Source organism: Halomonas sp. (genome assembly GCF_033549285.1).
GTDB lineage: Bacteria > Pseudomonadota > Gammaproteobacteria > Pseudomonadales > Halomonadaceae > Halomonas.
This window is the reverse complement of record NZ_JAWSUJ010000006.1, coordinates 1-57671: the sequence shown is the minus strand read 5'-3', so window position 1 is coordinate 57671 and position 57671 is coordinate 1. Positions and strand designations below refer to the sequence as shown.

Annotated in this window: 45 protein-coding genes; 22 read left to right on the top strand and 23 right to left on the bottom strand. The window is 65.6% G+C overall.

All coding sequences use genetic code 11. The features are described from left to right. The first annotated feature begins 77 nt into the window (after positions 1 to 77). The 20 genes from SCI24_RS02655 to SCI24_RS02560 all read left to right on the top strand — a co-directional run bounded on the left by SCI24_RS02655 (position 78) and on the right by SCI24_RS02560 (position 19126). On the top strand, positions 78 to 1808 hold the full coding sequence (locus SCI24_RS02655) for a cytochrome D1 domain-containing protein (RefSeq protein WP_318723856.1): 1731 nt from the start codon (positions 78 to 80) through the stop codon (positions 1806 to 1808). Positions 1809 to 1865: 57 nt separating this feature from the next. Next, the gene (locus SCI24_RS02650) at positions 1866 to 2351 is read left to right on the top strand and encodes an Lrp/AsnC family transcriptional regulator (RefSeq protein WP_318723855.1); all 486 of its coding nucleotides are present in this window, start codon (positions 1866 to 1868) and stop codon (positions 2349 to 2351) included. Next, positions 2348 to 2881: an AsnC family protein gene (locus SCI24_RS02645; protein WP_318723854.1), complete on the top strand. Its 534-nt coding sequence runs from the start codon at positions 2348 to 2350 to the stop codon at positions 2879 to 2881. The genes SCI24_RS02650 and SCI24_RS02645 overlap by 4 nt, the downstream gene beginning before the upstream one ends. Beyond that, positions 2878 to 3336: an Lrp/AsnC family transcriptional regulator gene (locus tag SCI24_RS02640; RefSeq protein WP_318723853.1), complete on the top strand. Its 459-nt coding sequence runs from the start codon at positions 2878 to 2880 to the stop codon at positions 3334 to 3336. The genes SCI24_RS02645 and SCI24_RS02640 overlap by 4 nt, the downstream gene beginning before the upstream one ends. Continuing rightward, positions 3311 to 3868: an Lrp/AsnC family transcriptional regulator gene (locus SCI24_RS02635; protein WP_318723852.1), complete on the top strand. Its 558-nt coding sequence runs from the start codon at positions 3311 to 3313 to the stop codon at positions 3866 to 3868. Before SCI24_RS02640 ends, SCI24_RS02635 begins: the two co-directional genes overlap by 26 nt. A gap of 18 nt (positions 3869 to 3886) precedes the next feature. Further along, positions 3887 to 5104, top strand: coding sequence for a heme d1 biosynthesis radical SAM protein NirJ (nirJ, locus tag SCI24_RS02630; protein ID WP_318723851.1), 1218 nt, complete (start codon positions 3887 to 3889; stop codon positions 5102 to 5104). 19 nt (positions 5105 to 5123) lie between these two features. Beyond that, positions 5124 to 5972 carry a uroporphyrinogen-III C-methyltransferase gene (cobA, locus tag SCI24_RS02625; protein WP_318723850.1) on the top strand — a complete coding sequence of 283 codons (849 nt, stop codon included), beginning with the start codon at positions 5124 to 5126 and terminating at the stop codon, positions 5970 to 5972. After that, positions 5969 to 7552: a cytochrome D1 domain-containing protein gene (locus tag SCI24_RS02620; protein ID WP_318723849.1), complete on the top strand. Its 1584-nt coding sequence runs from the start codon at positions 5969 to 5971 to the stop codon at positions 7550 to 7552. Before cobA ends, SCI24_RS02620 begins: the two co-directional genes overlap by 4 nt. 120 nt (positions 7553 to 7672) lie before the next feature. Then, positions 7673 to 8887 (top strand): NnrS family protein, encoded by a 1215-nt coding sequence (locus SCI24_RS02615; RefSeq protein WP_318723848.1) that lies wholly within the window; start codon positions 7673 to 7675, stop codon positions 8885 to 8887. 24 nt (positions 8888 to 8911) lie between these two features. After that, positions 8912 to 9298, top strand: a complete 387-nt coding sequence (locus tag SCI24_RS02610; RefSeq protein WP_318723883.1) for a SirB2 family protein — start codon at positions 8912 to 8914, stop codon at positions 9296 to 9298. A gap of 62 nt (positions 9299 to 9360) precedes the next feature. Continuing rightward, on the top strand, positions 9361 to 9678 hold the full coding sequence (locus SCI24_RS02605) for a carboxymuconolactone decarboxylase family protein (RefSeq protein ID WP_318723847.1): 318 nt from the start codon (positions 9361 to 9363) through the stop codon (positions 9676 to 9678). A 126-nt stretch (positions 9679 to 9804) separates the two neighbouring features. Beyond that, positions 9805 to 10833, top strand: a complete 1029-nt coding sequence (locus SCI24_RS02600; protein ID WP_318723846.1) for an amino acid ABC transporter substrate-binding protein — start codon at positions 9805 to 9807, stop codon at positions 10831 to 10833. An 81-nt stretch (positions 10834 to 10914) separates the two neighbouring features. Beyond that, positions 10915 to 12093 carry an amino acid ABC transporter permease gene (locus SCI24_RS02595; RefSeq protein WP_318723845.1) on the top strand — a complete coding sequence of 393 codons (1179 nt, stop codon included), beginning with the start codon at positions 10915 to 10917 and terminating at the stop codon, positions 12091 to 12093. 1 nt (position 12094) lies between these two features. Then, positions 12095 to 13204 carry an amino acid ABC transporter permease gene (locus SCI24_RS02590; RefSeq protein WP_318723844.1) on the top strand — a complete coding sequence of 370 codons (1110 nt, stop codon included), beginning with the start codon at positions 12095 to 12097 and terminating at the stop codon, positions 13202 to 13204. A gap of 58 nt (positions 13205 to 13262) precedes the next feature. After that, complete coding sequence (locus SCI24_RS02585) at positions 13263 to 13991, top strand: amino acid ABC transporter ATP-binding protein (RefSeq protein ID WP_412928886.1); 729 nt, start codon at positions 13263 to 13265, stop codon at positions 13989 to 13991. A gap of 189 nt (positions 13992 to 14180) precedes the next feature. Next, complete coding sequence (locus tag SCI24_RS02580; RefSeq protein ID WP_318723843.1) at positions 14181 to 14633, top strand: cytochrome c; 453 nt, start codon at positions 14181 to 14183, stop codon at positions 14631 to 14633. Positions 14634 to 14687: 54 nt separating this feature from the next. Then, positions 14688 to 16043 carry a cbb3-type cytochrome c oxidase subunit I gene (locus tag SCI24_RS02575; RefSeq protein ID WP_318723842.1) on the top strand — a complete coding sequence of 452 codons (1356 nt, stop codon included), beginning with the start codon at positions 14688 to 14690 and terminating at the stop codon, positions 16041 to 16043. 57 nt (positions 16044 to 16100) lie between these two features. Continuing rightward, positions 16101 to 16913, top strand: a complete 813-nt coding sequence (locus tag SCI24_RS02570; RefSeq protein ID WP_318723841.1) for a CbbQ/NirQ/NorQ/GpvN family protein — start codon at positions 16101 to 16103, stop codon at positions 16911 to 16913. Between the two features lie 9 nt (positions 16914 to 16922). Beyond that, a complete protein-coding gene (locus SCI24_RS02565) occupies positions 16923 to 18869 on the top strand; it encodes a nitric oxide reductase activation protein NorD (protein WP_318723840.1) in 1947 nt (648 codons plus the stop codon). A 38-nt stretch (positions 18870 to 18907) separates the two neighbouring features. Beyond that, positions 18908 to 19126 (top strand): hypothetical protein, encoded by a 219-nt coding sequence (locus tag SCI24_RS02560; RefSeq protein ID WP_318723839.1) that lies wholly within the window; start codon positions 18908 to 18910, stop codon positions 19124 to 19126. Positions 19127 to 19176: 50 nt separating this feature from the next. Here SCI24_RS02560 and brxL read toward each other — a convergent pair whose 3' ends face one another. The 23 genes from brxL to SCI24_RS02445 all read right to left on the bottom strand — a co-directional run bounded on the left by brxL (position 19177) and on the right by SCI24_RS02445 (position 52698). Next, on the bottom strand, positions 19177 to 21237 hold the full coding sequence (gene brxL / locus SCI24_RS02555; protein ID WP_318723838.1) for a protease Lon-related BREX system protein BrxL: 2061 nt from the start codon (positions 21235 to 21237) through the stop codon (positions 19177 to 19179). Between the two features lie 43 nt (positions 21238 to 21280). Next, the gene (pglZ, locus tag SCI24_RS02550; protein WP_318723882.1) at positions 21281 to 23614 is read right to left on the bottom strand and encodes a BREX-1 system phosphatase PglZ type B; all 2334 of its coding nucleotides are present in this window, start codon (positions 23612 to 23614) and stop codon (positions 21281 to 21283) included. Further along, on the bottom strand, positions 23611 to 24846 hold the full coding sequence (locus tag SCI24_RS02545; protein ID WP_318723837.1) for an RNA-binding domain-containing protein: 1236 nt from the start codon (positions 24844 to 24846) through the stop codon (positions 23611 to 23613). The genes pglZ and SCI24_RS02545 overlap by 4 nt, the downstream gene beginning before the upstream one ends. A 12-nt stretch (positions 24847 to 24858) precedes the next feature. Further along, the gene (locus tag SCI24_RS02540) at positions 24859 to 27516 is read right to left on the bottom strand and encodes a TrlF family AAA-like ATPase (RefSeq protein ID WP_318723836.1); all 2658 of its coding nucleotides are present in this window, start codon (positions 27514 to 27516) and stop codon (positions 24859 to 24861) included. 2 nt (positions 27517 to 27518) lie between these two features. Then, positions 27519 to 30980, bottom strand: coding sequence for an Eco57I restriction-modification methylase domain-containing protein (locus SCI24_RS02535; RefSeq protein WP_318723835.1), 3462 nt, complete (start codon positions 30978 to 30980; stop codon positions 27519 to 27521). 108 nt (positions 30981 to 31088) lie between these two features. Continuing rightward, the gene (locus SCI24_RS02530) at positions 31089 to 32801 is read right to left on the bottom strand and encodes an ATP-binding protein (protein WP_318723834.1); all 1713 of its coding nucleotides are present in this window, start codon (positions 32799 to 32801) and stop codon (positions 31089 to 31091) included. A 16-nt stretch (positions 32802 to 32817) separates the two neighbouring features. After that, complete coding sequence (brxC, locus tag SCI24_RS02525) at positions 32818 to 36252, bottom strand: BREX system P-loop protein BrxC (protein WP_318723833.1); 3435 nt, start codon at positions 36250 to 36252, stop codon at positions 32818 to 32820. A 50-nt stretch (positions 36253 to 36302) separates the two neighbouring features. After that, positions 36303 to 36854: a BREX protein BrxB domain-containing protein gene (locus tag SCI24_RS02520; protein ID WP_318723832.1), complete on the bottom strand. Its 552-nt coding sequence runs from the start codon at positions 36852 to 36854 to the stop codon at positions 36303 to 36305. Beyond that, positions 36841 to 37665 carry a hypothetical protein gene (locus tag SCI24_RS02515; protein ID WP_318723831.1) on the bottom strand — a complete coding sequence of 275 codons (825 nt, stop codon included), beginning with the start codon at positions 37663 to 37665 and terminating at the stop codon, positions 36841 to 36843. Before SCI24_RS02515 ends, SCI24_RS02520 begins: the two co-directional genes overlap by 14 nt. Next, positions 37658 to 37852 (bottom strand): methylation-associated defense system helix-turn-helix domain-containing protein MAD1, encoded by a 195-nt coding sequence (mads1, locus tag SCI24_RS02510; RefSeq protein ID WP_318723830.1) that lies wholly within the window; start codon positions 37850 to 37852, stop codon positions 37658 to 37660. Before mads1 ends, SCI24_RS02515 begins: the two co-directional genes overlap by 8 nt. A 112-nt stretch (positions 37853 to 37964) precedes the next feature. Beyond that, positions 37965 to 38180 (bottom strand): hypothetical protein, encoded by a 216-nt coding sequence (locus SCI24_RS02505; RefSeq protein ID WP_318723829.1) that lies wholly within the window; start codon positions 38178 to 38180, stop codon positions 37965 to 37967. Next, entirely contained in the window at positions 38158 to 39333 is a 1176-nt protein-coding gene (gene iadA / locus SCI24_RS02500) for a beta-aspartyl-peptidase (RefSeq protein WP_318723828.1), read from the bottom strand. Before iadA ends, SCI24_RS02505 begins: the two co-directional genes overlap by 23 nt. After that, a complete protein-coding gene (cphA, locus tag SCI24_RS02495) occupies positions 39330 to 41966 on the bottom strand; it encodes a cyanophycin synthetase (protein WP_318723827.1) in 2637 nt (878 codons plus the stop codon). The genes iadA and cphA overlap by 4 nt, the downstream gene beginning before the upstream one ends. Further along, a complete protein-coding gene (locus SCI24_RS02490) occupies positions 41963 to 42811 on the bottom strand; it encodes a cyanophycinase (protein ID WP_318723826.1) in 849 nt (282 codons plus the stop codon). The genes cphA and SCI24_RS02490 overlap by 4 nt, the downstream gene beginning before the upstream one ends. Before the next feature lie 232 nt (positions 42812 to 43043). Further along, positions 43044 to 43337, bottom strand: coding sequence for a hypothetical protein (locus SCI24_RS02485; protein WP_318723825.1), 294 nt, complete (start codon positions 43335 to 43337; stop codon positions 43044 to 43046). Between the two features lie 96 nt (positions 43338 to 43433). Beyond that, complete coding sequence (locus SCI24_RS02480; protein WP_318723824.1) at positions 43434 to 44003, bottom strand: cytochrome c oxidase subunit 3 family protein; 570 nt, start codon at positions 44001 to 44003, stop codon at positions 43434 to 43436. Next, positions 44000 to 44440 (bottom strand): hypothetical protein, encoded by a 441-nt coding sequence (locus tag SCI24_RS02475; RefSeq protein ID WP_318723823.1) that lies wholly within the window; start codon positions 44438 to 44440, stop codon positions 44000 to 44002. The genes SCI24_RS02480 and SCI24_RS02475 overlap by 4 nt, the downstream gene beginning before the upstream one ends. Positions 44441 to 44618: 178 nt before the next feature. Further along, a complete protein-coding gene (locus SCI24_RS02470; RefSeq protein WP_318723822.1) occupies positions 44619 to 45971 on the bottom strand; it encodes a nitrate/nitrite transporter in 1353 nt (450 codons plus the stop codon). A 241-nt stretch (positions 45972 to 46212) separates the two neighbouring features. Then, complete coding sequence (locus tag SCI24_RS02465) at positions 46213 to 47715, bottom strand: MFS transporter (RefSeq protein WP_318723821.1); 1503 nt, start codon at positions 47713 to 47715, stop codon at positions 46213 to 46215. Between the two features lie 6 nt (positions 47716 to 47721). After that, a complete protein-coding gene (locus tag SCI24_RS02460; RefSeq protein WP_318723820.1) occupies positions 47722 to 48198 on the bottom strand; it encodes a universal stress protein in 477 nt (158 codons plus the stop codon). Positions 48199 to 48261: 63 nt separating this feature from the next. Continuing rightward, positions 48262 to 49854: an antiporter gene (locus SCI24_RS02455; RefSeq protein ID WP_318723819.1), complete on the bottom strand. Its 1593-nt coding sequence runs from the start codon at positions 49852 to 49854 to the stop codon at positions 48262 to 48264. Positions 49855 to 50122: 268 nt separating this feature from the next. Beyond that, a complete protein-coding gene (gene narL, locus SCI24_RS02450) occupies positions 50123 to 50788 on the bottom strand; it encodes a two-component system response regulator NarL (protein WP_318723818.1) in 666 nt (221 codons plus the stop codon). Positions 50789 to 50793: 5 nt separating this feature from the next. Beyond that, the gene (locus SCI24_RS02445; RefSeq protein ID WP_318723817.1) at positions 50794 to 52698 is read right to left on the bottom strand and encodes a type IV pili methyl-accepting chemotaxis transducer N-terminal domain-containing protein; all 1905 of its coding nucleotides are present in this window, start codon (positions 52696 to 52698) and stop codon (positions 50794 to 50796) included. A gap of 162 nt (positions 52699 to 52860) precedes the next feature. On the opposite strand from SCI24_RS02445, the gene SCI24_RS02440 reads away from it, so the two are divergent. After that, a complete protein-coding gene (locus tag SCI24_RS02440; RefSeq protein ID WP_318723816.1) occupies positions 52861 to 54189 on the top strand; it encodes an MFS transporter in 1329 nt (442 codons plus the stop codon). Between the two features lie 260 nt (positions 54190 to 54449). After that, on the top strand, positions 54450 to 57671 hold a 3222-nt coding region (locus SCI24_RS02435; protein ID WP_318723815.1), incomplete at its 3' end, for a nitrate reductase subunit alpha.

The window sequence follows — 57671 nt, the reverse complement described above, 5'->3', positions numbered from 1 at the left end:
CCATCCGGCGAACGACAACAATGACTCGCCCATGACCTGGCGACAGCGCATTCAAGGATCATGACAGAGGTGGAACGATGATGAAGAAAGACTGGTATCTCAAGCCCCTGGCGGTGGCGGTGACCACCGTCGCCCTGGGGATCAGTGCGGCCCAGGCTCAGGATGGTCACAAGGGTGTCGACGAGGCCAAGAGCGCCTACCAGGGCGCGCCGTCGGCCATGGACCCGAAGTCCGCCAAGGTGGTCACGACGCCCGGTGCGCCGGACCTGACCGAGGCCGAGTTCGAGAAGGCCAAGGAGATCTACTTCCAGCGCTGCGCCGGCTGCCACGGCGTGCTGCGCAAGGGGGCCACCGGCAAGCCGTTGACCACCGACATCACCCAGGAGCGCGGACTGGAGTACCTCAAGGCCTTCATCACCTACGGCTCCGCGGCCGGCATGCCCAACTGGGGCACCTCCGGCGACCTCACCGATGACGAGGTCGAGCTGATGGCCAAGTACGTCATGCACGAGCCGCCGGTGCCGCCGGAGTTCGGCATGCCGGAGATGATGGAGACCTGGGAGGTGAAGGTCGCGCCGGAGGACCGCCCCACCGAGCAGATGAACGACCTGGACATCGAGAACCTGTTCTCGGTCACCCTGCGTGATGCCGGCCAGATCGCGCTGATCGACGGTGCATCCAAGGAGATCGTCAAGGTCCTCGACACAGGCTATGCGGTGCACATCTCGCGCATGTCCGCTTCCGGTCGCTACCTGTTCGTCATCGGCCGCGATGCCAAGGTCGACATGATCGACCTGTGGATGGAGGAGCCGGAGATCGTCGCCACCATCAAGATCGGCATGGAGGCGCGCTCCGTCGAGACCTCCAAGTTCGAGGGCTACGAGGACGACCTGGCCATCGCCGGCGCCTACTGGCCGCCCCAGTACGTGATCATGGACGGCGAGACCCTGGAGCCGAAGAAGATCGTCGGCACCCGCGGCATGACCGTGGACACCCAGGAGTACCACCCGGAGCCCCGCGTGGCGGCCATCGTGGCCTCCCACCAGCACCCCGAGTTCATCGTCAACATCAAGGAGACCGGCAAGGTCCGACTGGTGAACTACGAGAACCTGGACGCCATCTCCACCGTCGAGATCGACACTTCCCGCTTCCTGCACGACGGCGGCTGGGACGCCTCGGGTCGCTACTTCCTCACCGCGGCCAACGAGTCCAACCAGATCGTGGTGATCGATGCCCAGGAGCGTGAGCTCGAGGCGATCGTCGACGTGGGCAAGATCCCGCACCCGGGCCGCGGCGCCAACTTCGTCGATCCCGAGTTCGGGCCGGTGTGGGCCACCAGCCACCTGGGCGACAACACCATCCAGCTGATCGGCACCGACCCGGAGGGGCATCCCGACAACGCCTGGCAGGTGGTACGCACCCTGGAAGGCCAGGGCGGCGGCTCGCTGTTCATCAAGACCCACCCGGAGTCCGACAACCTCTACGTCGACACCGCCCTCAACCCGGGCGAAGGGCCCAGCCAGAGCGTGGCGGTCTTCGATGTCAACGACCTGGAGGCCGGCTACGAGGTGCTGCCGATCGCCGAGTGGGCCGACGTGGGCGAGGGCGTCAAGCGCGTGGTTCAGCCGGAGTACAACCAGGCCGGTGACGAGGTGTGGTTCTCCGTCTGGAACACCATGGACGAGACCTCCGCCCTGGTGATCGTGGATGACGAGACCCGCGAGCTGAAGCACGTGATCAAGGATGAGCGTCTGGTCACCCCGACCGGCAAGTTCAACGTGATCAACACCCAGAAAGACATCTACTGATCGGGAACCGGCGGCGGGCGCAAGCCCGCCGCCACCCGCCGCAAGTGAGCTGTGCCGATGCATTGCCAAGTCCGAGACCTCGATACCCTGGATCGCCGCCTGATCGACAGCTACCAGCGTGGCCTGCCGGTCTGCACCCGCCCCTTCCACGCCGTGGCCGAGCGCCTGGGCACCTCGGAGGCCGAGGTGATCTCACGCCTGGAGCGCCTGCAGGCCCGGGGCGTGCTGAGCCGGGTGGGCCCGGTGTTCGACCACGCCCGGGCCGGCGCCAGCCTGCTCGCCGCCGTGGCCGTGCCCGAGGCCGAGCGCGATGCCTTCGCAGAGCTCATCAACGCCGCCCCCGGCGTCAACCACAACTATGCCCGTGAACACGACTACAACCTCTGGTTCGTGATGACCGCGCCGGACGAGCCCGAGCTCGAGGCGCGGCTCGAGACCCTGGAGGCACGCCTGGGCGTGCCGATCCTGCGCCTGCCGATGCTGGAGGGCTTCCATATCGACCTCTCCTTCCCCATTCCCTGGGCCGAACTGGAGCACACATGAGCACCGCGACCCCGCTGTCCCTCGATACCGCCCGCGCGCCCGGTGAGCCGGATGCCCACCGCCGCCTGCGCGCCCTGCTGGAGCAGGGGCTGCCGCTCACCCCGCGGCCCTGGCAGGCCCTGGCCGAGCAGGCCGGCATGGCCGAGGAGGAGGTGATGGCCTGCGTGCGCCGCTGGCAGGCCGAGGGGATGATCAAGCGCCTGGGGCTGGTGGTGCGCCATCGCCGCCTGGGGATCCAGGCCAATGCCATGGTGGTGTGGGACGTGCCGGACGAGTGGGTCGCCCTGGTGGGGCGCCGGCTCGCCCGGGAGACCGCGGTGACGCTCTGCTACCGCCGCCCGCGGCGCCTGCCCGACTGGCCCTACAACCTCTTCTGCATGATCCACGGTGCCCGCCGCGAGCGGGTGCTGGGGGAGCTCGCCGCCATCGTCGAGCGCCTGGGCCTGGGCGAGCTGGAGCACCGCGTGCTCTTCAGCACCCACGCCTACCGCCAGTGCGGCGGCCGCTACGTGCGGGAGGGGGCGGCATGACCCTCGAGGATCTCGACGCCGTCGATCGTCGCCTGATCAACCGCCTGCAGGAGGGCCTGCCCCTGGTGGCGCGCCCCTATGCGGCGGTGGCCGAGACGCTGGGCATCGCCGAGGGCGACCTGCTCTACCGCCTGGAGCGCCTGCGCGAGGGCGGGGTGCTGAGCCGCTTCGGCCCCATGTACCACGCCGAACGCCTGGGCGGCGGCCTGACCCTGGCGGCGCTGGCGGTGCCCGAGGCCGACTACGAGCGGGTCACCCAGGCGGTCAACGCCTTCCCCGAGGTGGCCCACAACTATCGCCGCGAGCACGCGCTCAACATGTGGTTCGTGCTGGCCACCGAGACGCCCGAGGCCATCGACGCGGCCATCGCCGGCATAGAGGCGGCCACCGGCCTGCCGGTCTACAACATGCCCAAGGAGGAGGAGTTCCATGTCCGTCTCCACCTGCCCGTCTAGGCCGGCCCCGGATGGCGAGTTGCCGGAACACGACACCCGGGGACTCGACGCCGCCGACCGCGCCATCGTGCTGGCCACCCAGGCCGGCCTGCCGCTGGTCCCCGACCCCTGGGGGGCGGTGGGGCGCGAGGTGGGCCTCGACGGCGCCGAGGTGCTCGAGCGCATGCGGGCGATGCAGGAGCGCGGGGTGATCCGCCGTGTCGCAGCGGTGCCCAACCACTATCGCCTCGGCTACGTGGCCAACGGCATGACGGTGTGGGACGTGGACGACGCCCAGGTCGAGCGCCTGGGCCGCGAGGTGGCTGCCATCGAGGGCGTCAGCCACTGCTATCGCCGCCCGCGCCACCTGCCCCACTGGCCCTACAATCTCTTCGCCATGCTCCACGGCCACAGCCGGGAGGAGGTCGAGCGCCAGGCCGCGGTGCTGCGCGAGCGCCTGGGCGAGGCGTGCCGCGACCATCGCATCCTCTACAGCTCGCGCATCCTCAAGAAGACCGGGCTGCGCCTGTCGCGCCGCGCCGGGCAAGCGTAACCAAGGCAGGAGAACGCCATGTTCCGCGTCACCCGCTATATCAAGAGCCTGATGGAACCGGCCCCGGTGCCGCCGGCACGCAAGCCGCCCGGCCCGGTGGTGATCTGGAACCTGATCCGCCGCTGCAACCTGACCTGCAAGCACTGCTACACCACCTCGGCGGACATCGACTTCGCCGGTGAGCTCTCCACCGCCGAGGCCCATGCGGTCCTCGACGACCTCGCGGCCTTCCGGGTGCCGGCGCTGATCCTCTCCGGCGGCGAGCCGCTGATGCGGCCCGACATCTTCGAGCTGTCGCGTCGCTCCCGGGAGCTGGGGATCTACACCGGGCTCTCCACCAACGGCACCCTGATCACCGAGGAGAATATCGACGAGATCGCCGACGTGGGTTACGACTACGTGGGCATCAGCATCGATGGCCTGGAGGAGACCCACGACGTCATCCGCCAGCGCCAGGGCGCCTTTCGCGAGTCGATGCACGCGGTGAAGCTGTGCAAGGAGCGCGGCATCAAGGTCGGCCTGCGCTTCACCCTGACCCGCGAGAATTACGAGCAGCTCGGCGACATCCTGGCGCTGCTCGACGAGCACGACGTCGACAAGTTCTACCTCTCGCACCTCAACTACGGCGGCCGCGGCCGGCGCCACAGCAAGCAGGACGCCTGGTACCGCATGACCCGCGACGCCATGACCCGGCTCTTCGACCACTGCCGCGACGAGCTCGAGCGCGGCGTGGAGCGCGAGTACGTCACCGGCAACAACGACGCCGACGGTCCCTTCCTGCTGATGTGGGCCCGGGAGCACTTCCCCGAGCAGGCCGAGGCCCTGGAGCAGCGCCTGGTCAACTGGGGGGGCAACGCCTCCGGCGAGCATATCGCCAACATCGACAACCTGGGCCACGTCCACCCGGACACCTTCTGGTGGGACCACGACCTGGGCAGCGTCCGCGAGCGGCCCTTCTCGGAGATCTGGTGCGATACCACCGACCCGCTGATGGTCGGTTTCCGCCAGCGGCCGCGGCCGCTCAAGGGGCGCTGCGGCGAGTGCCACTTCCTGCCGATCTGCAACGGCAACACCCGGGTGCGGGCCTGGAAGGTCTCCGGTGACCCCTGGGAAGAGGATCCCGGCTGCTACCTGACCAACCGCGAGATCGGGGTCGAGGGCGCCGATGAGCGTCGTATATCTGCCCCCTATGTCTCCCCACCCTATGAGGCCATCCAGGCCGTCGAAATCCAGTAGGCTTGCGAGGAATTCCGCCATGCCGTCACGTCGCGTTTCCTATGATCTCGCCGAGTCGCCCCTGGCGCCCGGCGAGGTGGCCATCGTCGGTGCCGGGCCCGGTGACCCGGGGCTCCTGACCCTGCGGGCCCTGTCGCTGCTCGAGCAGGCCGACTGTCTGGTCTTCGACCGCCTGGTCTCCCGCGAGGTGCTGGCCCTGGCGAGCCCCCGCGCCCGGCGCTTCTACGTGGGCAAGGCCTCGCGCTGCCATGCCCTGACCCAGGAGGAGACCAACGCCCTGCTGGTGCGCCTGGCCGGGGAGGGCAAGCGGGTCGTGCGGCTCAAGGGCGGCGACCCCTACATCTTCGGCCGGGGGGGCGAGGAGGCCGAGGTGCTGATCGCGCACGGCATCCATTTCCGGGTGGTGCCGGGGATCACTTCCGCCCAGGGCTGTGCCGCCTATGGCGGTTTCCCGCTGACCCATCGCGACCACGCCCAGAGCGTCACCTTCGTCACCGGGCACTGCAAGGGGGATGGCGACCTGGCCCTGGACTGGTCATCCCTGGCGGTGCCCCATCATACGGCGGTCTTCTACATGGGGCTGGCCAACGCCGGGCTGATCAGCCGGAAGCTGCAGGACCACGGCCTGCCCGCGGACCATCCGGTGGCCCTGGTGGAGCGGGGCACCACCCCCGAGCAGCGCCAGGTGATCACCTGCCTGGGCGAGCTGGTCGAGACCATCGCGCACGAAGGCCTGAAGCCACCCACCCTGATCGTGGTGGGCGAGGTGGTGCGCCTGGCGGGCACCCTGGCCCAGCCGGCCCCCAGGGAGGCGACCTTCGCCGAGGGCGAGACCCTGGAACTGGTGCGGGAGCGGATTGCCCTGTGAAATGCGTCGTCTCCCTGCGGATGTTCCTGTCGCCCCTGGCCGCCGCGCTGCTGGCCACGGCCATGGCCCCGGCCGGTGCCGACGACACCCGCGCGCTCTACCAGGCCCAGTGCGCCTCCTGCCATGGCGAGGAGCGCCTGGGCGGTATCGGCCCTGCGCTGCTGCCGGGCAACCTCTCGCGGCTCAAGCCTGCTGCCGCCGAGGCGGTGATCCGCGACGGGCGAGCTGCCAGCCAGATGCCGGGCTTCGGCGAGCAACTCGATGACGATCAGATCGCCTCCCTGGCCGAGTGGATCTACCGTGAGCCCGAGGTCGAGCCCACCTGGGGGCGCGACGAGATCCTCGCCAGCCACGAGGTCACCCATCCGGATGGAACCTTGCCGGATGTGCCGCGCTTCGACGCCGACCCGCTCAACCTCTTCATCGTGGTGGAGACCGGCGACCACCACGCCAGCCTGCTGGACGGCGACACCTTCGAGCGGATCCACCGCTTCGAGACCCGCTACGCCCTGCACGGCGGGCCCAAGTACACCCCCGACGGGCGCCATGTCTTCTTCGGCTCCCGGGACGGCTGGATCACCAAGTACGATATCTACAACATGGAGGTGGTGGCCGAGGTGCGCGCCGGCATCAACATGCGCAACATCGCCGTCTCCGCCGACGGCCGCTACGTGATGGCCGCGAACTACCTGCCCCACAGCCTGGTGCTGTTCGATGCCCACAACCTCGACCTGATGAAGGTCTACCCGGCGGTGGGCAAGGAGGGCGAGAGCTCCCGGGTCAGCGCCGTCTACGCCGCGCCGCCGCGAGGCAGCTTCATCGCCGCCCTCAAGGACCTGCAGGAGGTGTGGGAGATCCCCTGGCCGCTGCCCACCGAGCCGGTGGTCTCCACCGGCCATATGGCCACGCCGCTCGAGCAGCGCCGCGGGCATGACACGCCCAACTTCCAGGTGCGGCGCATCCCGGTGCCCGACTACCTCGACGACTTCTTCTTCGACCTCGACTACGAGCACGTCATCGGTGCCTCCCGAGGTGGGGAGAGTGACGGCCAGGGCGGCATGGTGGTGAACCTGGACAGCGGCGAGAAGGTGGCCGACCTGCCCCTGGAGGGGATGCCCCATCTGGGCTCGGGCATCACCTGGCAGCATGAGGGGCGCCGCGTGATGGCGACTCCCCACCTCACCCGTGCGGCGGTGTCGATCATCGACATGACCGACTGGACGGTGATCAAGACCCTCGAGACCGACGGCCCCGGCTTCTTCATGCGCAGCCACGCCAACTCGCCCTATGTCTGGGCGGACGTCTTCTTCGGCCCCAACCGCGACCGGGTCCATGTCATCGACAAGGCGAGCCTGGAGATCGTCGAGACGCTGATTCCCGAGCCCGGCAAGACCGCCGCCCACGTGGAGTTCGACCGCTATGGCGAGAAGCTGCTGCTCAGCCTGTGGGAAGACGATGGCGCGGTGATCGTCTATGACGGCGATACCCTGGAAGAGGAGAAGCGCATTCCCATGAGCAAGCCCTCCGGCAAGTACAACGTCTGGAACAAGACGCGCTACGAGGAGGGCACCAGCCATTAGGGAAGGGTGACCGACCAGGTCGATCCTGCCATAAGAAGTATTCTTGATGCCTGTCATGGAAGGCGCGCCCGGCGTGGGGCACAATGGCCATAACCAAGCGTTTTAGTCGGGTATGGCGCCATGCAATCGACCTCTTCCTCTTCCGTCCGCTCCTCCACGCTGTCGCGCCTGCCGGTGGCGCGCCTGGCCTTCCGCCCTTTCTTCCTGCTGGCGGCGCTGTTCAGCGTGCTCTCCCTGGGGGTGTGGTTCGCCTTCTGGCACGGCGATATCCTGCTGCGCCCCTTCGGTGGACTGATGTTCTGGCACCAGCACGAGATGCTCTTCGGCTTCGCCGCCGCCGTGGTGGCGGGCTTCCTGCTCACCGCGGTGCAGAACTGGACCGGGCTGCCCAGCCTCAAGGGTGGCCCACTGCTGGCCCTGGTCGGGGTCTGGCTGGCCGGGCGGTTGCTGATGGCCTTTCCCATGGGCCTGCCGCCCTGGCTGCCGGTGCTGGCCGACCTGGCGTTCCTGCCGGTGGTGGCGGGGGTCATGGCCCGGCTGGTGATCGCCGCGAAGCGCTGGCGCAACCTGGTCTTCCTGCCGGCCCTGGCGCTGCTGACCCTCGCCAACCTGGCCATGCACCTGGGGGTATTGACCGGCGACGCCGAGCTGATCCGCCAGGCCGCCTACCTGGCGGTGCTGCTGTTCTCCCTGCTGATGGTGGTGGTGGGCGGCCGGGTGATCGCCATGTTCACCGCCAACCGCCTGGGGCTGACCCGCAGGCCGCCGATCCCGGCCCTGGAGTACGCGAGCCTCGGCAGCGTGATGGCGGTGGTGCTGGGCCAGCTGCTGGTAATGCTCGGCGTAGCGATCCCTGACGTCCTGCTGGCGGCCCTGATGGGGCTTGCCGCCCTGGCCAACGCCGTGCGGCTGTTGCGCTGGGGAGGCCTTTACAGCTGGCGCGAGCCGTTGCTGTGGGGACTGCACTTGAGCTACGCCTTCATCCCCGTGGGCCTGGCGATGTGGGCCCTGGCGGTGCTGGGAGCCTTCCGGGCCGAGCTCGCGGTGCACGCCCTGACCATCGGCGGCATGGGCACCATGATGCTGGCGATGATGTCGCGGGTCTCGCTGGGCCATACGGCGCGTCCCATCCGTACCCTGCCGGGCATCGGGGTGGCCCTGGGCCTGATGGTGGCCGCGGCCCTGCTGCGCTCGCCGGTGCTGGCGCTCTTTCCGCAGATCACCCACTGGACCTACAACCTGGGCATCATCTTCTGGTGCCTGGCCTACGGCATCTTCCTCGTCCACTATACGGGGCCGCTGCTGTCGGCCCGGGCCGACGGCAAGGATGGCTAGCCGCGGCCTGGGGAGCGCACCATGATCGAACACTATGCCCTGATCAAGCACCTGCACGTCACCGCCGCCACCCTGAGCATCCTCTTCTTCATGCTGAGGGCCTGGTGGTCGGTGCGCGAGGCGACGGTGCTGAAGGCGCGCTGGGTGAGGGTGGCGCCCCATCTCATTGATACCTCCCTGCTGGTGCTGGGCGTGGTGTTGATGGTGTTGCTCTCCGTCTGGCCCCACCAGCACCCCTGGCTGGCGGCCAAGCTGATTGCCCTGCTGGCCTATATCGGCCTGGGCACGGTGGCGATCAAGCGCGGCCGGACGCCCCGGACGAGGGCCGTCGCCGCCCTGGCCGCGGTGGCCACCTTCGCCTACATGCTGGGCGCGGCGATCCGCCACAGCCCGCTCTCCTGGCTGGCGTGACGCAGGGAGCGGCCGTGCTGGCCTATACTGTCCCCGCCACTCTTCTGCAGAAGGACGATCTCATGTCGAAACAGGAACTTCCCGCCGGCGCCGGCCAGGTGGCCGAGCACTATCCAGAGGTGTGGGACGCCTACGCCGAGCTGGGCCGGGCCTGTGCCGAGTCCGGCCCGCTGGACGCGCGCACGCGTCGCCTGGTCAAGCTGGCGCTGGCCGTGGGGGCGCGCTCCGAGGGCGCCGTGCACTCCCATGTGCGTCGCGGCCTGGAGGAGGGCGAATCCGCCGCGGCCCTCAAGCAGGTGGCCATGCTGGCCATCCCTACCCTGGGGCTGCCCAGCGGCGTCGCGGCCCTGACCTGGATCGAGGACATCACCGAATCCTGACTCCGGCGGCCCTCGGGCCACTGGGACAAGCGTTTAATCGCCGGCTGGCGACGAGGCTCCGGGATCTGCTAGTTTCGAGGCTGCTGCATCAGCAACACTCGACCTAACAGACCCTGGAGTTCTTTAATGCGGTACAACAACAAGACACTGCTCTCCCTTTCCGCCGCCGCCCTCTGCCTCGGCGCGGTCTCGTCCGCCTCGGCGGCCACCCTGGACGAGGTGCAGAAGCGGGGCGAGCTGCGTTGTGGCGTCAACGTCGGCCTCTCGGGCTTCTCCTCGCCCGATCAGGATGGCACCTGGCAGGGACTGGACGTGGAGACCTGCCGCGGTATCGCCGCCGCCATCTTCGATGATCCCGAGGCGGTCTCCTTCACGCCGCTGACCGCCAAGGAGCGCTTCACCGCCCTGCAGTCCGGCGAGATCGATGTCCTCTCGCGCAATACCACCTGGACCGCGACCCGCGACAACTCGCTGGGCCTGAACTTCACCGCCACCACCTTCTACGACGGCCAGGGCTTCATGGTCGCCAAGGACCTGGGCATCGAGAGCCCGGACGAGTTCAACGGCGCCTCGATCTGCATCCAGTCCGGCACCACCCACGAGCTCAACCTGGCCGACTACTTCCCCTCCCGCGGCATCGAGATCCAGACCGTCACCTTCGACACCCCTGACCAGACCGCCCAGGGCTTCGCCAGCGGCCGCTGCGACATCCTCACCTCCGACACCTCCCAGCTCAGCGCCCTGCGCCTGCAGCTGCCGGAGCCGGACAGCGTCGAGATCCTCGAGACGCTGATCTCCAAGGAGCCGCTCGGGCCCGTGGTGCGCCAGGGCGATGACCAGTGGCTGGACATCGTCAAGTGGTCAATCTTCGCCATGGTCAATGCCGAGGAGCTCGGGGTGAACAGCGACAACGTCGACGACATGAAGGCCGACCCGCCCAATCCCCAGGTGGCCCGCCTGCTGGGCGTGGATGGCGACTACGGCGAACAGCTCGGCCTCGAGAACGACTGGGCCTACAACCTGATCAGCCACGTCGGCAACTACGGCGAGGTGTTCGCCAGCACCGTGGGCGAGGACTCCCCCATGCAGATCAGCCGTGGCGTGAACGCGCTGTGGAACGAGGGCGGCATCCTCTACGCACCGCCGGTCCGCTGACCCACCCTGAACGTCCAATGACCGGGCACCACGCATGGCGACATGCGTGGTGCCGTTTCGGGTACGTCTGCGAGGCTCGTTATGCTGCGTTCTTCCTCACGGGAGCGGGGGCCGCTGTGGCGTGACCCCACCTTCCGCGCCCTGCTGGTGCAGGGCATCCTGCTGCTGGCGCTGGGGGCGTTCATCGCCATGGTGGTGTCCAACACCCTGGCCAACCTCGAGGCCCGGGGCATCACCACCGGCTTCGGCTTCCTCCAGGACCGGGCCGGCTTCTCCATTCCCCAGACACTGATCGAGTACTCCGGCGACAGCACCTATGCCCGCACCTTCGTGGTGGGGCTGCTCAATACCCTGCTGGTCTCCGCCATGGGCATCGTGGCGGCGACCCTGATCGGCTTCGCCGTGGGCATCGCCCGGCTGTCGCCCAACTGGCTGCTGGCCCGGCTGGCCAGCGCCTACGTGGAGATCTTCCGCAACATCCCGCTGCTGGTGCAGATCCTGTTCTGGTACTTCGCCGTGCTGCAGGCCCTGCCCAGCCCGCGCGACAGCCACTCGCTGTTCGAGGCGATCTTCCTCAATGTGCGCGGCGTGGTCCTGCCCGACCCCCAGCCGCTGGCCGGCTTCGCCGCCACCCCCTGGGCGCTGCTGGTCGCGGTGGTCGCCACCTGGTGGCTGGTGCGCTTCGCGAAGCGCCGCCAGGCGGCGACCGGTCGGCCGCTGCCGGTGTTCAAGCTGGGCGCCCTGCTGCTGGTCGGCCTGCCGCTCGCCACCTTCCTGGCCACCGGCATGCCGCTGGAGTGGTCCATCCCGACGCTCCAGGGCTTCAACTTCCAGGGTGGTGTGACGGTGCTCCCCGAGCTGATGGCCCTGTGGCTGGCGCTCTCCATCTACACCGCCTCCTTCATCGCCGAGATCGTGCGCTCGGGCATCCAGTCGGTGCCCCAGGGGCAGGTGGAGGCGGCCAAGGCGCTGAGCCTGCCCGCCGGCATCATCCTGCGCAAGGTGGTGATTCCCCAGGCGATGCGGGTGATCGTGCCGCAGCTGACCAGCCAGCACCTCAACCTGATCAAGAACTCCTCGCTGGCCACGGCGATCGGCTACCCGGACCTGGTGGCGGTGTTCTCCGGCACGGCGCTGAACCAGACCGGGCAGGCCATCGAGATCGTCGCCATGACCATGGCCGTCTACCTGCTGATCAACCTGGTGGTGTCTGCGCTGATGAACCTCTACAACGCGCGCACCCTGCTCAAGGAGCGGTGACATGGAAGCGACCTCGACCCGAACCGAGATGATTCCCGAGCGCCGCGCGCCCGACATGCGCCGGGGGGCGATGGGCTGGCTGCGGGCCAATCTCTTCAATACGCCGCTCAACGGGGCGGTGACCCTGGTCACCGCCGCCCTGCTGGCCTGGCTGCTGTGGCCGGCGCTGCAGTGGGCGGTGCTCCAGGCCGACTGGATCGGCGACTCCCGCGAGGCGTGCAGCGGCGAGGGGGCCTGCTGGGTCTTCATCAGCGCCCGCTTCGAGTCCATCGTCTATGGCTTCTACCCCGAGGCCGAGCGCTGGCGGGTGGACCTGGTCTTCCTGCTGATGGCCGCGCTGGTGGCCTGGCTGGCCATCCCGCGCCTGCCCGCCAAGCGCTGGGTGGGGCTGTTTGCCCTGGTGAGCTTCCCCGTGGTGGCCTTCTTCCTGCTGGTGGGCGGCAGCTTCGGCCTCGAATTCGTGCCCACCCGGAACTGGGGCGGGGTGATGCTGACCCTGACCATCGCCACCGTGGGGATCGTCGGCTCGCTGCCCATCGGCGTGGTGCTGGCGCTGGGACGCCGTTCGCAGATGCCGCTGGTGCGTGGCTTCTGCGTGGTGTTCATCGAGTTCTGGCGCGGCGTGCCGCTGATCACCGTGCTCTTCATGGCCTCGGTGATGCTGCCGCTGTTCGTGCCGACCCAGGTGGAGTTCGACAAGCTGCTGCGGGCCCTGGTGGGCATCATGCTGTTCTGGAGCGCCTACATGGCCGAGGTAGTGCGCGGCGGGCTCCAGGCGATTCCCCGTGGGCAGGAGGAGGCTGCCAAGGCGCTGGGCATGGGCTACTGGCAGCGCATGGCGCTGATCGTGCTGCCCCAGGCGCTCAAGCTGGTCATCCCCGGCATCGTCAACACCTTCATCGCGCTGTTCAAGGACACCTCCCTGGTGCTGATCATCGGCCTCTTCGACCTGCTGGCGATCATCCGCGCGGGGCTGACCGACAGCGACTGGCTGGGGTTCGCCACCGAGGGCTATGTCTTCGCGGCCCTTGTGTTCTGGGTGTTCTGTTTCAGCATGTCGCGCTACAGCCAGTACATCGAACGGCGCCTGCACACCGGCCACCGCAACTGACAACCACGAACGGGACTCTCTCATGAACCAGGCAAACGCCGCCCGGGCCGACTCGCCGATGATCGAGATCGCCGGGCTCAACAAGTGGTACGGCGACTTCCACGTGCTGCGCGACATCGACCTGACGGTGGCCCGGGGCGAGCGCATCGTCATCTGTGGCCCCTCGGGCTCGGGCAAGTCGACCCTGATCCGCTGCATCAACCACCTCGAGGAACACCAGGAGGGGCGCATCGTGGTCAATGGCATGCCCATGACCCGCGACGTGAAGCGCATCGAGCAGATCCGCCGCAACGTCGGCATGGTGTTCCAGCACTTCAACCTCTTTCCCCACCTGAGCGTGCTGGACAACTGCTGCATCTCCCAGACCTGGGTGCAGAAGAAGCCGCGCGCCGAGGCCGAGCGCACGGCGATGGAGATCCTCGAGCGGGTGCAGATCGCCGACCAGGCCCGGAAGTACCCGGGCCAGCTCTCCGGTGGCCAGCAGCAGCGGGTGGCCATCGCCCGAGCGCTGTGCATGCAGCCGGAGGTGATGCTCTTCGACGAGCCGACCTCGGCGCTGGACCCCGAGATGATCAAGGAGGTGCTCGATGTCATGGTCGAGCTGGCCCGCGACGGCATGACCATGCTCTGCGTGACCCACGAGATGGGCTTCGCCAAGACCGTGGCCGACCGGGTGATCTTCATGGACCAGGGGCAGATCATCGAAGAGGCGCCTCCCGAGACCTTCTTCAACCACCCGAGGTCCGAGCGCACCCAGCTGTTCCTCGGCCAGATCCTCGGCCACTGAGCCCCTCCCGGGCGACATCCCGTTCGGCTGTCGCCCACCTTCCTTCCCCGGAAATTGACCGGCGTCAAAGCCCCACCCCGTGCTCTGCTGCTACGCTTAACATGTATCTGTGATACATCTTAAAGGGGACGCAGGGCTGCATGCCGCTAAGGGCGGCGGCACTGCCACACGAGCAAGGGGGTATGGTCCATGGCCGACGGTCTCACCAAGTCGGCGGCCCGCAACATCTTCTACGGCGGGTCGCTGTTCTTCTTTCTGCTGTTTGCCGCGCTGACGGCCCACAGCCACTGGTACATGGTCAACACGTCCACCGACAGCGAGGGGCTCACCGAGTCCGTCAAGCACGGCAAGGAAGTGTGGGAAAAGAACATGTGCATCAACTGCCACAGCATCATGGGCGAGGGTGCCTACTTCGCGCCGGAGCTGGGCAACGTCTGGGAGCGCTACGGAGGACACCAGAATCCGGAGGCGGCCCGGGCGGGTCTCGCCGCCTGGATCCGGGCCCAGCCGCTGGGGGCCCAGGGACGCCGTCAGATGCCGGCCTACGACTTCAGCGAGGAGGAGATGCAGGCGCTGATCGACTTCCTGGAGTGGACCGACGGTATCGACGACCAGGACTGGCCGCCACATCCCGCCGGCTGAGCCGCCTGAACGCCGGATCGCCGGACCGCGGATAAATCAAGGAGAACGACACCGATGAAATACGAAACCCAGAAGGTGGCGCTGCCCTTCTTCATGGTGGCCATGGCGCTCTTCGCGCTGCAGGTCGTCTTCGGGCTGCTGGCCGCCACCGTCTATGCCTGGCCCAACTTCATGGCCGAGCTGATGCCTTTCAACATCATGCGCGTCAGCCATACCAACCTGCTGATCGTCTGGCTGCTGCTCGGCTTCATGGGCTGCACCTACTACCTGATGCCGGAAGAGGCCGAGCAAGAGATCCACAGCCCCACCATCGCCTACATCCAGCTGGCGATCTTCGCCTTCGCCGGGGCCGCGGCACTGGTCGGCTACCAGTTCGGTATCCACGAGGGGCGCGAGTTCCTTGAGCAGCCGTTCTGGGTCAAGGTGCTGATCACCATCTCCTTCCTGATGTTCCTGTTCAACACCAGCATGACCCTGCTCAAGGGCCGCCGGACCGCGATCAACCTGGTGCTGATGCTGGGCCTGTGGCTGGCCGCGGTGTTCTGGCTGTTCGCCTTCTACAACCCCACCAACCTCGCCGTGGACAAGCTCTACTGGTGGTGGGTGGTGCACCTCTGGGTCGAGGGCGTCTGGGAGCTGATCATGGCGGCCCTGCTGGGCTACCTGCTGATCAAGATGACCGGCGTCGACCGCGAGGTGATCGAGAAGTGGCTCTATATCATCGTCGGCCTGTCGCTCTTCTCGGGCCTGCTGGGTACCGGCCACCACTACTACTGGATCGGTGCGCCGAGCTACTGGCAGCCCATCGGCAGCATCTTCTCCACCCTGGAGGTGATCCCCTTCTTCGCCATGGTGGTATTCGCCTTCACCATGTTCTGGAAGGGCAGCCGTAACCACCCCAACAAGGCCGCCATGCTGTGGGCACTGGGTTGCCCGACCGTGGCCTTCTTCGGCGCCGGCGTGTGGGGCTTCATGCACACCCTGCACTGGATCAACTACTACAGCCATGGTACCCAGGTCACCGCCGCCCACGGCCACCTGGCCTTCTACGGCGCCTACGTGATGCTGATCCTCGGCGTCATCACCTTCGCCATGCCGCAGCTGCGCCGCGTCCAGCCCTACAACCAGGTGCTGAACATGTGGGGCTTCTGGGTCATGACCGGTGCCATGTGCTTCATGACCTTCACGCTGACCTTCGCCGGTGTCGTCCAGACCCACCTGCAGCGCGTGCTGGGCATGAACTACATGGAGGTGCAGGACCAGCTCGGCCTCTTCTACCTGATGCGCCTGGGCGCCGGTGTCGCGGTGGCCGTGGGGGCGGTGATGCTGATCTACGCCTTCTTCGGCCCGGCCCGCGAGCAGGTGCCGGCCGGTGGCTCCCAGCTGACCGCAGGCCCCGAACGCGCCTGACCAACCGAGGGCCCCGCTCGGGGCCCTCTTTCGTTCACCCTGACGGGAGTGACCCCCATGCCCCTTTCCCCCGTGGCCGCCAACGCCAGCGAGCAAGAGATTCCCTATTACCAGAGCGTCGGCAACGAGTGCGCCATGTTCGAGCAGGCGTTCCAGCAGCGCCTGCCGCTGCTGCTCAAGGGGCCGACCGGCTGTGGCAAGACCCGCTTCGTCAGCCATATGGCGGCCAAGCTCGGCAAGCCGCTGTTCACCGTCTCCTGCCACGATGATCTGACCGCCGCCGACCTCACCGGGCGCTACCTGCTGCAGGGCGGCGAGACCCGCTGGGTCGACGGCCCCCTGACCCGCGCCGTGCGCGAGGGGGGCATCTGCTACCTCGACGAGGTGGTGGAGGCCCGCAAGGACGTCACCGTGGTGATGCACCCCCTGACCGACGACCGGCGGCTGCTGCCGCTGGAGCGCACTGGCGAGCTGCTCGAGGCGCCGGACGACTTCATGCTGGTGGTCTCCTACAACCCCGGCTACCAGCACATTCTCAAGTCCCTGAAGCCGAGCACCCGCCAGCGCTTCGTGGCGATGTCCTTCGACTTCCCGCCCCCCCAGGTGGAGCGCGACATCGTCGCCCGCGAGAGCGGCCTCGCGCCGGAGCGCTGTGCCGCACTCGTCAACCTGGCGGCCAGCCTGCGCGACATGAAGGGCCAGGACCTGGAGGAGGGCGTCTCCACGCGCCTGCTGGTCTACTGCGCGACCCTGATCCAGGCCGGCATGCCGATCCTCGATGCCGCGCGTGCCACCCTGGTGGAGCCGCTCTCCGACGATGCGGACGTCCAGGAGGGGCTGATGGAGGCCATCCAGGCGACCTTCGGATGAGGAGCGATCATGCTGGACTTTCTTGAGGTCGAGGAGACCGTCGGCCGCTTCTGGCACCGCTGGGCCTCCGGCGCGGCGAGCTATCCGGACCATCCCGAGGCGGCGGTCAGCCTCGAGAGCCTGCGTCCCATGCTCGGCGTCTTCTTCCGTGCCGGCGGCGGCGAGGCCGGGGTCGAGGTGGCCGCCATCGCCCGTCGCGGTTCCGCCCACCGGCTGAGCCTGCGCCAGCGGCTGGGGCTCGACGAGGAGGCCCTCGACCAGGCCCGTCGCGACGAGGAGAACCTGCTGCTGCCGCCGCGCCTGGCGCTCTTCCCCGAGGCCGCCCTCAATCGCGATCTCTATCTGTGGTTGACCGCCTACCTGGCCGAGGCACGGCCGCTGAGGTATCCCGAGGATCCCCTGCAGGCCGACCTGGCGCGCCTGCGCGAGGCGCGTCGTACCGCTCGTGCCGCCCTGGCGCGCTTCCCCGGGCTGACGGATCGCTACGTGCGCCTTTGTGGCGAGCTGCTGGCCATCCGCCCACAGCGCAGGCGCCTGCCGCCCCGCGAGGCGGAACTGGAGGCCGCCGTGCGGGCCGAGCTGGGGGCCCCCGACCCCGAGGAAGGCTGGGCCCTGGCCATGCAGCGCGCCATCCGTGAGCCGGACTTCCCGCTGGAGGAGTTCCGCGCCCCGCGCGGCTACCGCCCGCCGCTGCCGGTGCCGCTGTGGGGCCAGGCGGTCACCCTGGGCACCCGCGACGGCGCCCGCGAGCAGAGCGTGGACGACGACGAGGAGCTGGCCAGCGCCGCCGCCTCGCCCGACGATGACCACGGCAAGCGCAAGGCCGACCGCCGCGAGCAGGACCAGGCCGATCGTGACGACCCGCTGATGCTCAACAACATGGAGAAGATGCTCTCCTGGGCGGAGATGGTGAACCTCAATCGCCACGTGGAGGACGAGGAGGAGGACGAGGCGCGCCAGGCGGCCGACCAGATGGACGAGATCGTGCTCAGCTCCAACCGCAAGAAGGCGGCCTCCCGGCTCAAGCTCGACCTCGACCTGGCCCCCGACGAGGTTGCTGGCGGCCGCCTCAAGGGAAGGCATCTCTATCCCGAATGGAACCACCGCAGGCAGGCCTACCTGCCCGATCACTGCGTGGTGCTCAGCGACGTGCAGAGCGAGGAGGGGGAGGACTGGGAGCCCGACGAGGCGACCCGCCGTCGCATCCGCCGGGTGCGTCGCGAGTTCGAGGCGCTGCGCCCGCGGCGCGAGATCCTGCGCGGCCAGCTGGATGGCAGCGAGCTCGACATGGACGCGGTGATCCGCTCACGCTGCGACCTGGCCGCCACCGGCGAGGCCAGCGATCGCCTCTACATGGCCAGCCGCACGCAGGCCCGTGACCTGGCGGTATCGATCCTGGTGGATGTCTCGCTCTCCACCGAGGCGTGGCTGCAGGACCGCCGGGTGCTCGACGTGGCCAAGGAGGCGCTGCTGGTGCTGGGTCATGGCCTGGCCGGCTGTGGCGACGACTACTCGATCCACAGCTTCACTTCCCAGCGTCGCCACAAGGTGTGGGTCAACACCCTGAAGGAGTTCGACGAACCCATGGGGGATCGGGTGTCGCGGCGCATCTCGGCGCTCAAGCCTGGCTCCTATACCCGCATGGGGCCCGCCATTCGTCACCTGACCAAGCAGTTGAGCGAGCGTCCCAATCGGCATCGGCTGCTGCTGATGCTCACCGACGGCAAGCCCAACGACAATGACTACTACGAAGGGCGCTACGGCATCGAGGACACCCGCAAGGCGGTGCTCGAGGCGCGGCGCCAGGAGGTGCGGGTGTTCGGGGTGACCATCGACCGCGAGGCGGGACAGTATATCCCCCACCTGTTCGGTCGCGGCGGCTACGCCATCGTGCAGCGTCCGGAGCACCTGTCGCTGGCCCTGCCGGGCATCTACCGCCAGATCATCGCTACCTGAGCCTATTGTCCGTCGAACCATCGCCTAGGAAACGCGCCATGACCCTTCAAACCCGACTGATCCTTGCCGTGGCGGCCTGGTGCCTGGTCGCCGTGGCGCTGGTGCTGCCGCTGGTGTGGCTGATCAACAACCGCGACTGGGGCATCGGCCTGATGCTGCTGGTGCCATTCCTGGTCTACGCCCTGATGCGCCTGGGTCGCACCCTGGAAGGCTGGGCACGGGCGACGCCGCCACCGGAGCCAACGCACAAGCCGTGACGTCAGACTGCCCTGCTAGGAGCGTGATGCTTGGCAGGGCGTCAACTTCCCTACTCCCCCAGCGACTTCAGCAGCGCGTCCCTGGCATCCAGATAGAACTGGATGTCCACCTTGGTGGCCATTTCGTCGGAGAGGTCGAATAGCATCTTGCGGCATGTCACGGGCATCAGGATGGCTGTGGCGCCTTTCTCCACGGCGATCTCCACGAGGGTGACTGGATTGTGGATTGGCTCAATGGAGCCGCCGAGGTTGATCTCGCCGACCACGATCAGGCCGCCACGCAGGCTGCGCTTGAGTAGGGATGAGCTCATGGCGATCAGCGCGGCGACCCCCAGCTTGCTGCCGGCCTTGGCGGCATCGAAGGCGCACAGCTGCACGGTGAACTCGTGCTGTCGAGGTTCCTTGTCGCCGACCAGCTGGCCGGCGCGGGTGTAAAGGTTCTGCTCGGCGTAGCCGATGCTCTCCCGAAAGGCCGGCGGCACCGGCTTGTTGAGGATCTTGACGCCGGTGCCGGGGCCCTCGTTGACCTCGATGCGGAACAGGCCGGGATGTTCCTCCTGGCCGTTGCTGGCCTGACCGCCGGGGCTGATGCTCCACACCTGGCCGGGTTCCAGCGGGTCGTTGCCGATGCTGTTGTCACTCTGCAGCTCAGGGGTGGCGACGAACTTCTCCACGCCGTCTTCGCCCATCGTGTAGCTGAAATGGGTGTTGCGGAATTCGGCGGCCCCGATGCGCTTCTGCTGTTCCTTGACCCGTCGGCGCGCCTCCATGGCGATATGGATGGCCCATTCCACATCAACATCGCTAGGAGAGAGGTCATCACCGGGGTAGAGCAGCTTCAGCAAGCCACTCGCGGTCTTGTTGACGGCGTTGGTATCACGGCCGGACAGGGCGCCGCCGAAGAACACCCTTCCCTGCCACTGCGAGACTCGGCTCTGGCTGCGCAGTTGGCTCCAGCACTCCGAGAGAAAGTCGCTGACCAGGCCGAAGTGGTCGGTGAGCAGCTCTTTGCTGACCTTGGGCACGTCCCAGCCGGGCAGGAAGGCGTGGATGCGGTCCATGAAGGCAGTGTCGTGGCGCATCTCCTCCGGCAGCGGGCCGAACAGGTGGCCGATACGCTGCTGGTGTTCCACGTCCACCTCGAAATTGCCCACCAGCACGATGGAGCCATCGGCCCGGATGCTCTCCTTGCCGCGGGAGAACTCGCCGCTTTCCATGTAGCCCTTCATGATATTGACGCCGTCCTTGTTGTCGAACGAGATGCCGGACACCTCGTCGAAGCAGACCACGTCGTACTGACACACCAGGCCACGCTGGCCGTTGGCGTTGTTGACGAACATCTTTGCCACGGTGGCCTTGCCGCCGGAGATCAGGTGGGCATAGGGCGAGACCTGCTGGAAGAGGTGGCTCTTGCCGGTTCCTCGGGGCCCAAGCTCGACGACGTTATAGTTGCGCTCCACGAAGGGCACCATGCGCAGCAGCATGGCGTCCTTCTGGCGTTCGGTGAGGCCTGCTGGCTCGATACCCGTAGAGCGCAGCAGGAACGCCTTCCACTCCTCGGTGGTGAAGTGCTGGCGGGCTTGGGCCAGCTCATCGAGCACATCGCGCTTGGAGAGCTGGATCTCGCGCAGGGCACGGATGCCGAAGGGGCGTCCGCCCTGCTCCTGGGCGATGCTGGCGTCGTACTCCAGGGTCAGCTCGGCGTAGAAGCCACCTGTCAGCATGCGCTCGTGCTCGCTGACCAGGTCATCTGGAATCCGCACGTCGGTCAGGCGCAGGCTCGGCAGGCTGGCCATGTAGGTGTCGTTCTTGGTATCCAGGCGGGCCTGGATCAGGTCGATGATCTTGATTTCGCCCTTCTCGCGAGCGCGAGCCTTGAATAGCTCCTCCTCGCCAGCCTTGATGGTGCGCGACTTGAGCTGCCGCTGGACCACTTCTAGCCCTTCCTCGATCTCTTCAGGATCGGTGCTGGCACAGTAGCGGCCGAGCAGGAACTCCACCACATAGGTGGGAACCGGAAACTGCCGAGCGAAGGTGCGTACCAGATCCTTGCGCACCAGGTACCCGTCGAGCAGCTCAGCCGCCTTGCGATCCAGTTCATCGAGTTCCATGACGTCTCCGTATGTCTGTTCTCAAGGGCGTCTCCATCAAGGGCTATTCACTGCTGCCGATGGTGGTGGAGCGCTGGGCAAGCACCTGGCCACCGCTGTCCAGCACCACGGCGTAGGCGGTATCGCCTTCGAGATCGTCATCTTCGACAACGACCGAGGCCTTGCCGCCCGTCTTGAACGGCTTGGGAGACAGCACCAAGCTGCTGGCAGGATCGCCGGCATGACGACGAACATCCAGCGTCAGCCCGTCGCTGCTACCTTCCACCACAAGGGTGCAGCGCAGCCCTTTCCACACCAGGTCATCGATCAGCACCGAGGGCTTGGGGCCGGCGCTGCCGGTCACCACCAGTTCCGGCGTGACACACTCCTGCAGGCTCAGCCCGCCATGGGTGTAAGTCTCACCCGCCTTGAAGCAGTAAATACTCTTCGCCAGCGCGAAGTGTACCTGTTCGTTCCAATACCAGGGAAAGCGGGCCGCGTCTGTATGGGCGCCCGGCTTGAGCGCGGCGCAGCGCCCCCACTTGGTCTCCACCAGGCTGGCCGGCAGCTCGGTCTTGGGGAGCTCTCCCGGCAGCAGCAGCCAGCCGTGATCGGTCACCACGCGAACCTGTGACCAACCCTGGGCCAGTAGCGCCTGGATGCGCTCTGCCACCTCTGCCAGCATGTCATCGACGTGCTGGGCCAGCTTCCAGCCGCGCTCGTGGCCGGCGTGATCGATATCGCCGAACTCGCACCAAGCTGGCCGGGAAGTATCCAGGGTTTCCTTGTGCAGCTGTTCCACCTGACGGCGTTCCAGCACCTGCCAGCCGTTGTCGCGCAGCAGTTTCTTGAACAGATGGCGAGTGATGGGCGTGAATTCGTAGCCATCCGGCTCCTCCTGGATGGCACTGCTACCCAGGATGGGAGCCACCGCGTACTTGCCGGTGCCGGTCACACTGGGTAGCGCGGCCCAAGTGCTGTGCTCCGCGACCTCCAGCCCTTGGTTGGTCAGGCGCCTTGCCAGTCGCTTACCGCAGTCCAGCCGCAAACCATCCACGAACAACACGCACTCGCCGGGCCGGGAATTGGGCGAAGCCTCGCCGCGCTTCAGGCCATCCACACCGGGCTGCCACACCTGTTGCAGATGGCTGGCAGCTTCGTCGGCCCAATGCAGGTATACCGTGCGTGCCGCCGTGAAGATGGCCTCCTGTTCTCGCTGACCGGAGACCTCATTCAGGGCTCTGAGCAGGGCATCGTCGGCCTTCCAGCCTTCGCTGGCATAGGCCTGGCGCATGTCTTCCGCCTGCCCCCCCGCCAAACTGTGCTGTGTGACTCGCGCAAGTTCGGCGAGTGGCGCCATGGCCATGGCCAACGGGCTTTCGCCCAGTTGCGCCCATACATAGTCACGACGGATGCCGTGTTCGCCCTCCAGGGCTTCCAGCCGTTCACGGGCTTGATGGGCCGGCTGACTGCCCAGCTCGCAGAGCGAATGATAGAGGCGTTCCTCTTCCCGCTGATTAAGCTGTGGCCAGACCTCCATTTGCTCGGGTTCCGGGAAGAAATCCAAGGCAGGCGGCGTAAGCTGGCGAATCTGCTCGATCAACTGCAGGTAGCGGTGTGGCGCTTCTGTAAAGCGTGCCCATACCGTCTTCCAGTTTCCCTGGCGCTGGATCAGCCGCTCGGCGGCCTCCAACGGGCTGTTCCGATCAGGATGCAGGCCATAGCGGGAGTGACACACCTGACAGAAGGCCTGCCACTCATGGCTGGGCCAGCTCGCCTTCATCGCTTCTGGCTGGTTGAGCCAGTCCAGCAGGTCACGTACCGGGTCGCCGCCGGAGAGCAGGGTGTTGAATGCCTCGGCGTCAAGGTGGCGACCCTGTAGATCAGCGATCTCTTCCTGTAATAGTCGAGGCAGGGCGGCCAGCAAAGCCTGGCGTGTAGCGCTGTCGCCGGCAATTTCAAGGCCCAGCCCGCCTTGCTGTGATGAGAGAAACGCCCGCGGCGTCCAATCCTTGGCATTCACCTGAGACCAGAGCACCCCACGATACTGCAGCTCGGCCAGCGGCTTGAGCGCATCGGGGCACTCGCTGACGGCGCGCAGGTCCTGCCGACCCACGCCGGGCAGGTAGAGGATCGGCGGCGTCTCATCTTCCCACTCGACGCCTTCCACCGTGCCGGCGATGGCACAGCGCAGCCAGATTGCCGGGCCGCGGCGCTGTCCGGGGGCATAGTCGCCCAGCACCAGAAGCTCCGGCAGCACCGTCTGGATCTGCGCGATCACCGGCTCCCACAGCCGCTCGCGGTCTGGCCAGAGGATGCAGGCCGGTGCGACCTGTACGTCCGGGTTATGGGCAGCGGTGCTGCGCAGGTATTGAACCAGTTGATCAAGCAGCATCATTTCCACAACACCACCTTAAGGTAATCATCTGTTAGTTCAAACTGTGGTTCAGTGCCATTGTGCTCACGCATGGAAGGGATGATTTTGGTTCGTACTCCCATGCCGCGAGCATCTACATAGCCGTAGTCACGTAAAACCTCGGTAATAAGTGGGTTTCGTGGCGAGCGTTGTCCCGCGATCATCTTCTCTATCGTCATGGAGTTTTGTAGCGCCCCTGGACTGATGACTTCCAGGCGATCCGAGTAACACGCGACTTCGATATCCACAGAGCGTGTCCAGTCTCGGTGAGCAAGAGCATTGATAAGAAGCTCTCTGACGGCTTCTCGAGGGTAGTGCCAACGGCGCTCGCGCCGAAACCCCGCATCAATATCCGTATCTTCTTCGGAAATGAAAGGTTCGATGGTGTCAATAAAGCGTTCTACGAGCCCGTAATCATTCTCTGCAAGGCGCCGACTACCGTGCTCATCCCGCCGCCAGAGGCCTACCATGGGAGCGTCCAGGACATTATCAAGCTCGGCTTGGTAGGTTTTGTCCTCTCCACCAAAAGCCAGTACACGAAGGCCTGTCTGACGAAGATAGCGACGAGGTGATACACCGAAAAGCACAAGTCCGGCAATGGTACAGACGGCCTGATCGCTAACTTCCTCCACCATAAAACCAAGCCCAAGAAGTCGAGCTAGCCAATCGCTTTTATCTTCAGGTACGTCAGGGTCTTCGATGACATTGCGCAAATAATCATCCAGACGGTCAAGATCGAGCGACTTAAAGTTTGTGCCAGCCACAGGCAGCGTTTCTGGATGAAGAATGCCGCCACTGGCAAATAATCGTGCCTGTTGTTCACGAGTAGCAAGGCGTGATGTCGAGCCTACTCGGATGTAGATCTCTTCACGACCTTGGTGGCGAAGGACGTAGGGCTTGGTGATGCCTTGGGTAAAAGAGATGATCGCGACACGGTGTTCATCGTCCACTTTCACTTCTTCGTAGAAAGGCAGGATGAGGGGGTGTATTTTGGCGCCAAAGACGCTATCCATTACCCATTCTTCAAGGTTTTGACGCTGTATGCCACTGATGGTGCCGTCATCCTCGACACCCAGCATTACCATCCCACCGTTAAGATTGGCCATAGCGACAACTTCTTTTGCAAGCTGCTCAGGGCGGATGTCATCACGTTTGAACTCGACGCCAGAGTTTTCTCCATTCGCAATTATTTCCAGCAACTCTGTCTTTAGCATCTCGCTCACCTATTAGAAGCCGTATTTCATACGGCGTTGGTCGAAAGCATTTCTACCGCCTTCAAGGATGTCTGCGGAAAGTTTCTGGATTTCGGGTAGATCAATAGCCCCTTGGTGCCGCTCAGGGATAGTTGCCTGATCATCACTTGCCTCGAAGACACCAATCCACTCAGCATCACCAAAAACCGGGATATTGGCATTGTGCGTGGCGAAAAGGAACTGGCGATCGAGCTTAGCCTTACGAAGTTCTTCGACGATACGCTCGGCGATAAAGGCGTTATCGAGGTTGTCCTCCGGCTGGTCGAGAACGAGGGGGTCCTGATTGTCGAGCAAAAGTAAATGCAGTATTGCCGTACACTGCTGACCAGTTGAGAGGCGTTCAAGTGGCCTATACTGTTCTTGAGTATCGTCATGGGCTACATTTAGCTCGATAGTAACGTGATCCGGAAGAGAAAGCTCTTCTAACTCCAAAAACTTACTTTCTGGAAGCCTAGCCAGGGAATCAGCGGCCGTAGGCACTACCCCCCATTCCTGCTCAAGCAGAGAGTCTCGACCCTTTCGAATAATACTGGCTAAGCGAACAGGGGAGGCTTCACACTCCAGCACCCATGCCAAGCGTTTCTCACCAATGCCTTCAAGATTACAATTTTTCAAAAAGTCCAAAAGAGGCTTCCGGTCTCCTTCAACCTTCATGTCAAGGCGTAGCTTCCCCTTGAGTTTTCTTTGCAGCCGTTTCAGAGCTTGTTTGAGGGTGGAAGCGCGTTCGCTCAGCGTATCACCGAGTTCAGCCAACAGGCGCTGTCGCTCGCTCCATAGTGCATCCAGCTGTGCTTGGCGCTGTTGTAGCTTGGTCTGCTTGGGTTGAATACGCTCAATCGCCTGAAGAATACTTTTGTAGTCGTTGCCAATCTCCCGGCCAGACTTACCTTGGCTTTCAGGGATTTGTTTGAAGTGCGTTTCCAAATCAGCCTCTTGCTGCTGGACCTTTTCCAGTAGCTGCGTCTCTAGTGCTTGCTGTTCACCTTGAGCGAGACGGATTGAATTGTTGGCCTCTTCGAGCAGCCGCTCGACGCTTTTGCGCAGCTTATCCAAGGTCACGCGTTGCTGACGCAGGATGGAAATATCTGGTAGATTAGCTAGTGCTTTATCGCTAAGGAATGTGCTGTCGGGTAACCCTTCTCGTGCGTATTCAATAGCGTCACTAATCCGACTGATATCCTCTTTGGCTTTTGTGCTAAGCTGCCGTTCTTTTTCCAACAAAGGCACTATTTTTAGCTTTTCTTCAAGGCCGAGTGACTTATAATGTTCCGCCTTTGCCTTCAGCTTGGGAAGCTGCTCGACGTCAGCCTCGATATCTGCCTTTTGCTGGATCGCTCTAATAATAGACTGACGATTTTCTGCCAGCTTTTTCCGAATATCGGCGAGCCTGGCTTCATGATCGCTATCCGATGACTGGAGGAATCTGGCAAGCAGTTGACGCTGGTCACCTGCTTCTTGCGTGATCTCATAAATTTCGTTCTGGCCAAAGCACTCAAAGCGAGGAAGTAGCTCGCCGGGAGTAAATGGCACAATAGCTCCGCTCTCATCCTTGACGATAGGATTATCGCCATAGCGGCGTGATACGCTAAAGCGCCGGCCATGCATACTTGCCGAGCGGAGTCTAAGAACCACCTGTGCCTTATCTTTCCCCAGGTTTTCCTTGATGGTTTCGTCATGCTGTCGCTGGGCATTCTTGCCTAATGGACGAATGCCGAGTGCAAAACGAATGCACTCTATCAGCGTTGATTTCCCCGTGCCTCGCCCGCCAATAATGGCATTGAGGTGGTCGGCCAGTACGATATCAAGTCCATCCAGATAGCCACCAACAACCTCGACCTCTTCGATAGCCGAAGCGTGATGCTGCGGTGCATCCGAGTTGAGTCGTATGCGGGACTCCGGGTCGAGAAAGGCCTGTTTGAACGATGCAAAGCAAGGCCTCGTCATCTTGATTAGACATGAGGCACTTAAATGTCGAAGACTTTCCGGTTTTTCAATATCCCGCGCATTGATGATGGCGAGAGGGTTATCTCTTTTGTAGTTTTCGTCCTTGTTCCTGACGACTTTATAAAAGAATCCATTTTCGGCCGGCTTGAGGTCTTCAACTGATCCAGGGATCTGTGCCGCTGTAAGCTCCGGTAATTTCCAGATATTATGCAATCGCTGCTTGAGAACGCCATCATCATTGGTAGCGTGTGCAGCGAAAACGAAGCCACCCAAGTCTTTGACTTTTTGCAAGACCTGCTGAGCTGTCTTGTTCACAGGAGCTTCCGGGTTTTGTGTGTCGATACCAAGCCCCACTGTCATCTGTCCATGAAGCTCCCGTAGATCCATATCTTCCGGGAACAGGCAGACAAAATGCGCTTGCTCACTGGAGGCTATCTCGAAGCCAGGAAATACCACGATGCCGTGCGGCTCGGCGGCGCGGCGAATGGCTGCGATATCCTCCACACTGCCGTGATCCGCGATGCCGAGAACCTTGATGCCTTCTTCCAGACAGATTTCGACCAGCTGTTGGTTATACACTTCTTCTGTCAGGCCATGAGGCTGACTGCGGTAGGTTTCCGCATAGCGATAGGGGTTGACCTGAAGCGCGCACTTCCAGAACTTGGCACCGGTGTATGTCGCGTTCATGCTCACGTCCCCTCTGCTTGCTTTCTCGCCTCACGCTTCGCCGCCAGCGTGAGGTGGTAGTCGTTGATCCTGTCGCCCTTGGCGCCGCCCAGCTGGGGGCCGAGGTGGTACCAGGGGGCGGTTTCCACGTCCTTGCCTCGGTCCTTCTTCCAGTGGATATTGGGCTTGTGGACGAGCACGCCGGCGCCTTTCTTCTTGACGTCGGGGACGGACAGGAAGGGTCGGATATTGAGACGAACACCGTCGTTGAGGTCGGGGTGCCAGCCGATGGGCTGCTCCTCCAGGGGCTTCCAGCGTACGAAGATGTCGTAGGGCTCCTCGCCTTCGAGGATCAGCTCCAGGCTTTTCTGCAGTGCCTCGGCGGCGGCCAGACGGGCCTCGGCGCCGTCGATTCCGTCGTTGATCTGTTTCTTCTGCTGGGTGATCCAGTCGCCCAGGTAGGTGTAGGTGAGGGTTTCCAGGGCCTTATAGTCGAGCTTGTGATAGTTCACTAGCGCAGAGAAGCCGTCCTTGAGGCAGTCCCAGATATGCCAGATGAAGGGGCGGTTTTGGAACAGCTTGCAGTGCTGGGCGAAGAACTTGTCGCGCAGCCAGCTCTCCAAGTCCTTGCCGGTGTGATCGACGCTTTCCAGCAGCCTGCCGCGGGTGGTGGCGGACCACTGGTCGCCGTAGGCGTCGGCCAGCAGCGCCTCCAGCCGATCCACGGCGCGGCGCTCGCCGCGCACGGCGGGCAGGCAGACGATGCCGTCGCGGTCGGCATGGCCGAGCAGCGCATCGCAGCGATTCACCCACTTCCGCTGCTCCTCGGCCAGCTCCATCTCCGGGTCCAGTTCCGCCGGCCAGCGGTAGCCCAGCAGCCGAGTCACGGCCACCTGAAGCACGGTATCGTCGGTGCGCAGCGGACCATGAGCGGTCCATTTGGCATCTTCACCCCAGATCACCGAGCCGCAGGGGTGGCCGTGGAAGATCCACTGGGTGGGGTCGTTGGAGTAGGGCTCGGGGAGGCCGTAGGGGTATTTTTCTTCGGCGACTTTGGCCCAGTGGTCGAGGTCAAAGGGTACCTTCACCAAAGTTGCACTTGTTACATTCATCTTTTGGTCAATTCGACGCACTGCTTTGTTATATTCTGGTGAGGAACAGAAACACCAGATGGCGGGGAGGTGGCTGGGAGAATTGGGAACAATAGTTGCACAGTTCATGTCCCAAGGGCTTCCTGAATTTATAGTGGGTGGCAGTGAACTCATCTGTCTTACGGATATTCCGTGGCTGTCCCAAGCAGCTTGCCCCTGAATTCTAGCCGCATCAGAAGAAGCTAGATAGCCCTCTCCATTCTCCCAAATAAAAACTTGGCTTCGCCCCGAGTAATGAATTGCTTCATTTCCTGTTGATTGGAATGTGCGCCATTCATTACTTATGCTATTTGTTTCCCAGAAATAAAAAATAAAATGCAAATTGTCGCCTGTGGTGATGCCTTGGTATGAGGTTGCATAAGTCGATAGCAAATCAACTTCTGATGATTCGTCAAGAGAGATTCGAGCATCTGGGTTAAGTAGCTGCGTTGCTTGTGCAACACTTTTTACTTTTCCCGCGAGCAACCCGCTTGCTTTCTCAGCCGCTGTTCGCGGATCAGAAACATCGACCCCCCTTAGCCAGTTTTTGTTACATTTCGATTCCAGCAAATCTGCTAACTGCCCAGCCTTTTTGCCCCGGCTCAGATTGACCAAAATCGCCTTGACCACTTCTCCGCTGATGGTCTCGAAAGCACCGGGTCCCAGCCGCGCAACTAAATGCCAGCGATCACTTTTCAGTAGCTTTTCACGAAACGTTTTATAGCTGGTCAGGAACAGCCAGTTCTGCGGCAGCACATTGCTGGTGGTGCCGCCCTCCACGCAAAGCTCCAGGCAGCGGTCGAGAAACACCGTCGCCAGGTCATTCTTGGCCGCCGGGTAATAGTCGGCGCAGAACTCCTGCAGCTTGGGGTGCTGCTTGCCGCGCGCCAGGTAGGGCACATTGGTAATCACCCAGTGGTAGCGATCCCCTAGCAGGGTGGCGGCCTTGGCCAGGCCCTGGGCGGTCACGGCGGCTTCGTGCTGCTCGTCGCTGCTTTCCTGGGTTTTTTCTTGGGAGAGCGCTTGATTCAGCGCTTCGGAGAGCTCCTCCCACTGGGCAATCTTGGCGGCGCTGGTTCGGGTGGGGTCGAGCAGGCTGCCGAGGATGGGAGCGTCCTTGAAGCTGTCGTAGAGCCAATCCAGGGCGATGGTCAGGTTTTTCTTGCCGAGCCCAAGCGCCTTCCACTCTTCCTTGGCCACGCTGATGGGCAGGCCTGAGCAGGCCAGGTGCAACTCAGGTAGCTTGCGATAGCCGCCGGCATCGGTATAGCGCCAGGCGGTCAGGGCAAGCGCAAAGGCGGCGAGCTCCACACAGCGTTGGTCGATCTCAATGCCGTGCAGGTTTTCTCGTAGCACTGCATCCACGGCGTCATGGGCGGTCAAGCCCTCCAGCTCCATGCGCATAGGCACCAGCATCAGCAGGGCGGCGACCAGAAAATGGCCGCTGCCGCAGCAGGGGTCCAGGGTCTTGAGCTCCGCGAGGTGCTGCGGCCAGGCGTCGAAGGTGCCGGCGGCGGGGATCCAGTTGCTGGTTTCTTCGTCCTTGACGAAGCGTAGGTACTCCAGAGGTACGCCCGGGAGGCTGGCTTTGTCGCGCAGCGCCTGTTCGCTCTCGGCGTGGGCCAGGTCGGCTTCCGAGAGGCGGCGGGCGGCCCACCAGGCGCCCAGGCTGTTATCCAGCAGGAAGCTGACCATATAGGGCTCGGTGAAGAGTTGGGTGACGGCGGGCAGCTCGTCGGCGCCGATCTTCACCTCGGAGCGGTTGATGCGCTCCTTGTTGTCGGTCTGCCAGAACTGGTAGACCCAGCCCAGGCTGTCGCTGGCGTGGAAGACCTCCACCGGCAGGCCGGCCAGCAGCGCCTCCAGCTCGCGCTGGTACTCGGCGGCCAGGGTAAGCTCGAACACCGGGCTGTCGACGCGGAACACCTGGGGCAGCATGGTGCTGGCCAGGCGGGCAGCCAGGGCCCAGCCGCTGGTTCGCTCGCCAGTTTCTGCTTCCTCCTCGGCCAGCTCCTCGCACTCCTCCAGGGTGACGGCCACCCCGTCGTACATCAGCAGCTCGTTCTCGGCCAGGAAGCGGGCGAACAGCATGCGGTGCCAGTGCTCGTAGGCGATCTCGGCGATCAGCCGAGTGATTGCCTGGGCACCCTCCTTGAGCGGGTCGCCGAGGCTACGGGCGTGGGCCCGCAGCCGGCGGCGCAGGGCGCGCTGGTTGTCACTCAGGTAGCTGGGCGGGGTCTCCTCGCCGACGCCGAGCTGCTCCAGGGCGGCCTCGGCGGCCTGTTCGGCGACTGGCCTTGCCTTGCGCACGGTGCGGTCGAGCCGGTGGCGGAGTGCCTTGTCGAGTGGCTGCATGTTGCTTCCTTCCACGGTATCCCTGCGAATGCGTGTTCTATTGCATGTGAGCATTGTTGTGCGCATTGGGCGGCGTTTAATGCTCAATCTAATGCGCAGCGCATTGCGCTACGTATTGCGGTATTCGTACCGGGCGTGTTTGCCCTTACCGGGGGGCTGGATCTGTGGGTTCTCTTCCCGTAGCTCGCGCATCAGGCGATAGGCGTGGTTGCGGTCGAACCGGGTGATCTGGCGGATCTCCTTGTTGCTGAGACCCACCTCACCGCGCTTGGCGCGTTCGATCAGGATGCTGAGTACCCGGGTCTTGGCGGCATCCCAGTCGATGCGGCGGCGTGTCTCCGCGTTGCCATCGGCACGAAGCCGTGCATAGAGTTCGGGGTGAATGCTCCAATAGGCCCCGCGACCGCTTCCCCCATGCTCCACGTAGCCCTGTCGCTCCATATCGGCGAGCAGCTCTCGGGTTTCAGGCTCGGTGCGCTGACATAGCCCCGCTGCCGTGGCGGTATCCACCTCGGGGTGCTGCAGGAAATATTGCAGCAGCAGCAGCTGATCGACCCCGAGGCTGAGGCCGCGCTCGCTCTCTTCGGCCACAAACTGCCGAAACGCGGCATTGATCTCCCGCTTGTGGAAGATCACTGCCACGGAGTCGCCGATCTCGCGGATCACCGGGGGCTCCTTGCCTTCCATCAGCATGGCCTCAAACATACGGCTTACCCCAAGATTGCTGCGGTTAACAAGGCGTAGCTTGACCAGTGCGTCGACCAGGAGGGGGTTACGGGCGGCTGGCTGGTGGTGGAGGATGTTGTGCTCGCTGATACCTGCGATGAAGCCACCGTTGTTGCTGATCTCCAGGCGGTTGGGGTAGAGCTTGATCATCACGGGGCCGGCAAGGCGCAGGTCTCCGTGGCAGAAGGCATTCATTAGCGCCTCGCGCACCGCGACCTCGGGCCAGGTGCGATACTCAAAGTGGAACATGCCCTGCTGCACGGTGGTGATGGGGTTGAAGGGCACCAGCAGCTCTTCGATGCGCTGCACTGATAGCGCCAGGGCGCTGACACGGTCCTCGCGTATGCCGTATTCGGTATCGGAGCGCATCTGCAGGAAGGTCCACAGGTGCCCGGGCACATATTCGCGCAGCGCCTCTTCGGTACCGGCCAGCAGGATGGCGGCGCGGGTCACCTGCCCCTTGCGAATCAGACCCAGGCTATCGAGCAGTTCCCGGTCGGAGCGGCGCAGGAGCTCGTCGGGGGCTCTTTCACGCTGAGCGAGGTTGCGCAGTGCCTCCAGGGCAACGGGCGAGAAGTGCGCATCGTCGACGGGGCCAAGCGTCTCAGCGGTGTAATCGGTATCACCGGTCTCCACGCCGATCTTGCGACGCTGGGTGCCGGTGAGCGGCTGGCAGTCCTTGCCGATGCGCACAGTGCCACCGCCTTTGGTGTCGGTGTGGGGCGGCATGCCCGGGTGCACCTGCATGATCAGCACACGACCGGTGCCCTCCGGCACGTGGAGCTCCTCGAACACCGGGGTGATGTGCGGGTCGGTCTGGTCGTAGACAGCCTTCTTCAGGATATTGACGTCGATTTCCGGCGGAACGCCCAGAACAGCTTGCTCGCGCCCAGCGATACGGTCGGCCACGCCGAACACCACGCTGCCGCCACCGCCATTGGCCATGCAGATGGCCATCTCGACCACCTTCTTCACAGCCTTGTCTCGGCTCTTGGTATCCCACTGCTTGAAGTCCAGATCCTGGTCTTCCAGGTCGTCTGCGATGCAGTGCTCCAGCTCCTCCAGCAGCGCTTCGATATCACGGCGTGATCTCATGGTCTGTTTGCCGCTCCTACTGGGTGATGACCGGCCCATCCTGCAGGGCCTCGCGCAGCTCGCGGCGAACGTCCTCCAGCCAGGCATCGATATCGGCCTCGCTCTTGAGGGTGCGGCGCGGCAGGCTGACGAATTGCACCTCGGGCTCCATCTCCTCGGCTGCCTTGACCAGCACCTCATCAAAGCGACTGGACAGCGCGGCGATGCGGTCTGCCAGGGCGTCGGGGCGCACGTGGCTGAGGGTCTCCAGCACCTGGTCGGTGCCGCCGAGGGTGATCTCGGGCGCATCGTGGGCCGTCAGACGCTTGGCGGCCAGCAGGTCGTGGCGCTGGTCTGGTGAGAGCTGCTGCCAGTTGTCGTCGGCCTCCAGGCGCTGCATGCCGGCGGCATGCTCATCGTTGTAGCGCTGCTGCAGCTCGTTGAAGGTGTCGCGGAACTGCTGGGTGAGGTTGGCCAGCAGTGGCTGGACGGGGTCCGGATCATCCAGCAACGAGCGGTGCTCGCGGATCTGGCTGACTTGGGCCAGCAACGGTTCGGCGTCGGGCAGGCTCTTGGCGTGGTCGGCCAAGCGCTTGAGCGTGGCCCAGGCGGGGCGGCGCTGCCGGATCTTCTCGGCGGTGGCCTGCCACTCGTCGATGGCGGCCAGCAGCTCAGCCTGGTTGCTGACGATGGCCTTGAGCTGGTCGTTGCCGCTGCTGGTACGCACGGCTTCCAGGGCATCCAGACGGGGAGCCTCCGGAGCCGGTGGTTCGCCGCCCGCCTGCTCCGCCAGGGTTCGGAGCTTGTCAGCGAATTCGGGGGCTTTGGCCGACTCCTCGCCGGACTTGGCCTGCACGCCGAGCTTCTGCATCACCTTGCGAATCTTGATGCGCTCCCCCGCGGAGATGGTAGTGGCCTCCACGCGAAACTCGGTCTTGCCGATGGCGCGACGGTCGAGCTCCTGGGAGGCGGTACCATCTGCGGTACGGATCTGGCCGGCGACCAGTAGCACCTGCAGGGCGCCATCGATGGCATCCTGGGGCCAGCCGTAGTCGCCGTGCTCGAAGTGGTCGCGTATCTCATTACCCTTCTTGCCGCCGCCGAGGAAACTCAGGATGGCCTTGCACACTGGATGGCTCTGGGGCTCACCCTCAAAGCCCACTGCCTTGAGGGCATCGGGAGCGCCCTGCTTGGCCTTGGTATAGACCTTTTCCCAGCCGGCGTGGTCGGCCTGATGGAACTTTGGGTGGAGGCGAGCCAGGGCGTTTTCGGCGCCTTCCTGGATGGCCTCGCGGAGGTTTCCGCCGACGATCTCGTTACCGCCGCCCTGGAATACCTGGGCCCCGTTGAAGGCCTCGTCGAGCAGCTCGCGGATGCGACGCTGGGCGGCATCGCGAGTGGTCTGCATGGCGCCCCGTGCCTCTTCCCCTTCGGGGGTGCCGGGGGTGCCACGGGTCTCCAGGGTAGCGCTGGCGGCCTTGAACTCGATCAGCTGGTTGCGCAGCTCGTCGGCGGAACGCTTGGGAATGAACACGAACAGGGTGGGGGACTCCGACCCTGCCTGGCGGGCATCGGCGCGCACCTGGCTGATGTCGTCCGACCAGCCATTACGCACCCAGACGTAGAGCTTCTCGGCGGCATCCTTGGGCAGCGTCATATCGAAGACCGGCGAGAGCGGACGCGGTACCCTGGACTCACCGTGGTTCACCGTGAGGTTGCCGACCTGCTTGGCGAAGTGCTGGCGGATCAGGTCGTCGCGCTCGGTCTCAATCTGGTGCGTGGCGTTGCCCAGAGTGCTCTTGTGGGAGAGGAAGGCGTCGTTCCAGGCGGCGCTCTCCTCAGTCTGGATACGGTACTCGTCGCCCACCTTGATGATGAACTCGCACTCATCGAGAAGATCCGGCAGGCGACTGCGCAGCGAACTGCTGCCGGCTTTGAGGTCATCCACCAGCAGGTCGGCGATATTGGCCAGGGTAGGATGCAGGCCGAGCTCGGTGTTGGTGCTGGCGACCTTGTTGATCAGGAACACCACGGCACAGGCTCGCGCCATCAGCTGCTCGTCTTCGCTGCCGTTACGCCATTGCTGGGTAGCGTCGTGGAGCTTGCGCGGCAGCATGCGGAACTGCAGCAGCTTGTCGGTGGCGTCGAAATAGAGGTAGTCACCGGGGATGATGTTGCCCAGCGGGGCGTCCAGGTTGGTCTGAATCGCCTTGTGGATCATGCTGAGCTGGTTGCGGAGCTGGCTGTCGGTGCCGGTCTGGTCGAGCACGCGCAGGGCGGCATCCCAGAAGCGGCGGCGCACCGGCAGGATGGGGTAGTCCTGGGCGAAGTGGCGGGTATCCTCCTGGCGGTGAGCAATGGAGGTCTCGGCCAGGTGGCGGGAGATCTCGCCCAGGTTGCTCTCCATCACCTCGGCGACAGGCGCCTTGGCCTCGGGTTTCTTGGCCAGCACTACCTGCCGGATGACGGCGTCGACGTCGGCATCGGAGAGCTCGATGCGGGTGGTGAAGCGGCCCTGCAGACGCGCCAAATTGCTGGTACCGGTGATCGCGGTCTGGCCGGTACCGATAAACATCAGGCGGCTGCCGACCTCCTTGCAGCAGGCTTCCACCGCTTCCTGTACGTCGATGGAGCGCTGGCCGTCGGTGCCGATGTACTGCTGCACCTCGTCCAACACCACCAAGGTGAGCGGCATCTTGCCGTCACGACTCAGCGCCTGGCGGATGGACTTGAGCATCTCGTCGCTGCTGATGTCGTTGACGTGGGGGTAGAGGTGGCTGAGGGTCTCGGCGCAGGACTCCACGCTACTAAAGATCCTAGGCTTCGCCTGGACCAGGGCCTCGTGCAGCGATTCGGCGACGTAGAAGTTATCGAGCTCCTCCTGCCAGTCGTCGCCCCGGCTAGTGACGTCGTCGCACACCTGGTCGAGGATGCCCTCGTCACGCAGCCACATCACGAAGCGGGCAACCGGGTACTGCTGCGGCAGACCTGCGGCGCGGAAAATCACTGAGAGCAGCGCCAGGCGAACGCTCTTGTCGCGGGAGCTGGCTCCCAGGGTGCCGGAAGCGGCGAACAGGCCGCCGTGTCGCTTGCCCTGGGTGGTGAGCTCCTTGAACAGGTCCTGGATCTCCTGGGGCAGGTGGACGAGACCGCGGGCAGTGGCGCCGTCATCGAAGGTGACGTCTTCCCACAGGTTACGCAGCATCTTGGCCATATGTGACTTGCCCGAACCGAAGAAGCCGCTGATCCATACGCCAGGCTGCTGGGAGGCACCACCGCTCAGGTTGCGCAGGTAGGTGTCCAGGATGTCCTGCATGCCCTTGGCGTACTGACCGTCGCAGACGAAGGTCTCCAGCTCGTAGCGCAGGACCTTCTGGCCTCGGCTGCTGGTGTCGTCGTTGACGTAGGCAACACCTTGGTTTTCCAGACGTTGCTGGGCTGGATCCTTGGCGTAGATATCGCGGTTGCGCATGCGTCCTTTCCCCTGCGGAAGCGAAATTCGAATTCGTGCGTTGCTGCGGCTCAGCGGGCCCCGTCGGCGGTGATGGGCGTGGCCAGGTAGTTCCAGCCATCGTAGCCGTCCAGCAGCCGGTAGTTGTTGTTCTCGAAGCTGCCCGGGAACAGTACGGCCAGGCGTCCACTGACGTGGGGGGCTAGGCGGTCGACAACCTCCTTGACCTTGAGCAGGCCGAACAGGCTGCCTACGCCGTAGAGCGTGACGACGTGGTTGTCGCCAGCCCCCTGGGTGGACAGCTCGGCAGTGAAGCGGGCCTCCAGCCAGTCCAGGTAGCGATGTATCACCGTAGCCAGCTTGGCGGGCGATCTGAAGTACCCTTTGGCATATTTCTGCTCGGCCATCCACAGGGCGAAGGTGTCGGTGAGGTTGAAAGTCATCCACTCATGGCCGTTCTGATGGGTCACCAGCTCGAACTCACCCAGGTTGGCGCGCAGGCGTAGCTCCTCGGTTTCTGGGTAGACACAGAAGACTACCCGCTGGGCGGCCGCGGCGTCGTCGCGCCAGGGCAGGGCGATGAAGCGGCCGTAGGAGTCGATCAGGCGCTTAACCTTGCTCATGGAAGATCTCCTGCTGGGAGGCAGTGGCGGGTACATCAGTCTTCAAGACTTGGTTGACCAGCGGGGCCAGGGCAGGGAAGTCGATATCGATCACGTTGTCGACCCGGCGCATCACCATCCAGCCCTTGGCCGAGGCCTGGGCTGCCAGTTCCAGCAGGCGGTCCTGGCTGGCGTCCAGCAGCTTGCACCATGGGCTCTGCAACAACAGCTCGCCGCGGCCGCCCTGCAGCCAGGCAAGGTAGAGGGCATAGGCGACGGCGCCTGTCGCAGGTTCGAGATGCACCCGCACCTTCTTTATACGGCCAAGCAGGTAGCCGACCTGCGCCAGGCTGCTGTTGATGTTCTGGGCGACGGACTTACGTGTCGCTGGACTGAAGCGCCCTGACCAGTGCCGCTCGATGGCTTCCTCAACCGATTCGCGGGTTATCGATGTGCCCAGCGGCTTGGCGAGAATGGTGGGGGCGAGGTCCCTGAGCAGAGAGTCACGGGCAGACGCCGCCAGCAGAGCGAGCTGGGGGCGTGCGGCCTCATCTCGCGACCAGAAGTAGCGCAGTCCGGCGTGGATAGGGTTGGCAGGGTCGAGCCCATAGAGGTCGGCCAGGTGACGGGCCGTCAACTGGCGTGTACGGCCGGAGCGTTTGGCCAAACAATTGGCATCGCGGATGGCGGCCTGGTACTCAGCTTTGCCGGCCTCTTCAGCGACATGGTCGAACAGGGTGTTCAATTCGCTGAGCATGAGGGTCCGGGCCGTGTGGGTGCTGCCCTGCTGAGTCATGAAGCCTAGGCGCTTGAGGGTGGTTTGGTCACGCATCGGACTTGCTGCCCTCGCTGGCACCGCCGTTGCGGACCCAGTCATCCACCTCGTCGCGCTTGAACTTCCACAGTCGCCCGATGCGGTGGGCTGGCATCGCCCGCTCGGAGATCCAGCGATAGACGGTGTCGCGCTTCACGCCAAGGTACTCGCCGATCTCATCGACGGAGAGCCAACGGTCTTCCATGGTGGGTGGTCCCGGCTATAAAATTAAACCCATTTCAAGCGAGTCTAGCCGAGTTTGGTCGATTAACGAACCGTTGGAGCCGATCTTGTTCTTGAAAGGTGTGCGGCAGATCTCAGGCAAAGCGTGTGATCAGGTAGCCGTCGGCAATCAGCGCCAGCGTCAGGATCACCAGGCTCATGACGGCGCCGCGCAGGTTGAGGTAGACCATCAGCAGCCGGTGGGCCTTGAAGCCGGTGGCGAGCAGCACTAGGGAGTTGAGCCCACCCATCAGCGGGTTGAGGTGTCGCTGCGAGGCGCCCGCGGCGCTATGGCGAGTCGTCCCTGGCATGGACTCGCTTCCCTGCCACGAAGGTCTGCTGCGGCTGGAGGTCGCCATCGAGCAGGGTCACGTCGGCATCGAAACCTGCGGCCAGGCGGCCCTTCTGGCCATCGAGCCCGAGCACCCGCGCCACGTTTGTCGAGATCAGGCCCAGGGCCTGATCGAGGGGCAGCACCTCCTCGCGCACCAGGCGCTGCCAGTCCGCAATCAGGGTGTGGTTGCCCGCCACCCGCATGCCGATGAAGTGGCCCTGGGCATCGAACTCGGGCAGGCTGCCGTTGCAGTCGGAGCTCATGGTGATGCGCTCGACGGCAACGCCGCGCGCGAGCAGCCGCGATACCGCACCGAAGCCGCTCAGGTCATCCTCGTCGGCGTCATCGAAGGCGGTCACATCCACGTTGGCGTTGAAGGTCAGCGCATAGTCGGCGGCCTCCTCGAGCAGGGCGCGGTGGCGGTTGACGTGGGTGGGGATCACCTGCTCGGCGGGAATCTCGGTCTCCGCGAGCAGCCGGCGCAGCGGTTCGAGCCCCCGCTGTCCGTCGCCGACATGGAAGTGACAGATGCCGCGCTTGCCGGCCAGCATGGCACCGACGCGTACCTCGCTGACCAGCCGCGCGATCTCGTCCTGTCGCGGCTGGCTCGAACGGTGGTCCGAGATCGCCAGCTCGCCCAGGCCGATGACCTCGGGGATCCAGGCCAGGTCGCGCTGCAGGTCGCCGGTCAGGGTCGGGGGTGGCACGCGATACGACCCCGTGTACATGTAGGCCGCGATACCTTCGGCCCTGAGCCCGCGGACCTTGGCCAGCAGGTCCGCCGGGGAACGGCTGATGCCGTCGGTGCCCAGCACCCCTACCACGGTGCCGATGCCCATGGCGGCGATCTCCCTGGCGGTGATCTCCGGGCAGCGAGTGCCGCAGCCGCCTTCGCCGCCCCCACCGGTCACATGCACGTGCTGGTCGATGAAGGCGGGAACGGCGGTGAGGTCGCGAGCCTCCACCAGGCGCACGGGCCACCCTTCCGGCACGGCGAGATCACGCCCCAGGGCCGCGATTCGGCCGTCGGCGATCAGGATCTCGGTCGCCTCGAGCGGTTGTGGCGCGAAGATGCGACCCACGCGCAGCAGGGTCAGCAGGGGGGCGTCCCGCTCAACGAGGGGCATCATGGTGACTCACCGGTGGGGTCAGTCGCCGCCGGCGGCGAGAAACGGCGGCCCTTCAGGCGCTCGATGGCGCCCTCGACATCGTCGATCAGCAGCACCAGCAGGTCACCTTCGCAGGCCTCGTCGAAGGCCCGATCGACGGCCTGGGTTTCATCCATGATGACCTCCACCCGGCAGGCTCCCGGCACTGATTCGGCGCCGTCGCGCAGCAGGCCGGCGGCTTCTCCGACGGCACGACCGCGGGCATCGGTCTCGTAGATGAAGACGACGTCGTGCATCCGGGCGAGCAAGGTGCCCAGCGTGAACAGGTCCTCGTCACGGCGATTCCCCGGAGCGCTGGCCACACTGATGCGTCGCCGGGCCGGAATGCAGCCGACCAGTTCGCTCAAGGCCTCCAGCGCCGGCACGTTGTGCCCGTAGTCGATCAGCACCTTCATGCCGTTGGCGTCGATGAGGTTGGTGCGGCCGGGGTTCTGTCCGGGGGTGGGATGGAAGGTCTGCAGGCCCATCTGGATATCGGCGATGGAGAGCCCCAGGGCATAGGCGGCCGCGCTGGCGGCCAGGGCATTGGCGACATTGAAATGGGCATGGCCCTCGAAGGTGATCGGCACGTCCACGACCGGTATCACCTCGGCTTCGACCTGGCCCTGGCGCATCACGATGCGTTCGTTGTGGACGGTAAAGGCGACACCCTGGTCGCGGACATGCCGACGGACGGGGCGTGAGTCGGGGTCCAGCGTGAAGAAGATGATATCGCCCCGGGCCCACTCCTGGCCGGCCAGCACTCTTGGGTCGTCGGCATTGAGCACGGCCGTCCCACCCTGGCGCACGGCATCGATGACCACGGTCTTGCAGCGCGCCAACTCGTCGAGGGTGTGGATATCATGCTCCCCCAGGTGATCGCTGGCGATGTTGAGCAATACGCCTACGTCGCACTCGTCGAACCCCAGGCCACGTCGCATGATGCCGCCGCGGGCGACCTCGAGCACGGCGTATTCGACCGTAGGCTCGCGCAGCACGATGGCGGCCGCCTGGGGGCCGCTGTAGTCACCGCGCAGGATGACATGGTTGTCGACCTCGATGGCGCCGGTACAGGCCATGCCGACGTTGCGGCCCGCCTGGCGCAGCAGGTGAGAGAGCAGTCGCACCGTGGTGGTCTTGCCGTTGGTGCCGGTGACCGCCGCGACGGGGATGCGTCCCGTGTCCTCGCTGTCGGGGAACAGCATGTCGATCACCGGGCGGCCGACATCGCGGCCCTCCCCGTGGGTGGGCGACAGATGCATGCGAAAGCCGGGCCCGGCGTTGACCTCGACCACGGCAGCGGACTGCTCCTCCAGGGGGCGGGTGAGGGTCTCGGCCAGCAGGTCGATGCCGATGATGTCCAGCCCCACCAGCCGCGCGATGCGCTCCGCCACGTAACGCACTTCCGGATGGACATCGTCGGTCACGTCCGTGGCCGTCCCCCCCGTGCTGAGGTTCGCCGTGGGCTTGAGGAAGACCATCTCGCCGGCCGGGATGACGCTCTGCAGGGTCAGGTCCTGCTGGCCGATCAGCCGCAGCGACTGTTCGTCCAGCTGGATCTGGGTCAGCAGGTTCTCGTGACCGATGCCGCGACGCGGGTCCCGGTTCTCCCTGTCGACCAGGGCCTGCAGGGTGGCGACCCCGTCGCCGACCACATGCGCCGGGCGGCGCCGGGCCGCGGCCACGAGCTTGTTGTCGATGACCAGCAGGCGATGGTCCTCGCCCCGGATGTACTGCTCGACGATCACCGAGGGGTTGCGATGGGCGGCGATGTCGAAGGCATCACGCAGCGACGGGTCGTCCTCGATGTTGGTACTCACGCCGCGGCCATGGTTGCCGATGACCGGCTTCACCGCGACGGGATAGCCAATGTCACGGACGGCGTCGAGCGCCTCATCGAAGGAGCCGCACACCCGCCCCTGGGGTACCGGAATGCCGGCATCGCCGAGCACCTGCTTGGTCCACTCCTTGTCGTCGGCGATGCCGTAGCCGATCAGGTCCGTGTGGCCGGTCACCGTCGCCTGGATGCGCTGCTGCCGATGGCCCTGGCCGAACTGGATGTAGCTGTTCTCCTCGCTCAGGCGGCTATGGGGTATGCCACGCTGGTTGGCGGCGTCGACGATGGCGGCCGTGGAGGGCCCCAGCATGTGGGCGTCGCGCACCTGCTTGAGGCGGTCGATGATCGCCGGCATGTCGATCGCCTCGCCGACGAACAGTCGCTCGACGAGGTCGACGGCCTCGATCCCGGCGGCCAGGCCACACACCTCGTCACGGTAGCGGTAGACGACGTTGTAGATGCCGGGCTCGTAGCTGTCGACGGTCTTGCCGTAGCCCACCGAAAAGCCGATCAGGTTCTGCAGCTCGATCGCCACATGCTCGACGACATGGCCGGCCCAGGTGCCACGCTCCAGCCGCTCCAGGAAACCGCCGGGCCGGCCGACCGAGCAGCGGTGCTCCTGCAGGGTCGGCAGCAGGGCGGTAATCCGCTCGACGATACCGGGGACGGTATCGCTCGGCTTCTCCTCGAGTTCGCCGATGTCCAGGCGCAAGAAGATCGCCGGGTAGCGGCTGTAGTAGTTCGGGCCGCGCAGTGCCCGGTGCTCGAGAATGTTCATCGGCGCTCCGCGAGAATGGTGCCGAGGTCGTGGGGGACGAGATAGCGCCTCGCCTCGACGTCGAACCCGTGGCCGCTGACCATCGCATGGAGGATCATGTGCTCGACGGCCACCGGTGCGCCCATGGAGAGGTCGGCGATGTTCGAGCTCGCCAGGTCCCGGCTGTCGATGAGGATGACATGGCCCGGCCCGATGGCCTCGAGGATGCCGTGGGGGTGGATGATCACGCCGGCATCCTCGCCCAGGCCCACCCCGAGGTATTCCGGGTTGCTTGCCCCGACCTCCATCAGTCGCGTGAAGCGCCCGCGCTCGAGGAAGTGGCTGTCGATGATGAGGCCATCGACCAGCCCCAGGCCGAAGGTCATGTTGACGGCACCCTTGCGCAGGGCATCGGCGGCGGCGCCGTTGTAGATCATGGTGCCCGGCATGGCCGCCGCACCGGCACTGGTCCCGGCCACCACTGCGCCGTCCTCGAGGCGTTCGCGGATGGCACTCAGCACCGGGGATCCCCCCAGCACATTGGTCAGGCGCAGCTGATCACCGCCGGTAAAGAAGATGACGCCGCTCTGCTCGATCAGGCGAACGGTGTCATCCTCGGCCGCCTGCTGGCGGTCGCGGATCCCCAGCAGATGGACGCGGCTGGCGCCCAGGCGAGAGAAGGCCGCCTCGTAGTCGGGCAGCACCTCGTCGGGAATGCCGCTCGCGGTGGCGATGACGGCGACCTCGTCATGGCCCTCGGGGGCCAGGGCAAAGACCTGTCTCAGGATCTCGAGATCGGAGGTCCTGTCCTCGGCGCCGCCGATGGCCACGATGCGGCCGGGTGCCACGGGGTGTTGGGAAGCCATAACCTGTTCGTCGCCGAGCGACGCTCTTGAGCCAACGCAGTAGCCACGTTCGCGTGAATCACTTGCCGGATGGCAGGATGCTTGCTGCCTGCACTTTCACTTATAACAGGCATCCCGGCGTGGGGCACGTTCTCGCTGGTCGGCAGTCACGGCAAGCGGCGACGCCATCCCGCGGCCTGCGAGGAACCGCCAGGGGGGATACTCGCGTTCGAACCGCGGCAGGGCGTCGGCGTCAGCCGGTCAGCCGTGCCGCCAGGTAGCCGCCGGCGATCAGCGCCAGCGTCAGCACCACCAGACCCACGAAGGTGCCCTTCCAGGCCGGCGTGGCGGCGCGCAGGTTGAGGTAGACCATCAGCAGCCGCTGGGCCTTGAAGCCGGTGGCGGCGACCACCAGGCCCGCCGACCACAGCGGCAGCGCCTGCCAGCTCTCCTGGTCCAGCCGCGCCGAGACCATCGAGAGCAGCGTCAGGGCCATCAGCGTGGCCCAGGTGATGAGCAGGCGGCGAGATCCGGGAAGCATGGTCATGGTCACCTCGGGAGGGAGCCCTCAGCTTGATGGAGAACCCTCAGCTTGATGGAGAGCCCTCAGCTTGATGGAGAGTCTTCAGTGCAACAAGAGCCTTCAGCGCAATAGATAGAGCAGCGGGTAGAGCAGGATCCAGATCAGGTCGACCATGTGCCAGAAGGCGGCGGCGGTCTCCACGTTCTCGGTGGAGGTGCGCCAGGTCACCAGCGCCAGCAGCGCCAGGCCGAACAGCACATGGGCGAAGTGGAAGGCGGTGAGCCCGTAGTAGAAGCCGAAGAAGGCGTTGGTCTCCGGGGTGATGCCGGCGGAGAACTTGCTGGCATACTCGATCCCCTTGATCACGCCGAACAGCACCCCCAGCGCCATGGCGGCGCCCAGCCACTGGCGGGCCCGGCGGATCCGTCCGGCGCTCACGGCCTCCACGGCCAGGGCCACGCAGAGCCCGCTGGTCAGCAGCACCAGGGTGTTGAGGCCGCCCATCAGCGGGTCGAGCTCCTGCTGGGAGGCGTCGAAGAGCGCCGTCGCCGCCACCCGTTCCGCGGCATAGAGGGCGAAGAAGGCGCTGAAGACCAGCATCTCGCTGAGGATCAGCACCCACATCAGCGGGTTGCCGGGCAGCGCCGAGAGCGGCCCCCAGCCGGGGTTGGGAAGCGCCCGCTCCTTCATCCGTCCGCCAGGGTCACCCGGGCGCCGCCGAAGGCCAGGCTGCGCGGGTTGGCCACCGGCTGGTTGGAGGTCAGGCGGCTGATGCCCACGCCACAGCGCGCCACCATCCAGATCAGGCAGGCGGTGAAGTAGATGTAGCCCAGTGCCCAGGGCGCCACGGCAGGGGCACCCACCAGCCCCAGCAGCTGCCAGGCGGCGACGAAGAGCCCGCCCCCCAGCATGCCCAGCCAGAAGGTACGGATCTGGAACTGCAGGTGGCTCTGCACCCAGGGCTCGGCACGACGGCGCTTGAGGTGGGCGACCAGCACGCCGATGGGCGCGGTGACCACGGCGAGCACGCTGCCCAGGAAGAGCATGTAGACGACGATGGCCGTGCCGCGGCCGCGGGCGGCCTTCTCGGGGTTGACGGAATCGTCGTGGGCCAGGGTGTGGGACATGGGGACACCTCGTATCCGGCAGTCGGCCGGGGCCCGCATTGGGCTTCCGGCCAATTGATGTATTTCAGATACCACTATAGCGCGAGGCGCGGCGGATTTTCCTGGCCTGGATCAAGACACCCGGCCGAAAACGGGAATGCCACCCGCAGGTGGCATTCTCGCCGTCCGGTTCAGGGTGTCACTCCTCGGCCTGCCGTGACCGCCGGCGCTCGGCATACTGCTCGGCGGGGCCCTGGATCTCCGGCAGGTAGCGATAGCGCTCCTCGCCGAGTTCGGGAAGGCGCTGGCGCTCCATGCGGCGGATGGCACCGTGCATCCAGGCCAGGGAGATCGCCACCAGCACGAAGAGCACCATGTAGGAACTGGTCCAGATGCCGGTGATATCGAGTACGGCACCGAACAGGATCGGCAGGAAGAAGCCGCCCAGGCCGCCGATCATGCCGACCAGGCCCCCTACCGACCCGACGTTCTCCGGATAGTAGACCGGGATATGCTTGTAGACGGCGGCCTTGCCCAGCGACATGAAGAAGCCCAGCAGCACGGTGAGGATCACCACGGCCCACAGCGGCAGGGTCATGGAGAAGGTGATCTCGCCCTCCTTGCCCTGGATGACGTAGCTGGTCTCGGGATAGGCGAGCAGGAACAGGCACGCCAGCGAGGCGATGAAGGTCAGGTACATGATCGACCGGGCGCCGTAGCGGTCCGACATCCACCCGCCGAGGGCGCGAAAGACGCTGGCCGGCAGGGTGTAGAGGGCCGCCAGGGAGCCGGCCACGGCGATGCTGACATCGTAGGCCCCGACGTAGTAGCGCGGCAGGTAGGAGGCCAGGGCGACGAAGGCGCCGAACACGAAGAAGTAGTAGAGGGCGAAGCGCCACACCTGCAGGTGCTTGAGCGGCTCCAGCTGATCCCGGGCGGAGGTCCCCTTGCCGCCCTGGCCGCGCCGCGAGCGGGTCAGCGGGTCCTCCTTGGAAAAGACCCAGAATCCCACGGCGACCACCGTCAGCACGATGGCGTAGACCACCGCGGTCTGCTCCCAGCCCAGCGCCACCAGCAGGAAGGGGGCGGCGAAGTTGGTCACCGCCGCCCCGGCGTTGCCGGCGCCGAAGATGCCCAGCGCCGTGCCCTGCTTCTCCTTCTCGAACCAGTAGGAGGTGTAGGCGATGCCGACGATGAAGGAGCCCCCGGCCAGGCCCACCCCGAGCGCCGCGACCAGGAACATGGCGTAGGACTCGACATAGGAGAGCATGAAGACGCAGGCCGCGGTGATCAGCATCAGCAGGCTGAAGACGCGGCGGCCGCCGAACTGCTCGGTCCAGATGCCCAGGAAGATGCGGCTGATGGAGCCGGTCAGGATCGGCGTGGCGACCAGGATGCCGAACTGGGTCTCGCTGAGGCCCAGGTCCTGCTGGATCTGCACACCGATGATGGAAAAGATCGTCCACACCGCGAAGCAGGTGGTGAATGCCAGGGTGCTGAGTCCCAGGGCCCGGTACTGCTGGGGCCGGGTTACCCCCTCGAGATGTTTCATGTCGTGCCTCCCTCGCTTGGCCTTGCATGAATGGTCGCCTTACAGACTGTCAGTCCTGGCGACGTCGAGGTTGATGTGCATCAAGAACTGTCGTCGCTACCTCCTGATATCCCGACCCCTAACCCATTGGGGGTAGCCCCCGGGGTATCGCTCCCTGCCGCGTCGCCAGTGCCGAGTGGTGCGACGTCTCAAGACGCAGCGACCCGGGCGGCCGTCCTGCCGCCCGGGTCGGGTGTGGGCCTCAGCGGGCGGCCTGGCTGGCCTTGAGCGCCGCCTGCTCCTCGATCATGCGATCCACCGAGGAGACGTGATACTCCTCGTCGAAGGCACCCTCGGGCTCCTTCAGCCAGATGAGGCAGATCAGCCAGCTGAGGAAGGCCCCGGTGGCAATGATGTAGAAGAACTGGGTCGGCGTGACGAAGGTGAAGATGGTCAGGTAGACCACCGCCCCCACGTTGCCGTAGGCGCCGGCCATGCCGGAGATCTGGCCGGTGATGCGGCGCTTGATCGACGGGATGATGCCGAAGGTGGCGCCCTCCGCCCCCTGCACGAAGAAGGAGGTGAAGATGGTGATGGCGATGGCCACGATCAGCGGCCAGCTGGCGTTGAGCATGGCCATCAGCACGAAGCCGATGCCGATGCCGAACATGTAGCTGAGCATCACGAAGCGGCGGTTGCCCATGCGGTCGGATACCAGCCCGCCCATGGGACGCGCCACCAGGTTGACGAAGGCGAAGGAGGCCGCGATCAGGCCGGCGGTGGCCGCGTTCAGCCCCCAGGTCTCCTCGAAGAACATCGGCAGCATGGAGACCACCGCCAGCTCGGCGCCGAAGTTGGCGAAGTAGGTGCTGTTCAGCGCCGCGACGCTGCTGAAGGGATACTTGTCGTCCTCGGGGACCCCCTGCTTGAGGATCGGCACGTTGACGCGCAGGATCTGCACGATCTGGTAGATGACCACCGCCACGATCGCCAGGTAGGCGATGACGGCGCCGGTGGTGGAGAGATACCCCATGTTCTGGATGCGCCACACCAGGATTCCCAGTACGCCGACCAGCGGAATGGTCCAGAGGATCAGCTTGATCATGTCGGCCCAGCTGCTGACTTCCATGGCGGCGGCCTTGCGCGGCTTGCGGTGGGCCTTGGCATCCGGGCCATCGGTGATGGCGAACCAGTAGTAGACGCCGTAGGCGGCCATCACGATGGCGCTCTGGGCGATGGCCCAGCGCCAGCCGTCGGCGCCCCCGTACATGGTGATGGCGATGGTCGGCAGCGACATGGCGGCGGCCGCGGAGCCGAAGTTCCCCCAGCCGGCATAGAAGCCCTCGGCGAAACCGATGTCCCTGGGCTTGAACCACAGGGCGGTCATGTGGATACCGACCACGAAGCTGGCGCCGATGGAGCTGAGCACCAGTCGCGAGACCAGCAGCTGGGTCATGGTATCGCCGAAGGCGAACACCAGGGCCGGGACCGACATGGTGACCATCAGCACCGAGAACACCCGCCGCGGGCCGAAACGATCCAGGGCCATGCCGACGATGATGCGGGCCGGGATGGTCAGGGCCACGTTGCAGATGGCGAACAGCTTGAGGTCGTCCGGGCTCAGCCAGTCGACGCTCTTGAGCATGCTCGAGGCGAGCGGCGCCATGTTGAACCAGACGTAGAAGGTGATGAAGAAGGCGATCCAGGTGAGATGCAGGGCCCGGATCTCGGGGCTCTTCACCTTGAAGACGGAGGAGACTTTCATGGTCGTTTATTCCTGTGCTGCCGAATCCCCGGTGGGGAGAATCAGCAGGGGACACTCGGCCCGGCGGGTCAGGAAGGAGCTGACGCTGCCGAAGGTCATGTAGTCGAATTCATCGAAGATGGCATTCAGCGACTTGGCGATGAAGCTGGGATCGGGCTGGTGGCTGTGACGGGCAATCACCAGCAGGTCGGGTTTCTCCTTGTGCGTGGCCTGGAGCAGCAGCTTGCGGGCATCGCCTTCGGCGATCAGGAGCTCCGCGTCGAAGCCCCCTTTCACCGCGATCTCGACGCCCTCCTGCAGCTGCGCCTTGAGCTCCCGATACTCCTCCTGGAAGAGGTCCTCGTTGGCATCCGTGCTGTCACGCGGATTCTCGGCGACCCCGACCAGCACCAGGGTGGGCGCATTGTGGTGGAACATCTGCATGGTCTGCTCCAGGGCCAGCCTGGCATTCCGCGAACCATCGTAGGCAAGCATGATCTTCATGGCGGATCTCGATATCTCGGGTAGGGGCGCCCGGGGCCTCCCGGGCGCTACCGGCTTGATGGATCAGGGATTCTTCACGTAGGCGTTCTTGCGCAGGTAGAACCACCAGTTGACGACCAGGCAGAGCGCGTAGAAGACCGCGAAGCCGTACATGGCCATCTCCGGGGTGCCGGCCTTGATCTGCTCGCCCATCACCCGCGGGGCGATGAAGGCGCCGTAGGCCGCCACGGCGGAGGTCCAGCCCAGCACCGGGCCCTTCTGCTGCAGGTCGAAGATGAAGCCGATGCTGCGGAAGGTGGAGCCGTTGCCGATGCCGCTGGCGGCGAACAGTACGATGAACAGCAGCAGGAACATCCAGAAGTACTGGTTGGGGTCGGTGGCGTTGTAGGCCAGCATCATCACGTAGCCCACGGCCGCGGAGGCCAGGACCATCACCACGGAGATCGCCTGGGTGACGATGGCGCCGCCCACCTTGTCGGAGATCCAGCCGCCCACCGGGCGGATCAGGGCGCCCACGAAGGGCCCCATCCAGGCCCAGGTGAGGGCGCTGGGGGCATCGGGATTGGCGATGCGAGAGACGCTGCCGTCGGCGGCCACCTCCATCATGTTGCCGAAGATGACGCTGATGGAGAGCGGCAGGGCCGCGGAGAAGCCGATGAAGGAGCCGAAGGTGGCGATGTAGAGCACCGTCATCGCCCAGGTATGCTTGTTGGAGAAGATCGCGAACTGCTTCTGGATGTTCGGCTTGATGTCACCCGGGATCAGGCGCAGCAGGAACAGGGTCAGCACGATGGTCAGCGGCAGGGCGATCCACATGTTGAGCCAGCCCAGCGCCACCACGCCGATGATCGAGGTCAGGATGCCCACCGCATAGAGGCCCAGGATCTTGCCGAAGGCCTGCAGGGGAGAGCCGGGGTTGGGCGTGATGGCGCGGATATTGTTCATGCCGAACCAGCCGGCGAAGGCCAGCGGGATCAAAAAGACCAGCCAGATGAAGCCCGCGTTCTGGATCCAGGTGTCGGTGCCCGCCTCGATGCGACCGATCAGGGTGCCGCTGGCCTTCTGCAGTTCCATGGCATCGCCGCCCAGGGCGCCGAAGAGGCCCACGGTCATCACCAGCGGGATCAGGATCTGCATGGTGGTGACGCCGAAATTGCCGAGGCCGGCGTTCATGCCCAGGGCGTAGCCCTGCTGCTTCTTTGGGAAGAAGCTGGAGATGTTGCTCATCGAGTTGGCGAAGTTGCCGCCGCCGATGCCCGAGAGCAGCGCCAGGGCCTGGAACATCCAGAAGGGCGTGCCCGGGTTCATCAGCGCGATGCCGGTTCCCAGGGCGGGCACCATCAGCAGGGCGGTGGTCAGGAAGATGGTATTGCGGCCGCCGGCGATGCGGATCATGAAGGAGGCGGGGATGCGCAGGGTGGCGCCGGCGAGGCCGGCAATGGCGGTCAGGGTGAACAGCTGGTCCACCGTGAACGGGAAGCCCAGGTTGCGCATCTGGGTGGTGATCATGCCCCACATCAGCCAGACGGCGAAGCCCATCAGCAGGCTGGGAATGGAGATCCAGAGGTTGCGGTTGGCAACCTTCTTGCCCTCCTTCTCCCAGAACTCCTCGTTCTCGACATCCCAGTGCTCGATGTCGGCATTCTTTCTGGTCATGGCATTTCCCCTCAGAGCGCTTGCGTGGGGCCCCGGCCCGCGGTCACGGTTGACCGATATCAAGGCGCGGGGCTTTGCCGCGAAAGATACGCCTCGTGGGGAAGCGGCGAAACGGGGGGAAAATGCCGGGAAATCCGCAGGGTACCTCCAGGGAGGTAGGAGGTATCCAGCGTCAGGTCATTGATCTATAGAGGATTTGGCTTGTCGGGCGGGGTGGTGGAAGCGGCGGCGGAAGCCCCGGGAGTCTTTGGAGGTATCCACACAGGATCTACTTGTCCACACCCTCCTGGACGGCCCACACCGCGGCCTCCACCCGCGAACGCAGGTTGAGCTTCTTGAGCAGGTGCTTGACGTGCACCTTCACCGTGCCCTCGGTGATGTCGAGCTTGCGGGCGATCAGCTTGTTGGAGAGGCCGGCGGCCAGCTCGCGCAGGATCTCGCGCTCGCGCTGGGTCAGGCTGTGGATATCCGGGGCCGCCGGCTGGTTGCGCTGGCTGCGCAGCGCCTCGGCCAGCAGGGCGGTGAGGCTCTCGCTGATCACCATGCGCCCCAGGGCCGCCTGACGCAGCTGGCGCACCATCTCGTCGGGGTCCATGTCCTTGAGCAGGTAGCCGTCGGCGCCGCTGCGCAGGGCGGCGACCACGTCCTCCTCGTGGTCCGAGACGGTGAACATCACGATGCGCCCGGCATAGCCCTGCTCGCGCAGCGCCTTCAGGGTGGCGATGCCGTCCATGCCGGGCATGTTGAGGTCGAGCAGGATCATGTCGGGGTCGAGTTCGCCGGCGAGCCGTAGCCCGACCTCCGGTTCGCCTGCCTCGCCGGCCAGGTCCAGGTCGTCTTCCAGCTCGAGCAGCTGCGCCACGCCGCGGCGCAGCAGTGGATGATCGTCGATGAGCAGGATCGTGGCAGGGGTGTCGTGATCGGTCCGGGTCATCCTGGCTAGTCCCTGTGTCCGTGTTGAAGGGCGGTGGTCTCGGGCGCGCTGGCCGGCTGCTGGGCGATCAGTCGCGCGGTCTGGGGGGAGAAGGCGAGCTCGACCAGGGTGCCGCCGGCCTGGCGGTTGCGTACGTCGAACTCGCCGCCCAGGGTATCGGCACGGTCGCGCATGATCACCAGCCCGTAGTGCATCGGCGGCGAGCCGTCCGCCGGCAGGCCGATGCCGTCGTCCTCGACCATGACATGCAGCCGGGCCTGCTGGAAGCGCACCGTGACCGCCGCCCAGTGGGCCCGGGCATGCTTGTGGATGTTGGCCAGCGCCTCGCGGACCACCTGCAGCACATGGATCTCCTCGTTGGGGTTGAGCAGGTGCGGCGGCACGTCGAAGAACAGCTCGACCTTGAAGCCCAGTCGCTCGGCGAACTCCTCGGTGGTCTGGCGCATGGCGCTCTGCAGGCCGGGGCCCTCGAGCTTGAGGCGGAAGGTGGTGAGCAGCTCGCGCAGCTGGCGATAGGCGCTGTCGAGCCCGGTGCGCAGCTCGCCGAAGACCGCCGTCTGGGCCTCGCGGGGCATCTCCCTGGCCTGCATGCGCTCGAGCCTGGCGACCTGCATCTTGAGGTAGGAGAGCGACTGGGCCAGGGAGTCGTGGAGCTCCCGAGCGATGATGGTGCGCTCGTTCATCAGCGTCACCTGCTGCTGCTCCTCGATGCGCCGCTGCAGGTAGACCGCCGTGGCCAGCTGGTCGGTCAGGGCATTGAGCAGCCGGCGGGTGCTGTCGGTGAGCTCGCGTCCCTCGGGATACCAGACCTCCAGGGTGCCGAGCAGGGTCGCCCCGACGCTCACCGGCAGCAGCAGGCACTCCGCCTCGCCGTCCTCTGAGAGCTCCAGGGGCTCCGGGTCGAGCAGGCAGGCGTGGCAGTCGTGGTCGCGACAGTAGGTCGGGCGGCTGCGCGAATGGGTAGCGAGGATCGGCACCTCGCGGTCGTCGAAGGGGTCGTGCAGCGAGAGCCGGATAGGGCCGATTTCCAGCAGCTCCTCGATGCGGCGCAGCATCGGGGCGGCGCTGGTGCAGAGGTCGTTGCCGCCGCCATAGAGGGCCCGGCTGCCGTCGTGGAGTACCTGCATGACCCGGTTGCTGCGCTCGAGCTCCTGCTTCTTGCGCGAGACGCGCGCCTCCAGGTCGGCGTAGCTGGCGGCGAGCTCGCCGGACATGGTATCCAGGGTCCGCCCCAGCAGGGCCAGCTCGTCGCTGCCCTTGAGCCGGGTGCGATAGTGGAAGTTGCGGCGGCCGGCCTCCCGGGCGAGGACCACCAGCTGGTGCAGCGGCGCCACCAGGTTGTGGCGGATGTCGTAGAGGGCGATCGCCACCACCACGGCGGTCAGCGCCAGGAAGAGGATCTGCAGCACGCTGAGCAGCTGAATCTTGGCCTCGCTGTTCTGCTCCAGCCGGGTGACCAGCTGGTCGATGTCACCCACCAGGCCGTCCAGGGTCTGGCGCAGCGCCTCGACCTCGAGCCCGCCGCCGGCAATGGCGCGGGTCACCTGGGGCGCCAGCGCCTCGTCCCAGCGCGCCTGCAGCAGCCGGTACTGCTCCCGCAGGGGGTGATCCTCGGCATCGGGCAGGGCCTGGGTCAGCCGGGGGCTCGCCAGGCGCTCCCGGAAGCGCTCGGCCAGTGCCTGCACCCGTTCGCGCTGCGCCGCCTCGGGCTGGCGTTCATAGCGCTGCAGGGCCGCGACGATCTGGTAGGTGTTCATGCGCAGCGAGCCGGCCACGTTGATGGCGGCGGCGTCGCCACGGCTGCCGTTGGCCACCACCATGGTCACCACGATGCTGATCAATGCCAGGGCGCTGATCGCCAGCAGCGAGGCGACGATGCGGGCCACCAGGGAGCGTTGCAGCAGTTTCATCGGCGGGATCGCCCTCCGCATGTGGCGCTGGAGTAGGGATTCAGGATGCCACTATACCCTAGTGGGTAGTGGTTGCTCCCTCAAAGGTGTACCTCCCTTGCCCTTTTGACCCTGTCCCCGGGGCTCCCGAGAATTCAGCCATACCTCTCGAGCCCCGGCGCCATGTCCCGCGACCCCGATGCCCTCAAGAACGAGCCCCGCGATGCGCCGGTCGATGGCGAATCGGCGCCCCCGGGCTATCGCTCGCTGGTGGTGGTCGTGCTCTCGCCACTGGCCTTTGCCCTGGTCTTCGCCTGCTGGACCCTGTTCGCCGTGCTCGGCGTGGAGCTTCGCCGGGACCTGGCCCTGGGGGGCGTCGGCTTCGCGGTGCTGCTGGCCATGCCGATGCTTGCCGGAGCCATTGCCAGCCTGCCCATGGCGCTGTTGGCCCGTCGCCTCGGCGGGCGCCGGGTGATGCTCGGCTGCCTGCTGCTGACCTGCCCCTTCCTGTGGTGGGTCAGCCAGGCGCATCACTACCTGGAGTTCCTGCTGGCCGGTCTGGGGCTGGGCCTGGGCGCCGGCGCACTGGCCGCCGGCCTGGTCTATGTGGCGGAACTCGGCCCGCCGCGGCATGCCGGCCTGGCGCTGGGCCTCTACGGGGCCGGCATGGTGGGGGCGGGGCTGAGCTACCTGCTGCTGCCGCTGGTCAGCCAGGCCTATGGCTGGCGCATGGCGCCGCTGCTCTACCTGATGCCGGTGCTGCTGGTGGCGGCGCTGCTGTGGCTGTTCGCCGATGACGGCGACGCGCCCGCGCCCGTCGGCGAGACGGAGGAGGACGAGGCGCCGCCGGCTCGAGCCTCGCCGCGGACGAGAGCCGTTCGCCTGGTCTCACGCCTCGCCGACTGGCAGCTGTGGCGGCTGGCGATCACCTACAGCTTCTTCTTCGGCGCCTTCGTGGCCCTGGCGCTGTGGCTGCCCGGCCACCTGGCGGCGCGCTACGGCCTCTCGCTGCAGGCCGCGGCGCTCTGGGCCTTGCCCTTCACGCTCGCCGTCGGGGCGGGCCAGGTGATCGGTGGTGCGCTGGCCGACTGGCGCGACTTCCGCAGCCTGCGCTGGTGGGTCAGCGCCTTCGTGCTGGTCTGTCTCTTCCTGCTCTCCTACCCCCCCTTCTCGATGCGCATCGAGGGCATGCATGGCGAACTGACGCTGCACTATGCGGCCCCGCTATGGGGCTTCGTGGGGCTGCTGGTGGCCATGGGCGTTGCCATGGGCATGGGGCAGGGCAGCCTGATGCGGCTGATCCACCGCGATCATGGCGGCGACATGGCCCTGGTGAGCGGGCTGGCGCTGACCCTGGGCGGACTCTTTGCCGCCCTGCTGCCGCCTGTCTTCGTGCTGGGCGGCGAGTGGCTGGGGGTGCGGACCGCAGGCTTCATGTTCCTCTATGCCGCCCTGGTGGCGTGCATGCTGGTGATGCTGGCCGACCATGCGAGAGGAGCCTGTCGGACTTGACGCTGATCTACTCACGATCGGTCAAATCCGACAGGCTCCTGGGCCCCCGCCATGCGTGCGAGATCGAAGGCCTAACCCTTCCCTCACCGGCGTCTATCCCCTTGGAGGTAGGGGGCATGTATATGGAGGTAACCGGGCAGTATTCCGCCTGCCAATCCCCCAGAATTCCCCCCATGGAAGCTGCCTGAGCCCTGCGAGGGAGCGGCAGTCCGAGTGGCCCGGGGTGGCCACGCATCTTTTCAGGAGCCTGGAGAGCGACCATGAGTCACTTCATCGATCGGCTGAACTTCTTCCGCAAGGCCCGCGAGCCCTTCGCCAACGAGCATGGCGAGGTCCGTCAGGAGTCCCGCGAGTGGGAGAACGGCTACCGGCAGCGCTGGCAGCATGACAAGGTGGTGCGGTCCACCCACGGGGTGAACTGCACCGGGTCGTGCAGCTGGAAGATCTACGTCAAGAACGGCCTGGTCACCTGGGAGACCCAGCAGACCGACTACCCGCGCACCCGGCCCGACCTGCCCAACCACGAGCCGCGGGGCTGCCCGCGTGGCGCCAGCTACTCCTGGTACATGTACAGCGCCAACCGCCTCAAGCACCCGCTGATCAGAAAGCCGCTGCTCAAGCTGTGGCGCGAGGCGCTCGAGGCGAAGCGCGACCCGGTGGACGCCTGGGCCTCCATCGTCGAGGACCCGGCCCGGGCCAAGCAGTACAAGCGCGCCCGCGGCATGGGCGGCTTCGTGCGCGCCGACTGGAACGAGCTCAACGAGCTGATCGCCGCCTCCAACGTCTACACCGCCAAGCAGTTCGGCCCGGACCGCATCATCGGCTTCTCGCCGATTCCCGCCATGTCCATGGTCAGCTACGCCGCAGGCAGCCGCTACCTGTCGCTGATCGGCGGCGTCTGCATGAGCTTCTATGACTGGTACTGCGACCTGCCGCCGGCCTCGCCGATGACCTGGGGCGAGCAGACCGACGTGCCCGAGTCCGCCGACTGGTACAACTCCGGCTACATCATCGCCTGGGGCTCCAACGTCCCGCAGACCCGTACCCCCGATGCCCACTTCTTCACCGAGGTGCGCTACAAGGGCACCAAGACCGTTTCGGTCACCCCGGACTATGCCGAGGTCTCCAAGCTCACCGACGAGTGGCTCTCCGCCAAGCAGGGCACCGATGCCGCCCTGGCCATGGCCATGGGGCACGTCATCCTCAAGGAGTTCCACCTCGACAAGCCCAGCGCCTACTTCACCGACTACGTGCGCCGCTACAGCGACATGCCCTTCCTGGTCGAGCTCGAGGCCCGCGAGGACGGCAGCTATGCGCCGGGCCGCCAGATGCGCGCCAGCGACTTCGAGGCGAGCCTGGACCAGGGCAACAACCCGGAGTGGAAGACCGTCGCCTGGGACGAGACCCGCGACCAGCTGGTGGTGCCGCGAGGCTCCATCGGCTTCCGCTGGGGCGAGACCGGCGACGAGGTGGGCAAGTGGAACCTCGAGCCGCTGGATGCCGCGGGTACCGAGATCAAGCCGCTGCTGACCCTGGCCGAGCAGCATGACGAGGTCGCCAAGGTCGCCTTCCCCTACTTCGGCGGGATCGCCCACGAGCACTTCGACCACGTCAAGAGCGGCGGCGCCAGCGACGAGCTGCTGTTCCACAGCCTGCCCGCCAAGCGCCTGAAGAGGGCCGACGGCTCGGACGTGCTGGCGGTGACCGTGTTCGACCTGATGTGCGCCAACTACGGCATCGACCGCGGGTTTGGTAAAGAGGGCGAGGACGACGGCGCCACCTCCTATGACCAGGTCAAGCCCTACACCCCGGCCTGGCAGGAGAAGATCACCGGCGTGCCCGCCGAGCAGGCCACCCGCATCGCCCGCGAGTTCGCCGACAACGCCCACAAGACCCAGGGGCGCAGCATGATCATCGTCGGTGCCGGCATGAACCACTGGTACCACATGGACATGAACTACCGCGGCCTGATCAACATGCTGGTCATGTGCGGCTGCATCGGGCAGAGCGGCGGCGGCTGGTCCCACTACGTGGGCCAGGAGAAGCTGCGCCCGCAGACCGGCTGGACCCCGCTGGCCTTCGGCCTCGACTGGCAGCGCCCGCCGCGCCACATGAACTCCACCTCCTTCTTCTACAACCACTCCTCCCAGTGGCGCTACGAGAAGCTGGAGATCAAGGAGATCCTCTCGCCGCTGGCCAGGGCCGAGGACTATCCCGGCAGCCTGATCGACTTCAACGTGCGTTCCGAGCGCATGGGCTGGCTGCCCTCCGCGCCCCAGCTCGGCACCAATCCGCTGCGCCTGGTTGATGCCGCCAAGGCCGCGGGCCTCTCCACCGCCGACTATGCCGTGGACCAGCTGAAGAGCGGCAAGCTCGCCTTCGCCGCGGAGGACCCGGACAACCCCCAGAACTTCCCGCGCAACATGTTCATCTGGCGCTCCAACCTGCTGGGCAGCTCCGGCAAGGGCCACGAGTACATGCTCAAGTACCTGCTGGGCACCCGCCACGGCATCCAGGGCAAGGACCTGGGCGAGGCCGGCGGCCAGAAGCCCGAGGAGGTCAAGTGGCATGACGAGGCGCCCGAGGGCAAGCTCGACCTGCTGGTGACCCTGGACTTCCGCATGTCCACCACCTGCCTCTACTCGGACATCGTGCTGCCGACGGCGACCTGGTACGAGAAGGACGACCTCAACACCTCCGACATGCACCCCTTCATCCACCCGCTCACCGCGGCGACGGACCCGGCCTGGGAGTCGCGCAGCGACTGGGACATCTACAAGGGCATCGCCAAGGCCTTCTCGAAGGTCTGCGTGGGGCACCTGGGCGAGGAGACCGACCTGGTCACCCTGCCGCACCAGCACGACTCCCCCGCCGAGCTGGCCCAGGTCGAGGTCAGGGACTGGAAGAAGGGCGAGTGCGAGCCGATCCCCGGCAAGACCATGCCGGCGCTGATCGAGGTCAAGCGCAACTACCCCGAGACCTATGAGCGCTTCACCTCCATCGGCCCGCTGCTCGAGAGCATCGGCAACGGCGGCAAGGGGATCAGCTGGAACACCGAGAAGGAGGTGGACCTGCTCGGCAAGCTCAACCACCGCAAGCTCGACGGGCCCCACAAGGGGCGCCCGCAGATCGACAGCGCCGTGGACGCCGCCGAGATGATCCTGACCCTGGCGCCGGAGACCAACGGCCAGGTGGCGGTGAAGGCCTGGGGCGCGCTCTCCAAGATCACCGGGCGGGACCATACCCACCTGGCGCATCCCAAGGAGGAGGAGAAGATCCGCTTCCGCGACATCGTCGCCCAGCCGCGCAAGATCATCTCCAGCCCGACCTGGTCCGGCCTCGAGGACGAGCACGTCTCCTACAACGCCGGCTACACCAACGTCCACGAGCTGATCCCGTGGCGCACCGTCAGCGGTCGCCAGCAGTTCTATCAGGACCACCCCTGGATGCGCGCCTTCGGCGAGAGCCTGCTGGTCTACCGT

Excerpts from the sequence above, each read along its gene's own strand:
- SCI24_RS02655 (WP_318723856.1), top strand. The coding sequence starts at position 78 with ATGATGAAGAAAGACTGGTATCTCAAGCCCCTGGCGGTGGCGGTGACC.
- SCI24_RS02650 (WP_318723855.1), top strand. The coding sequence starts at position 1,866 with ATGCATTGCCAAGTCCGAGACCTCGATACCCTGGATCGCCGCCTGATC.
- SCI24_RS02645 (WP_318723854.1), top strand. The coding sequence starts at position 2,348 with ATGAGCACCGCGACCCCGCTGTCCCTCGATACCGCCCGCGCGCCCGGT.
- SCI24_RS02640 (WP_318723853.1), top strand. The coding sequence starts at position 2,878 with ATGACCCTCGAGGATCTCGACGCCGTCGATCGTCGCCTGATCAACCGC.
- SCI24_RS02635 (WP_318723852.1), top strand. The coding sequence starts at position 3,311 with ATGTCCGTCTCCACCTGCCCGTCTAGGCCGGCCCCGGATGGCGAGTTG.
- nirJ (WP_318723851.1), top strand. The coding sequence starts at position 3,887 with ATGTTCCGCGTCACCCGCTATATCAAGAGCCTGATGGAACCGGCCCCG.
- cobA (WP_318723850.1), top strand. The coding sequence starts at position 5,124 with ATGCCGTCACGTCGCGTTTCCTATGATCTCGCCGAGTCGCCCCTGGCG.
- SCI24_RS02615 (WP_318723848.1), top strand. The coding sequence starts at position 7,673 with ATGCAATCGACCTCTTCCTCTTCCGTCCGCTCCTCCACGCTGTCGCGC.
- SCI24_RS02605 (WP_318723847.1), top strand. The coding sequence starts at position 9,361 with ATGTCGAAACAGGAACTTCCCGCCGGCGCCGGCCAGGTGGCCGAGCAC.
- SCI24_RS02600 (WP_318723846.1), top strand. The coding sequence starts at position 9,805 with ATGCGGTACAACAACAAGACACTGCTCTCCCTTTCCGCCGCCGCCCTC.
- SCI24_RS02595 (WP_318723845.1), top strand. The coding sequence starts at position 10,915 with ATGCTGCGTTCTTCCTCACGGGAGCGGGGGCCGCTGTGGCGTGACCCC.
- SCI24_RS02590 (WP_318723844.1), top strand. The coding sequence starts at position 12,095 with ATGGAAGCGACCTCGACCCGAACCGAGATGATTCCCGAGCGCCGCGCG.
- SCI24_RS02585 (WP_412928886.1), top strand. The coding sequence starts at position 13,263 with ATGATCGAGATCGCCGGGCTCAACAAGTGGTACGGCGACTTCCACGTG.
- SCI24_RS02580 (WP_318723843.1), top strand. The coding sequence starts at position 14,181 with ATGGCCGACGGTCTCACCAAGTCGGCGGCCCGCAACATCTTCTACGGC.
- SCI24_RS02575 (WP_318723842.1), top strand. The coding sequence starts at position 14,688 with ATGAAATACGAAACCCAGAAGGTGGCGCTGCCCTTCTTCATGGTGGCC.
- SCI24_RS02570 (WP_318723841.1), top strand. The coding sequence starts at position 16,101 with ATGCCCCTTTCCCCCGTGGCCGCCAACGCCAGCGAGCAAGAGATTCCC.
- SCI24_RS02565 (WP_318723840.1), top strand. The coding sequence starts at position 16,923 with ATGCTGGACTTTCTTGAGGTCGAGGAGACCGTCGGCCGCTTCTGGCAC.
- SCI24_RS02560 (WP_318723839.1), top strand. The coding sequence starts at position 18,908 with ATGACCCTTCAAACCCGACTGATCCTTGCCGTGGCGGCCTGGTGCCTG.
- brxL (WP_318723838.1), bottom strand. The coding sequence starts at position 21,237 with ATGGAACTCGATGAACTGGATCGCAAGGCGGCTGAGCTGCTCGACGGG.
- pglZ (WP_318723882.1), bottom strand. The coding sequence starts at position 23,614 with ATGATGCTGCTTGATCAACTGGTTCAATACCTGCGCAGCACCGCTGCC.
- SCI24_RS02545 (WP_318723837.1), bottom strand. The coding sequence starts at position 24,846 with ATGCTAAAGACAGAGTTGCTGGAAATAATTGCGAATGGAGAAAACTCT.
- SCI24_RS02540 (WP_318723836.1), bottom strand. The coding sequence starts at position 27,516 with ATGAACGCGACATACACCGGTGCCAAGTTCTGGAAGTGCGCGCTTCAG.
- SCI24_RS02535 (WP_318723835.1), bottom strand. The coding sequence starts at position 30,980 with ATGCAGCCACTCGACAAGGCACTCCGCCACCGGCTCGACCGCACCGTG.
- SCI24_RS02530 (WP_318723834.1), bottom strand. The coding sequence starts at position 32,801 with ATGAGATCACGCCGTGATATCGAAGCGCTGCTGGAGGAGCTGGAGCAC.
- brxC (WP_318723833.1), bottom strand. The coding sequence starts at position 36,252 with ATGCGCAACCGCGATATCTACGCCAAGGATCCAGCCCAGCAACGTCTG.
- SCI24_RS02520 (WP_318723832.1), bottom strand. The coding sequence starts at position 36,854 with ATGAGCAAGGTTAAGCGCCTGATCGACTCCTACGGCCGCTTCATCGCC.
- SCI24_RS02515 (WP_318723831.1), bottom strand. The coding sequence starts at position 37,665 with ATGCGTGACCAAACCACCCTCAAGCGCCTAGGCTTCATGACTCAGCAG.
- mads1 (WP_318723830.1), bottom strand. The coding sequence starts at position 37,852 with ATGGAAGACCGTTGGCTCTCCGTCGATGAGATCGGCGAGTACCTTGGC.
- SCI24_RS02505 (WP_318723829.1), bottom strand. The coding sequence starts at position 38,180 with ATGCCAGGGACGACTCGCCATAGCGCCGCGGGCGCCTCGCAGCGACAC.
- iadA (WP_318723828.1), bottom strand. The coding sequence starts at position 39,333 with ATGATGCCCCTCGTTGAGCGGGACGCCCCCCTGCTGACCCTGCTGCGC.
- cphA (WP_318723827.1), bottom strand. The coding sequence starts at position 41,966 with ATGAACATTCTCGAGCACCGGGCACTGCGCGGCCCGAACTACTACAGC.
- SCI24_RS02490 (WP_318723826.1), bottom strand. The coding sequence starts at position 42,811 with ATGGCTTCCCAACACCCCGTGGCACCCGGCCGCATCGTGGCCATCGGC.
- SCI24_RS02485 (WP_318723825.1), bottom strand. The coding sequence starts at position 43,337 with ATGACCATGCTTCCCGGATCTCGCCGCCTGCTCATCACCTGGGCCACG.
- SCI24_RS02480 (WP_318723824.1), bottom strand. The coding sequence starts at position 44,003 with ATGAAGGAGCGGGCGCTTCCCAACCCCGGCTGGGGGCCGCTCTCGGCG.
- SCI24_RS02475 (WP_318723823.1), bottom strand. The coding sequence starts at position 44,440 with ATGTCCCACACCCTGGCCCACGACGATTCCGTCAACCCCGAGAAGGCC.
- SCI24_RS02470 (WP_318723822.1), bottom strand. The coding sequence starts at position 45,971 with ATGAAACATCTCGAGGGGGTAACCCGGCCCCAGCAGTACCGGGCCCTG.
- SCI24_RS02465 (WP_318723821.1), bottom strand. The coding sequence starts at position 47,715 with ATGAAAGTCTCCTCCGTCTTCAAGGTGAAGAGCCCCGAGATCCGGGCC.
- SCI24_RS02460 (WP_318723820.1), bottom strand. The coding sequence starts at position 48,198 with ATGAAGATCATGCTTGCCTACGATGGTTCGCGGAATGCCAGGCTGGCC.
- SCI24_RS02455 (WP_318723819.1), bottom strand. The coding sequence starts at position 49,854 with ATGACCAGAAAGAATGCCGACATCGAGCACTGGGATGTCGAGAACGAG.
- narL (WP_318723818.1), bottom strand. The coding sequence starts at position 50,788 with ATGACCCGGACCGATCACGACACCCCTGCCACGATCCTGCTCATCGAC.
- SCI24_RS02445 (WP_318723817.1), bottom strand. The coding sequence starts at position 52,698 with ATGAAACTGCTGCAACGCTCCCTGGTGGCCCGCATCGTCGCCTCGCTG.
- SCI24_RS02440 (WP_318723816.1), top strand. The coding sequence starts at position 52,861 with ATGTCCCGCGACCCCGATGCCCTCAAGAACGAGCCCCGCGATGCGCCG.